This is a genomic window from Niallia sp. Marseille-Q9988, assembly GCF_976954375.1.
The window spans coordinates 403699-461369 of the sequence record NZ_CDRJSZ010000003.1 but is presented as its reverse complement, the minus strand read 5'-3'; the positions used below and the strand labels follow the sequence as shown (position 1 = coordinate 461369).

The 57671-nt window shown below is 35.8% G+C and carries 50 protein-coding genes, 1 tRNA gene and 1 pseudogene (2 of these 52 only partly in view); 13 read left to right on the top strand and 39 right to left on the bottom strand.

Annotated features, from left to right (window positions below; translation table 11 throughout):
* Nucleotides 1-835, bottom strand: the 5' portion of a protein-coding gene (gene queG / locus ACWNMZ_RS06380) for a tRNA epoxyqueuosine(34) reductase QueG (protein ID WP_031535780.1). It extends 305 nt beyond the left edge of the window; only the first 835 of its 1140 coding nucleotides appear in the window; it begins with the start codon at nucleotides 833-835; its stop codon lies beyond the left edge, outside the window.
* Nucleotides 836-929: 94 nt separating this feature from the next.
* On the opposite strand from queG, the gene ACWNMZ_RS06375 reads away from it, so the two are divergent.
* Entirely contained in the window at nucleotides 930-1595 is a 666-nt protein-coding gene (locus ACWNMZ_RS06375; RefSeq protein ID WP_031535783.1) for a B3/B4 domain-containing protein, read from the top strand.
* A gap of 131 nt (nucleotides 1596-1726) precedes the next feature.
* Here ACWNMZ_RS06375 and ACWNMZ_RS06370 read toward each other — a convergent pair.
* Both ACWNMZ_RS06370 and ACWNMZ_RS06365 read right to left on the bottom strand, forming a co-directional pair.
* Nucleotides 1727-1800: transfer RNA gene (locus tag ACWNMZ_RS06370), tRNA-Gly, on the bottom strand.
* Between the two features lie 398 nt (nucleotides 1801-2198).
* Complete coding sequence (locus ACWNMZ_RS06365; RefSeq protein ID WP_031535784.1) at nucleotides 2199-3686, bottom strand: MFS transporter; 1488 nt, start codon at nucleotides 3684-3686, stop codon at nucleotides 2199-2201.
* 401 nt (nucleotides 3687-4087) lie between these two features.
* Between ACWNMZ_RS06365 and ACWNMZ_RS06360 the strand changes: the two genes are divergently transcribed.
* From ACWNMZ_RS06360 to ACWNMZ_RS06350, 3 genes are all read left to right on the top strand, one after another.
* Nucleotides 4088-4870, top strand: coding sequence for a formate/nitrite transporter family protein (locus tag ACWNMZ_RS06360; protein ID WP_031535785.1), 783 nt, complete (start codon nucleotides 4088-4090; stop codon nucleotides 4868-4870).
* 300 nt (nucleotides 4871-5170) lie between these two features.
* Nucleotides 5171-6919 (top strand): SulP family inorganic anion transporter, encoded by a 1749-nt coding sequence (locus tag ACWNMZ_RS06355; RefSeq protein WP_031535786.1) that lies wholly within the window; start codon nucleotides 5171-5173, stop codon nucleotides 6917-6919.
* A gap of 22 nt (nucleotides 6920-6941) precedes the next feature.
* On the top strand, nucleotides 6942-7277 hold the full coding sequence (locus ACWNMZ_RS06350) for an ArsR/SmtB family transcription factor (protein WP_031535787.1): 336 nt from the start codon (nucleotides 6942-6944) through the stop codon (nucleotides 7275-7277).
* 78 nt (nucleotides 7278-7355) lie between these two features.
* Here ACWNMZ_RS06350 and ACWNMZ_RS06345 read toward each other — a convergent pair whose 3' ends face one another.
* Together ACWNMZ_RS06345 and ACWNMZ_RS06340 are read right to left on the bottom strand one after the other, a co-directional pair.
* Nucleotides 7356-7778 (bottom strand): NusG domain II-containing protein, encoded by a 423-nt coding sequence (locus tag ACWNMZ_RS06345; RefSeq protein WP_031535789.1) that lies wholly within the window; start codon nucleotides 7776-7778, stop codon nucleotides 7356-7358.
* A gap of 159 nt (nucleotides 7779-7937) precedes the next feature.
* The gene (locus tag ACWNMZ_RS06340) at nucleotides 7938-9080 is read right to left on the bottom strand and encodes a zinc-dependent alcohol dehydrogenase (RefSeq protein WP_031535791.1); all 1143 of its coding nucleotides are present in this window, start codon (nucleotides 9078-9080) and stop codon (nucleotides 7938-7940) included.
* 203 nt (nucleotides 9081-9283) lie between these two features.
* Between ACWNMZ_RS06340 and ACWNMZ_RS06335 the strand changes: the two genes are divergently transcribed.
* Nucleotides 9284-11506: a choice-of-anchor I family protein gene (locus ACWNMZ_RS06335; protein ID WP_035416053.1), complete on the top strand. Its 2223-nt coding sequence runs from the start codon at nucleotides 9284-9286 to the stop codon at nucleotides 11504-11506.
* Nucleotides 11507-11637: 131 nt separating this feature from the next.
* On the opposite strand, the gene ACWNMZ_RS06330 is transcribed toward ACWNMZ_RS06335, so the two are convergent.
* Together ACWNMZ_RS06330 and ACWNMZ_RS06325 are read right to left on the bottom strand one after the other, a co-directional pair.
* Nucleotides 11638-13296, bottom strand: coding sequence for an ABC1 kinase family protein (locus ACWNMZ_RS06330; RefSeq protein WP_031535796.1), 1659 nt, complete (start codon nucleotides 13294-13296; stop codon nucleotides 11638-11640).
* Nucleotides 13297-13309: 13 nt separating this feature from the next.
* Entirely contained in the window at nucleotides 13310-13609 is a 300-nt protein-coding gene (locus ACWNMZ_RS06325; protein WP_031535798.1) for a phasin family protein, read from the bottom strand.
* 607 nt (nucleotides 13610-14216) lie between these two features.
* Here ACWNMZ_RS06325 and ACWNMZ_RS06320 point away from each other — a divergent pair.
* Nucleotides 14217-14705 carry a DedA family protein gene (locus tag ACWNMZ_RS06320; protein ID WP_031535801.1) on the top strand — a complete coding sequence of 163 codons (489 nt, stop codon included), beginning with the start codon at nucleotides 14217-14219 and terminating at the stop codon, nucleotides 14703-14705.
* A 138-nt stretch (nucleotides 14706-14843) separates the two neighbouring features.
* On the opposite strand, the gene cysK is transcribed toward ACWNMZ_RS06320, so the two are convergent.
* The 25 genes from cysK to ACWNMZ_RS06195 all read right to left on the bottom strand — a co-directional run bounded on the left by cysK (nucleotide 14844) and on the right by ACWNMZ_RS06195 (nucleotide 45572).
* A complete protein-coding gene (gene cysK, locus ACWNMZ_RS06315) occupies nucleotides 14844-15764 on the bottom strand; it encodes a cysteine synthase A (protein ID WP_031535803.1) in 921 nt (306 codons plus the stop codon).
* Nucleotides 15765-15777: 13 nt separating this feature from the next.
* On the bottom strand, nucleotides 15778-16401 hold the full coding sequence (locus ACWNMZ_RS06310) for a lysozyme family protein (RefSeq protein WP_031535805.1): 624 nt from the start codon (nucleotides 16399-16401) through the stop codon (nucleotides 15778-15780).
* A 235-nt stretch (nucleotides 16402-16636) separates the two neighbouring features.
* Complete coding sequence (locus ACWNMZ_RS06305; protein ID WP_031535807.1) at nucleotides 16637-17884, bottom strand: MFS transporter; 1248 nt, start codon at nucleotides 17882-17884, stop codon at nucleotides 16637-16639.
* An 822-nt stretch (nucleotides 17885-18706) separates the two neighbouring features.
* Entirely contained in the window at nucleotides 18707-20125 is a 1419-nt protein-coding gene (gene xylE / locus ACWNMZ_RS06300; RefSeq protein WP_031535810.1) for a D-xylose transporter XylE, read from the bottom strand.
* A gap of 358 nt (nucleotides 20126-20483) precedes the next feature.
* Nucleotides 20484-22052 (bottom strand): response regulator transcription factor, encoded by a 1569-nt coding sequence (locus tag ACWNMZ_RS06295; protein WP_251628431.1) that lies wholly within the window; start codon nucleotides 22050-22052, stop codon nucleotides 20484-20486.
* Entirely contained in the window at nucleotides 22049-23488 is a 1440-nt protein-coding gene (locus ACWNMZ_RS06290; protein ID WP_048717772.1) for a sensor histidine kinase, read from the bottom strand. Before ACWNMZ_RS06290 ends, ACWNMZ_RS06295 begins: the two co-directional genes overlap by 4 nt.
* Entirely contained in the window at nucleotides 23481-24488 is a 1008-nt protein-coding gene (locus ACWNMZ_RS06285) for a sugar-binding protein (RefSeq protein WP_031535814.1), read from the bottom strand. Before ACWNMZ_RS06285 ends, ACWNMZ_RS06290 begins: the two co-directional genes overlap by 8 nt.
* Before the next feature lie 235 nt (nucleotides 24489-24723).
* Nucleotides 24724-25920: an IS256 family transposase gene (locus ACWNMZ_RS06280; RefSeq protein WP_031540362.1), complete on the bottom strand. Its 1197-nt coding sequence runs from the start codon at nucleotides 25918-25920 to the stop codon at nucleotides 24724-24726.
* 231 nt (nucleotides 25921-26151) lie between these two features.
* Nucleotides 26152-26415, bottom strand: a complete 264-nt coding sequence (locus tag ACWNMZ_RS06275) for a hypothetical protein (RefSeq protein ID WP_231512506.1) — start codon at nucleotides 26413-26415, stop codon at nucleotides 26152-26154.
* Nucleotides 26416-26561: 146 nt separating this feature from the next.
* Nucleotides 26562-27128 (bottom strand): NADPH-dependent FMN reductase, encoded by a 567-nt coding sequence (locus ACWNMZ_RS06270; RefSeq protein WP_031535820.1) that lies wholly within the window; start codon nucleotides 27126-27128, stop codon nucleotides 26562-26564.
* Between the two features lie 5 nt (nucleotides 27129-27133).
* Nucleotides 27134-28198, bottom strand: a complete 1065-nt coding sequence (locus tag ACWNMZ_RS06265; protein ID WP_031535822.1) for an LLM class flavin-dependent oxidoreductase — start codon at nucleotides 28196-28198, stop codon at nucleotides 27134-27136.
* Between the two features lie 17 nt (nucleotides 28199-28215).
* Nucleotides 28216-28758, bottom strand: a complete 543-nt coding sequence (locus tag ACWNMZ_RS06260; RefSeq protein WP_031535824.1) for a YwhD family protein — start codon at nucleotides 28756-28758, stop codon at nucleotides 28216-28218.
* Between the two features lie 1139 nt (nucleotides 28759-29897).
* The gene (locus ACWNMZ_RS06255; protein ID WP_031537918.1) at nucleotides 29898-33323 is read right to left on the bottom strand and encodes a glycoside hydrolase family 2 TIM barrel-domain containing protein; all 3426 of its coding nucleotides are present in this window, start codon (nucleotides 33321-33323) and stop codon (nucleotides 29898-29900) included.
* A 146-nt stretch (nucleotides 33324-33469) separates the two neighbouring features.
* Nucleotides 33470-34012 carry a D-lyxose/D-mannose family sugar isomerase gene (locus ACWNMZ_RS06250; RefSeq protein WP_031537919.1) on the bottom strand — a complete coding sequence of 181 codons (543 nt, stop codon included), beginning with the start codon at nucleotides 34010-34012 and terminating at the stop codon, nucleotides 33470-33472.
* Between the two features lie 559 nt (nucleotides 34013-34571).
* Nucleotides 34572-35096: a YceI family protein gene (locus ACWNMZ_RS06245; protein ID WP_031537920.1), complete on the bottom strand. Its 525-nt coding sequence runs from the start codon at nucleotides 35094-35096 to the stop codon at nucleotides 34572-34574.
* Between the two features lie 407 nt (nucleotides 35097-35503).
* Nucleotides 35504-37537, bottom strand: a complete 2034-nt coding sequence (locus tag ACWNMZ_RS06240) for a 5'-nucleotidase C-terminal domain-containing protein (protein ID WP_031537921.1) — start codon at nucleotides 37535-37537, stop codon at nucleotides 35504-35506.
* 513 nt (nucleotides 37538-38050) lie between these two features.
* Nucleotides 38051-39304, bottom strand: a complete 1254-nt coding sequence (locus ACWNMZ_RS06235) for a YeeE/YedE family protein (protein ID WP_031537922.1) — start codon at nucleotides 39302-39304, stop codon at nucleotides 38051-38053.
* Between the two features lie 179 nt (nucleotides 39305-39483).
* On the bottom strand, nucleotides 39484-40095 hold the full coding sequence (gene wrbA / locus ACWNMZ_RS06230) for an NAD(P)H:quinone oxidoreductase (protein ID WP_031537923.1): 612 nt from the start codon (nucleotides 40093-40095) through the stop codon (nucleotides 39484-39486).
* Nucleotides 40096-40279: 184 nt separating this feature from the next.
* Nucleotides 40280-40891, bottom strand: a complete 612-nt coding sequence (locus ACWNMZ_RS06225) for an alpha/beta hydrolase (RefSeq protein ID WP_031537924.1) — start codon at nucleotides 40889-40891, stop codon at nucleotides 40280-40282.
* Nucleotides 40888-41799 carry a ring-cleaving dioxygenase gene (locus tag ACWNMZ_RS06220; protein ID WP_414630342.1) on the bottom strand — a complete coding sequence of 304 codons (912 nt, stop codon included), beginning with the start codon at nucleotides 41797-41799 and terminating at the stop codon, nucleotides 40888-40890. The genes ACWNMZ_RS06225 and ACWNMZ_RS06220 overlap by 4 nt, the downstream gene beginning before the upstream one ends.
* A 60-nt stretch (nucleotides 41800-41859) precedes the next feature.
* Nucleotides 41860-42471: a flavin reductase family protein gene (locus ACWNMZ_RS06215; protein ID WP_031537926.1), complete on the bottom strand. Its 612-nt coding sequence runs from the start codon at nucleotides 42469-42471 to the stop codon at nucleotides 41860-41862.
* A 22-nt stretch (nucleotides 42472-42493) separates the two neighbouring features.
* A complete protein-coding gene (locus ACWNMZ_RS06210) occupies nucleotides 42494-43432 on the bottom strand; it encodes a ring-cleaving dioxygenase (RefSeq protein WP_031537927.1) in 939 nt (312 codons plus the stop codon).
* A gap of 144 nt (nucleotides 43433-43576) precedes the next feature.
* Nucleotides 43577-44032: a MarR family winged helix-turn-helix transcriptional regulator gene (locus tag ACWNMZ_RS06205; protein WP_031537928.1), complete on the bottom strand. Its 456-nt coding sequence runs from the start codon at nucleotides 44030-44032 to the stop codon at nucleotides 43577-43579.
* A gap of 253 nt (nucleotides 44033-44285) precedes the next feature.
* Nucleotides 44286-44714, bottom strand: a complete 429-nt coding sequence (locus tag ACWNMZ_RS06200) for a hypothetical protein (RefSeq protein ID WP_441994218.1) — start codon at nucleotides 44712-44714, stop codon at nucleotides 44286-44288.
* Nucleotides 44715-45437: 723 nt separating this feature from the next.
* The gene (locus ACWNMZ_RS06195; RefSeq protein ID WP_109769024.1) at nucleotides 45438-45572 is read right to left on the bottom strand and encodes a YuzL family protein; all 135 of its coding nucleotides are present in this window, start codon (nucleotides 45570-45572) and stop codon (nucleotides 45438-45440) included.
* A gap of 197 nt (nucleotides 45573-45769) precedes the next feature.
* Here ACWNMZ_RS06195 and ACWNMZ_RS06190 point away from each other — a divergent pair, with 197 nt between their 5' ends.
* From ACWNMZ_RS06190 to ACWNMZ_RS06170, 5 genes are all read left to right on the top strand, one after another.
* Nucleotides 45770-46030, top strand: coding sequence for a DUF4190 domain-containing protein (locus ACWNMZ_RS06190; RefSeq protein ID WP_031537930.1), 261 nt, complete (start codon nucleotides 45770-45772; stop codon nucleotides 46028-46030).
* Nucleotides 46031-46317: 287 nt separating this feature from the next.
* Nucleotides 46318-46953 carry a pentapeptide repeat-containing protein gene (locus ACWNMZ_RS06185; protein WP_251629875.1) on the top strand — a complete coding sequence of 212 codons (636 nt, stop codon included), beginning with the start codon at nucleotides 46318-46320 and terminating at the stop codon, nucleotides 46951-46953.
* Nucleotides 46954-47000: 47 nt separating this feature from the next.
* On the top strand, nucleotides 47001-47180 hold the full coding sequence (locus ACWNMZ_RS06180) for a helix-turn-helix domain-containing protein (protein ID WP_172918881.1): 180 nt from the start codon (nucleotides 47001-47003) through the stop codon (nucleotides 47178-47180).
* Nucleotides 47181-47245: 65 nt separating this feature from the next.
* Nucleotides 47246-47662 carry a hypothetical protein gene (locus tag ACWNMZ_RS06175; protein WP_251629874.1) on the top strand — a complete coding sequence of 139 codons (417 nt, stop codon included), beginning with the start codon at nucleotides 47246-47248 and terminating at the stop codon, nucleotides 47660-47662.
* A gap of 32 nt (nucleotides 47663-47694) precedes the next feature.
* Nucleotides 47695-47940, top strand: a complete 246-nt coding sequence (locus ACWNMZ_RS06170) for an indolepyruvate ferredoxin oxidoreductase subunit alpha (protein ID WP_031537933.1) — start codon at nucleotides 47695-47697, stop codon at nucleotides 47938-47940.
* A gap of 187 nt (nucleotides 47941-48127) precedes the next feature.
* Here ACWNMZ_RS06170 and ACWNMZ_RS06165 read toward each other — a convergent pair whose 3' ends face one another.
* Together ACWNMZ_RS06165 and ACWNMZ_RS06160 are read right to left on the bottom strand one after the other, a co-directional pair.
* Nucleotides 48128-48517 carry a hypothetical protein gene (locus tag ACWNMZ_RS06165; RefSeq protein WP_031537934.1) on the bottom strand — a complete coding sequence of 130 codons (390 nt, stop codon included), beginning with the start codon at nucleotides 48515-48517 and terminating at the stop codon, nucleotides 48128-48130.
* Nucleotides 48518-48856: 339 nt separating this feature from the next.
* Nucleotides 48857-50227 (bottom strand): annotated as a pseudogene (locus ACWNMZ_RS06160) (glycoside hydrolase family 1 protein); the annotation flags it as partial.
* Nucleotides 50228-50482: 255 nt separating this feature from the next.
* On the opposite strand from ACWNMZ_RS06160, the gene ACWNMZ_RS06155 reads away from it, so the two are divergent.
* Together ACWNMZ_RS06155 and ACWNMZ_RS06150 are read left to right on the top strand one after the other, a co-directional pair.
* Nucleotides 50483-50854, top strand: a complete 372-nt coding sequence (locus ACWNMZ_RS06155; RefSeq protein ID WP_251629873.1) for a MerR family transcriptional regulator — start codon at nucleotides 50483-50485, stop codon at nucleotides 50852-50854.
* A 54-nt stretch (nucleotides 50855-50908) separates the two neighbouring features.
* Complete coding sequence (locus ACWNMZ_RS06150; protein WP_251629871.1) at nucleotides 50909-51670, top strand: SDR family oxidoreductase; 762 nt, start codon at nucleotides 50909-50911, stop codon at nucleotides 51668-51670.
* Nucleotides 51671-51965: 295 nt separating this feature from the next.
* Here ACWNMZ_RS06150 and ACWNMZ_RS06145 read toward each other — a convergent pair whose 3' ends face one another.
* From ACWNMZ_RS06145 to ACWNMZ_RS06125, 5 genes are all read right to left on the bottom strand, one after another.
* A complete protein-coding gene (locus ACWNMZ_RS06145) occupies nucleotides 51966-53027 on the bottom strand; it encodes a hydroxyacid dehydrogenase (RefSeq protein WP_251629869.1) in 1062 nt (353 codons plus the stop codon).
* Nucleotides 53028-53255: 228 nt separating this feature from the next.
* Nucleotides 53256-54479: a Bcr/CflA family multidrug efflux MFS transporter gene (locus ACWNMZ_RS06140; protein ID WP_251629867.1), complete on the bottom strand. Its 1224-nt coding sequence runs from the start codon at nucleotides 54477-54479 to the stop codon at nucleotides 53256-53258.
* 188 nt (nucleotides 54480-54667) lie between these two features.
* Nucleotides 54668-56104: a DHA2 family efflux MFS transporter permease subunit gene (locus ACWNMZ_RS06135; protein ID WP_251629865.1), complete on the bottom strand. Its 1437-nt coding sequence runs from the start codon at nucleotides 56102-56104 to the stop codon at nucleotides 54668-54670.
* A gap of 30 nt (nucleotides 56105-56134) precedes the next feature.
* A complete protein-coding gene (locus ACWNMZ_RS06130; RefSeq protein WP_251629863.1) occupies nucleotides 56135-57532 on the bottom strand; it encodes an amidase in 1398 nt (465 codons plus the stop codon).
* 79 nt (nucleotides 57533-57611) lie between these two features.
* Nucleotides 57612-57671 carry the final stretch of a hypothetical protein gene (locus ACWNMZ_RS06125; protein WP_031537944.1) on the bottom strand. It continues 123 nt past the right edge of the window, so 60 of the gene's 183 nt are visible here — the last part of the coding sequence; the start codon falls outside the window, past its right edge — the gene reads right to left on this strand; its stop codon occupies nucleotides 57612-57614.

The following is a 57671-nucleotide window of genomic DNA, read 5'->3' as shown; positions in this document are numbered from 1 at the left end:
TAATAAAAAGGAGGGGCTGAAGCAATGGTTTTGCGATTTCTGGATCTGGCTCCATTTCTGGATGATTGTGAAAATCCATTCCTTTATTTTTCGGACAAACAGTTTGGCATGTATCACAACCATAAATTCGGTTACCGAGCTTTTCTCTAAATTCTTCTGCGAGAAACCCCTTTGTCTGTGTTTGAAAAGCAATGCATCTTTGCGCATTTAACTGCCCGCCTTGAATAAGGGCACCTGTTGGACAAACATCAATGCATTTATTACATGTACCACATTGATCTTCCATTGGTGTATCTGGCTCTAATGGAAGATTTGTAATCATTTCACCTAAATACACATATGAACCGAACTCCGGCGTAATTATGGCACAGTTTTTCCCAGACCAGCCAATCCCTGCTCGTTGTGCAACAGCACGATCTACTAACTCACCAGTATCTACCATTGATTTACATAACGCATCTGGAATTCTTTCTTGTATATAATCCTCAAGCTTCTTCAAGCGATCTTTTAAAACAGTATGATAATCCGTTCCCCAGGAAGCACGACAAAAAATACCTCTGCGCTCTCCTTTTTTACTAACAACTCTTTCCTTCATTTTAGACGGATAAGCAAGAGCGATAGAAATAATCGATTTCGGCTTGTCTAATAGAAGGGAGGGGTTTACCCGCTTCTCAATATCCTTCTCTTCAAACCCAGATTGATAGTTTAATTTTTGCTGTGTTATTAAGCGTACTTTCATTTCTTCAAAGGTGCTAGCACTTGTAAAGCCAATTTTATCAATCCCAATTGTTTTACTATATTCTATAATATCTTCCTTTAATGCATGATAATCCATAAATGTCTCCCTCCCTTCTTTTCATTGGTTTTTTATATAGATTACGCTAAAATATAGGATAACATAGACAACAACTATAGTGGAGGTGTATATATTGGATATTTCTATATCAGAACAGATTAAACAATTAATTCCTAATTTTAAGATTGGCTTTATTTACTATCAAGGGATGGAAGTAATGGACACGCCCCAAATGATTAAGGGACGCATGCGACTTTTTCAAGAGTCTATTTTTTTTGATTTGGAAGATAGTAATATTATCGATATTCCTTCTGTAAAGGAATGGAGACAAATCTTCAAAAAAACAGGCAAAGATCCAAATCGCTATCGTCATTCGGCAGAAAGTCTTCTTAGACGAATCAAAAAACAAAATTACTTGCAGCCAATTAATAGCAGTATTGATATTAACAACTTCTTTTCCCTTCAATATGCTGTTCCTATCGGTATTTATGATTGTGCCAATCTTCAAGGTACTATAAACATCCGGATTGGAAAAGATGGTGAACAATATGCTGGGCTTAACGGAAGAATGAATTCAATCGAAAATTTAATTGTATCAGAGGATGAACTAGGTCCATTTGGCAGCCCTTTTGTCGATTCAGACAGAGCCCCTGTCCAATCATCTACGAAAAATGCCATTCAAATTGTCTATCTTTCCCCATCCATTGAAAGAGAAAAGGCAGAACAAATGGTAGAATCCTTACTTAACATGTTTGTGCAAGTTCATGGAGGAGAAGCTTCGTTTTCCATTGTAGAATAAACCTAATGAGGAGAGTTTCTAAAGTTAGATACTCTCCTCACTAGGTTTATTTTTTTTGTTCTCTCGTAAAATATAAAAAACGCAATACTTCGTTCTTAGTGAAACGAAACACTGCGTTGTGAGCTTATGTATGGAGCGGGTGATGGGAATCGAACCCACGACATCAGCTTGGAAGGCTGAGGTTTTACCATTAAACTACACCCGCATTTATTCATTTTTTTTACTTATTTTTAACACGTTTTTTATTATATAGCCATAGTGTAAAAAAAGCAACCTCTTTTCGACATTTTTTTTGTTTTTTTATCTATCACATTATCTATTCATTTTTTCATTGGTTCAGGGAATCTACTGTCTTTTTATAAATATTCACTTTAGCCTCCTAGATCGTCTCTGTCTATGGGGCCTTCCAATTTGATAACTATGGAAATATCTAAGCAGATTCCCTTCCCAAAGACTTCTTTTTTAAAATACTACATCATCATTGTATTCAACTGTCTAATATTTATTATTACTTTTTTTGATTTTTTACATTTCTTTTACTTTCCTTCACCAAAAAAAGATCAGCCTTCCTTTCAAAAAGGAATACTGATCTTTGGACAATCTTTATTTTGTAAAAATGGTTTTTCTTTCTTTCCAAGCAAATCCGGAAATAAGCAATATGAGAGTTCCCATAATTAGTACATATGTGGTAACTGCCCCAGCAACTCCAAACGCCTGTGATAAATACCCAAGACCGATTACTGGAAGACTCACGCCAAGATAAGTAATAACAAAGAAAGTTGAGACAATATTTCCTTTTGTTTTACTTGGAGCAACTTCATTTACTAGTGCTAAGCTTCCAGCATATGCGGGTCCATTCCCTCCCCCTATAAGTACGGCTGAAATCAGCAATAATGTTAGGGATTGTGTATAGATTGTTATTACTAGAAGCACAAGTCCCACTGCAAGAAAGGCATAACCGATTGTAATCAATTTCATTAATGATAGTTGTTTTAGTAAAATTTGATTTAATGCTGCAGCAATTAATCCGAGTGCTACTACAATTCCTGATATCGTTAAACTAGTAACTGTTGTAAAACTAGACAGATTAGAAGGGATTAAAGACATAAACATACTTATAATCGACCATGCAACAAAAGAAGTAAGGGAAGCTAACAGGAAAGGCTTCATGATTTCTTTTGGTACAAATGGCTTCTTTAATTGAACAGGCTTCAAACCTGGTCTAATATTTTCATTTAGGAAAAACAGTAGGATAAAACACGGAATAATAAATAATAAATGCACATAGTAAGATAATCTTAATGGGATTGGAGCAAAATCCCCTAGTAATCCGGAGAGAATTGGCCCAAATGCATTGCCGAGTGTGACGGCAAGGGCACATATTAAAGCAGTCTTTTTCGTATTTTTCTTCTCATCAAGTTCGGTTAAAGCAGCCACTGCTACTCCATTTAAAATACCAACAGACAAACCTTGGAATAATCGACCGAGAAGAAGCATTCCCAAACCATTTGCAATGGTAAAACAAAAGGTTCCTATCAGCGAGAAGAAAATTCCTGGGATTAACACTTTCTTTTTCCCAATCTGATCAGATAATTGTCCGGCAATGACAATTGCAGGGATAACAGTAAAAGCGTAAATGGCAAACACAAGGGTAATCATCCCAGACGTAAGTCCCCATTCCGCACGATAAAGTGAATAAAGAGAAGCTGGTATGTTCGTTCCAAATAAGGTTAAAAACAAACTGCAGGCTACGAGCCAGTAAGATATTTTTTTGCTTAAAGTTTTTTGCTCTCTTAGTACCTGAATCGTGTCCGTACTTTGAATCAGCTTTTGTTGAAAAGCTGATTTATGGATGGCATCTGCATCTACTTCCACTACATCCATTAATCCTTGTAATCCTATTAAAAGAGTTTGTACTTGCTTCTCTTCTGCAGAGCTAGAAATTTGTATTCTTGTTGTTGCTTCTCTTTTATAATTTTTGGTTTTTATATCTTCAATATTTACATGATGCGTTCCAAATAAGCTGGATATACGAGCCAGAACTCCCGGCTGATCGTTTACAAGCATCGAAATGCGATATGCTGAAGTCATGAGCTCTTCACTCCCTTTTTAGTTTCCATCTTCTATTTTATGATTGAATAAATATAAAGTCTATACATTTGTAAGAAAATATAACATGAATTCTTCGACAAATTATTCCATGTTGATATTATACGATATTTATCTGTTTTTTCTGTCTTTAACAATGCTTATTTACTGTATTTTCAGAAAAGTCTTGTATATTATTTGTATATTTTAAAGTGGTACTTTTGGAAATAATAAAGAAATAATTGCAAAGTTGATTAAATTGTGAACAAATTTCGAATAAACAATATTATTGTGATTTTTTTCACAAAATATTATTGACCTAATAAAGAATCAACATGATAATAATAGGGTAAGAAACATAACTACAGTGGTAAACAAGAAAACCTTATTCAGGAGGATTAACAATGGAAGGCGCATCACTTCATGAAGTAGAAAAATTAGCCTTAAAAAAATTAAAAATCTATAAAAAAAGTAAGTTTCGCTTTTTTATGCGTGCCGTTGTCGCAAGTATGTTTATTGGCTTTGGTGTCATTGTTGCATTTAAAACTGGTAATTTCTTTTATGCAGTGGAATCACCGCTTGCCTATCCAATGGCAGCTTTAGTATTCGGGGCAGCTATTATTCTAATCGCCTATGGTGGCGGAGATTTATTTACAGGGAACACCTTTTATTATACTTATGCAGCATTAAGAAAAAAAATAAGATGGTCAGATGTCTTTAAAATTTGGGGAACAAGCTATGCAGGTAACATTATTGGAGCCATTTTCTTTGCCATCTTCATCTTGTTAACGGGGTTATTCAAGTCTCCTAGTGTAAATGACTATTTGCTTCATGCAGCACAAGCTAAATTGGAAGCACCCATAAGTGAGCTTTTCTTTCGAGGCATTTTATGTAACTGGCTTGTCTGTTTAGCTTTCTTTATCCCTATGGCTTTAAAAGAAGATATTGCAAAAATTACTGTCATGATTTTATTCGTATTCTGTTTCTTTATTTCAGGCTACGAACATAGCATTGCCAATATGGCAACATTCTCTATTTCTTATGTACTAGATCAAAACCCAGCCATTACGATTCCAGCAATTATTCGCAATTTAATTCCTGTAACATTAGGAAATTTAATAGGCGGAGTCGGATTCATGGGCGTTATGTACTATTATGTAAATAAACCATTTATGGATGAAGAATAAGGAAAATACAAAAAACCGATGCATCCCATTGTTGTATCGGTTTTTTAGCTTCATTATGGTATTAGTACATATGTATTTTTATATTTAGGACATTTTTAATGAGTAGTAGTACGTGATATAGTTGAATTTAATGCCTCCATCGCATTTATGATCCAAACCCATCCCTAAAAAAATCCCCCCTCATAAAACACACAAAAAAGTTCACAAAAATCACTTTGACTTTTTCCCATACAAGGCGTAAATTCTAATAGTATATTCAAATAATCAGATATATAAATATTCAAAAGAAGAAGGGCTACTATGAAATGGAATTGGAATGATAATCGATTTGAAAATTACTCGTTTGCATCTTTTAGAAAAGATATTACATCTGGCATCATTGTTGGTATTATTGCCATTCCTCTAGGGATGGCTTTTGCGATTGCATCTGGTGTAAATCCTGAATATGGAATTTATACAACCATAATCGCCGGAATTCTTATTTCTTTATTTGGAGGATCGAAGTTTCAAATTGGCGGTCCTACTGGTGCTTTTATCCCTATCGTGCTTGGCATCGTCCTCAGTTATGGTTTTGAAAATCTATTAATTGCCGGGTTTTTAGCTGGCATTATTTTAGTTTTATTTGGCGTATTTAGGTTTGGTTCCCTTATTAAATATATTCCGAGATCTGTCACCATTGGCTTTACCTCTGGAATCGCAGTAATCATTTTCACTGGCCAGATCCCTAATTTTTTAGGCCTGCAGGATATAGAAAACCATGAAGCCTTTCTTCTTAATATGGGAGAAATATTCCAGCATTTCGATACAGTTACTCCTTATAGTATTCTTACAGCTATTATTTGCCTTGTGATCCTTCTTTTGTCGCCAAAAATATTTCCAAAACTTCCGGGACCATTAATGGGATTAGTTATTTCTACCATTATTGCAACTATTTTTTATCCTAGTGAAATTGCGACTATAGATTCGGTATATGGTGGTATTCCAAATACATTACCATCCTTCCACCTTCCTGCTATAACTTGGGACAGGGTTACATTACTAATCCAACCTGCTTTTGTCATTGCCATTCTTGGTGCCATTGAATCCCTGTTATCTGCTGTTGTGGCAGATGGTATGACAAACAACAAGCATAATAGTAATAAAGAATTAATCGGACAAGGAATCGCTAATATGATTGCACCTTTGTTTGGAGGCATTCCAGCTACTGGCGCAATTGCCCGTACTGCCACAAATATAAAGAGCGGCGCGGTTTCCCCTCTTTCTGGAATCATCCATGGGATTGTAGTCCTTATCATTTTATTAGTTCTTGCACCTTTTGCAGGCAGAATTCCGCTCGCAAGCATGGCTCCCTTATTAATGGTAGTAGCGTGGAATATGAGTGAACAGAAATCATTTCGAATGATTCTCCAAACAAAAACCGGAGATTCCCTTGTTTTAAGCGTTACTTTTCTGCTAACCGTCTTTTTTGACTTAACAACAGCAGTAGAAATCGGCTTGTTTTTGGCTATCATTATCTTTACTAAACGGATGAGTGATATAATGAAAACATCTCAACTACTACCTAGTGATTCAAATAAATTAGAAAAAATCGATCAAAAACGATCACATGGTTGTCCGCAAATCAGTATTTTCGATGTAGAGGGACCATTATTTTTTGGGGCTGCCCAAGCATTTGAACAAACCCTGTTGCGCTCCATTCATCGCACTCCTGAAATATTAATTTTGCGGATGGGGAAGGTTCCATTCATGGATTTAACTGGAGAGGCATATTTCGCCAATATTATTCAAAGCTTTTCCAAGCATGGCAAGGTTTTAATCTGTGGAATGAATCCTCAGCCAGAAAGCATCCTTCGGAAAACCGGCTTATATGAAAAAATTGGAGAAAAGCATTTCTTTATGCATACAGGTGATGCGATTGACTATAGCTTACTCATTGTTAATAAGCAGCAATGTGAAGGCTGTAAACATTTTGCTTTTCATGAATGCGAAACATTTTCCAATCAACAAGAACAGGAAATAAAAAAGAAAACAGCGATAGCATGGAAGTAAGTGAAGAAAGGGAGGAAGGCATTTGAATCTAGATATTCAACAATTTAAAGCAGATTTTTTTAAAGCACTAGCCCATCCTTTACGAATCAAAATATTAGAAATTTTGGCACAAGGCGATAAAAGTGTGAATGAAATTCTCGAGCTTTTAGAGCTGGAAGGTTCAGCTGTGTCACAGCAATTAAGTATCCTCCGTACTAAAAATATTGTTATTGGGAACAAAGAAGGAAACCGAGTCATTTATTCTCTAAGAGACCCAGCAATCATTGAACTTCTATCTGTTGCAAAAAAAATCTTTAACAATCATTTAATTGATACGATTACTATTTTAGATAAGGTAAAGGAAATGGAAAAAGGATAAAGAGCATGGAAATTATTTATTTCAAATAATTTCCATGCTCTTTTAGTGAAAACAATACGATTGAAAATATGTTAAAAATCAATGAGATAAGATTAGTCCATCCTCTTCCATCGCTTCTGGTTTTTCTGCGACAATTTCTATTAACACTTTATGTGGCAAGCAAATAATGGTTTGGCCAGGTATGCCTTTCCACCCCATCTTTACTCCAATCTGGTCTGGACTATTATCTTCTTTAATTCTAATTTGCTCGTTCTCCACTTCAATTAGATTATATTGTTTGCCTTTTCCTTTAATCATGAATTGCTCATTTTCCGTATGTCCAGTTAAGTCTACTTCACGAATGACTTTGCCGTCCTGTGTAATAATGGCGATGACTTTATTTCCTTCTTCTTCCTTACTTTGATTCATCGCAAATACGGCCATTGGGACAAATGAAATGACTAGGAGGATAACGACCATTATAATATCAAAGGGTTTTATCATCTTAGAGTATTTTCTCATCGAAAACTTCCCTCTCTATCAGCTAATATACATGTATATTATAAAGGTTTTTATAGTAGAAACATATGGATAGAGACAAATCGTCGATAAATTGCCATATATTTAGCTGCAGACTAAACATGTGAAAACCACCGAACTCGTTCGATGGCTTTTTCACAATTATGGTTTAAGGATAACCTTAATCACTTTATCCTCATGATCATTAAACATCTGGTAGGCATTACTTGCATCATCTAAAGAAATGCGATGTGTAATGATTTCCGTTGGATCGATTTTCCCATTCGTAATCCAATCAAATAACATTGGCATATAATGAATAACTGGCGCTTGTCCAGTTTTAACTGTAATGTTGCGCTCAAAAATAGTTCCTAATGGAAACATATTATATTTCGAGCCATAAACTCCTGTTAATTGCATCGTTCCGAATTTGCGCACTGCATTCATACCAATTTCAATAGCGCTGAGTGTTCCTCCTTGAAGTTTTAATTTTTGCCCGATTGCTTCCATTGGCGTTTTCTTTCCGTCCATCCCTACACAATCTATTACTACATCTGCACCTCCAGAAGACAATTCCTTGATATAGTTACCTGTATCCTCATGATTATCGAAATTAACAATTTCTACTTGATTCATTTTTTTGGCATGGTTTAGGCGGTAAGGAATATTATCAACGGCAATAACTCGCTTTGCCCCTTTCATCCAAGCAAATTTTTGGGTCATTAACCCCACAGGACCACAGCCCAATACAACAACTGTATCGCCATCCTTTACCCCCGCATTTTCAACACTCCAATAAGCAGTTGGAAGCACATCAGACATAAATAGCAGGGCTTCATCCTCTAATTCACAGGACTCTGGGATAACAAAGGGCACAAAATTTCCATATGGGACACGTAATAATTCAGCTTGTCCTCCTTGATAATCACCATATCGCTCTGTGAAACCAAAATAGGCTCCTGTATCGGCAATATCCTTATTAGGATTTGCATTATCACACTGGCTTTCCATATCATGTTCACAATAATAACAATGTCCACAAGCAATATTAAATGGGAGCACTACCCGATCTCCTTTTTTAACTCTTGTTACTTCTGGACCTACCTCTTCTACAATCCCCATTGGCTCATGTCCGATTACATAGTCTTTTTCAGTTGGTAAAGCTCCTTTATATATATGTAAATCTGAACCACAAATAGCTGTTGAGGTAATTCGCACAACAATATCGTCTTTCTTTTGGAGCTTTGCATCTTCCACTTGTTTAACTTGAACATCCTTTGTTCCTTGAAAAGTGACAGCTTTCATTTGCACACTCCTCCTGTTTTTTTTATTGTTTACCTATACCAATCTGAACGCACACAGCAAACATCCAAATATTTCCGGATAATCCTTATTATCTTTACCTATTCTAAACAATAAAATTACAATTCTGACATCACCATCCAAAAATTACCCTTTACTATACAAAGTATGTACTACAAATATCTACAATTTATGAGGAGGAGAAAATGAAGAATACATTCACAAAAATGATTAGTGCTTTATCAGTTACATGCTTACTTGGTTTATCTAACTATATCGCCGCCCCATCTTCTGTAAGCGCTGCAACCTTTTCAGATTCAATCAATGTTAGTAAAATTGCCTCTTACAGTACTGGATTATCAGATAAAGATGGTGGTGTAGCGGAAATTGTAAAGTACAACCCAGATATTCATAAATTCTATGTTATTAATGGAAAGCAACAAACAATTGATATTGTAGATTTATCATCTTTAGAATCCAATACACTTCAACATTTGTCCAAAGAGAAATCTATTAATATAGCAGAACTACTTAACAGTGATAGCTTTCAATATGGGGATTTAACTAGCATTGACATTAATACGGAGAAACAAATTGTCGCAGCAGCAGTTCAAGATGAAAATTATTCCAAAAATGGACGTATCGTTATCATGGATTATGAGGGGAATATCCTACATACATTTGAAGCTGGTATTCAGCCTGATAATGTCGTTATATCAAAAGACGGCAAGTATATTCTATCTGCAAATGAAGGAGAACCAAGATTAGGCTTAGAAAATGGTGTTGATCCAAAAGGCTCTGTTACAATTATTAATTATGAAAAGAAACAAGCAAATACCATTCTATTTGATGATACTACAGTAATAGATTCGGATGTACATATCCGGAACAATGGTACTCTAGCTGATGCAGTTCGAGATTTAGAGCCTGAATATATCGGACTTTCTACGGATGGCAAAACAGCATTCATATCTCTCCAAGAAAATAATGCCATTGCAAGAATTAATGTAGAAACAGGCAAAGTTCTTTCTGTAAAGTCATTAGGATTCAAAGATCATTCATTACCGGAAAATGGTTTGGATGCAGCAAGAAACGATAAAATTGAAATCGAATCCTTACCAATATTAGGCGTGTATATGCCAGATTCGATTGAGGTAGTTGAAAAGGATGGCACTACTTATTTATTGACAGCAAATGAAGGCGATGCAACAGAATGGGAAGAATTTGTTAACATAGAAGATTTCAAAAAGGTCAAAGATTCAATCCAACTAGATTCTTCTCTATTTAAAGGATTTACTAAAGAAGAGGCAGAAGCAGCATTTGAACAGATGAAAAACTCTGGTGATTATGACAAATTAGAAGTACTGACAGACCGCGGAAACGATGCAATCTATACTCTAGGTGGACGTTCTTTCTCGATTTGGAATGCTGACACAATGGAACTAGTATTTGATAGTGGAAGTGAATTCGAAAAGATTACAGCAGAGCGATATCCAGACTATTTCAACTGGTCAAACGATGATGATGTATTTGAAAAAAGAAGTGCCAAAAAAGGCCCTGAACCAGAAGATGTAAAAGTAGGAACGATTGGCAACGATCTTTATGCATTTATTGGCTTAGAACGTATTAGTGGTGTCATGACGTACAATATTACAAATCCATCAAATGCAACATTCACTAATTATATTAATACAAGAGATTTTTCAAATGCTATCAGTAGTGACGTTGGTCCAGAAGGCCTTGCCTTTATTCCGGTAGAAGACAGTCCCACTAAGAAACCACTGGTATTAGTTGGGAATGAAGTGAGTGGTACGGTTGCTGTTAATGAATACCAAGTTGATCCTTTGTTTCCAATCGAGTCGATTGAACTGAATCAAACAACTATCAGCATAGAAGTTGGACAGACCTTCCAGTTAGAAGCATCCATTCTCCCAGAGAATACTACGGATAGTATAGAACTAATTTGGACTAGCTCTAATACAGATGTCGCTACCGTAAATGAAGAAGGATTAGTAACTGGAATTGCGGAAGGATCAGCTTCTATACTAGTAGAAACAAAAGATACCAAAAATCGAATCGAAGCAAGTATTACTGTAAAAGAGAAACAAGTAGCTGAAGATGAAACACCAGAAGATACACCTGACGAGAATGATATGGAAGAAGTGCCAGCTGAGTCAATAGATGAAGATGAGGGAAATTCGGAAGTCGGACCAGGTAAGAATAATGAAAATGTTGCAGACGATGCCATAAATTCCCTTGAAGATTCCCAAGGGAATGACGCTACAGATGATTCTTTAGAGGTTACAGCAACAGGAAACCAACTACCTGATACAGCAACAACTAATTATTCCTTCTTACTGTTTGGATCCTTATTATTAATACTTGGTGGAGGTAGTTATCTTCTTATTTATCGCCATGAAAAAGGATAACTATTAAGAAAAACGTATGGCATCCGTTTAGGTAGAGAAATACTTCCTTTCATCCATACAAAAAGTGTCAAAAACTCTTTAAAGAGTCTTTGGCACTTTTTAATTTAGTATAAATGGGAAGGTTCTCATAGCTAAAACCTGCCAGAACGAAAAATCGAATAAATAAGCCAGGCAACCATTAGCATCGCAATCGAAAAGCCGATTTCAATAATCGGAAATTTCCAGAGAATTGTTTGTACCCCACTAAGAGCAACACCAATAATTAAACCAACCATAACAATACTTAGAGCAAGTAAAACAATACTAAAAGCTATCTGGTTGCTAAATCGATCCATCTTTTTTATTAATAATTCCAATTGTGGTGATGTAAATTCTACTTCTACTTTTCCTTTTCGTAGAATTCCCATAAACTGTTTAGCAGTTAACGGAATATCTTTAAGAGAAGCAAAATATTCTGGTATCTCTTCCGCAATGCTTTTAATTATTTTCCAAGGCTTAAGTTTATCTAAGAAAAGCTTCTTACCAAAAGGTTCAGCCACATCAAATACGCTAAAAGTAGGATCTAGTGCAACGACTACTCCCTCCATTGTCATCAATGACTTACCTAAAAGCGTTAACTCCGATGGGATTCGGATATTGTGACGGAATGCAATGAAAAATAAATCATTAATTGCTTCCCCAACGCTTACATCTTGCAAGGGAATATCATAATATTTATCGCGCATTTCCTCTACATCCGCCGTTAATTTTTTTATATCCACATTCTCAGGAATCATTCCTAAATCAGAAATAGCGCGGATGATTCCTTTCGTGCTTTTATTGCGAAGAGCGACCACAAAAGAGGCAAAATTCTTTTTCGTATAAGATGAAAGTTGTCCTACCATTCCAAAATCTAATAAAACGATTCTCCCATCCTGGAGTGCAAGAACATTTCCAGGATGAGGATCTGCATGGAAATGACCGACTTCTAAAATCTGGTAGAATATCGTGTATGCTAACCTTTCTGCAAGTAATTCACGATCGATTCCTGCTTCATCTAAGCGATTGTGATCAGATAACTTTATTCCCTCTATATAATCCATCGTCAATACTTTCTTTGTGGAATAATCCCAATAGACAGAGGGAATGACAACATAGCCCAACGATTTATTCTGCTCGAAAAAACGATCCATATTTCGTGCTTCTATACTATAATTAAGTTCAATAAGCAGCCCTTTTGCTAGTTCATCGACTATTTCACGAAGGCCATATTGCTTCGCCCATGCCCATGTATTTTCAGCTATTCTTGCTAAATCAGCTATTATTTCTAAATCAGTTTCGATGATTGCATGAATATTAGGACGTTGTATCTTTACAGCAACATTTGTCCCATCCTTAAGGATAGCTTTATGCACTTGACCAATGGACGCTGCGGCTAGAGGATCCTCAGAAAAATGCTTGAACAGGTGATCTACAGAATCACCTAATTCTTCTTCCAAAATCCGTACTGCCTCTCCATATGTAAACGGAGGTACTTGATCTTGCAAATCTTTTAGCTCATTAATGATTTCTGGAGGAATTAAGTCAGGACGTGTGCTGGCAATTTGTCCAAGCTTAATAAATGTTGTTCCAAGTTCTTCTAGAACTAAGCGGATGCGACGTCCCGTACTTTTAGGAGGATGTTCTTTATGAAAAAAAAACTTCTCCTCCAGTCCCATTTTATTAGAAAAGAAGCCTATTCCGTTTCGAGCGAGAATAGACGTGATTTTCCGATATCTTTTCATCTGTCTAATACGTTTACTTACACCCATTTACAAACCCACTTTATTCGTCGAGATTTTTTCTTTCTAATGCCTCTATTCTTTTTTCTAATTTCTTCACATCATCTAAAGTGGCTAACTTCATTTCTGCATATGCAGCATTAACCTTTTCTTTTGCAACTGTTTCCAGCTGGCCTTTCATTTCCTCTCCCTTTTGAATCAAGTGATTGATTAAATCCTTTGACTCATTTTTGCTTACTTCTCCTTTTTTCACTAACTCTTCTACTGTTTTCTCTACTTGTTCTTTACCAGCAATCGCTAAACCTAAACCTAAGGAAAGTGCTTTTTCAATTGTTGTTCTCATCTTTCAAAAAACCTCCTTATTTTCTTTTCTAGAATCTTTCATTTTCCCTCAGACAATTTTCTATTTGTGATTAAAGTAATCCAAATAACGTGTAAAGTCAAATCATACGGGAGTAATTTCAACGATAGTGCCAACATATTTATGATATGCTCATTAAAGTAAATAATGGTTACTTTTTCAAATATGTGAAGGTGTAATTTTGAAAAGAAAAGGCTGTTTTCTAAAGAATTGTTGTTTTTTCAATAGGAAAAAAGAATTAATAGGAAACAATTAGCAGCCGGAATACAGAAGACTCCTGTGGGATTAGCGAGACAGTCTGAGACCCCGGAGGCGAAGCTGAGGAGGCTTAAGCTTAGCCCCACGGAAAGCGAAGTGTATTCCGGCTGCGGGTAATCGCAACAAACTTTACGAAAACAGCCAAAGAAAAAGAAGATTGTATGTAGAACCGAATGTCTCTATTCTGAAATAACGTCTTAGCTCCAAACCTTTCCAACATTTTTCAAGTAAAAGCCCTCCCAATTTTATTCTTTTCCCTGTATGATAAGAAAGGCGTACTCTTGAGGCTTTGCCTGAGTGAATGTTTACAGAAAAAGAACGGAGTAAATAAATGAGTGCATCTATACCTTTCATTTCCCACTATGGGTACATTGCCATATTCGCTCTTTTTGCATTAAGTGGTCTTGGTATTCCTATACCAGATGAAGCATTATTAACCTTTGTAGGTTATCTTACTTCTATTTCCGTGATGAATTTTCTTCTTGCAGATATTATTTGCTTTATTGGTGCTCTAAGCGCCATGATTATTAATTACACTTTAGGAAGAAAAATAGGCAAACCATTCCTGCTTACACACGGAAAATGGATAAAGCTTACTCCTGCAAAATTAGAAAGAGTGGAAAAATGGTTTGATAAATATGGTCCATGGACAATTATCATTGCTAATTTCATACCCGGCGTTAGAAGATTGACCTCCTACTTTTCAGGTGTATCTGGCATGAATCTATCAAAATATATCCTTTTTGCCTCTATCGGTTCCTTCCTTTGGTGCCTGCTTTTTACTATTATTGGCTACTATATTGGAGTGCTTCCGTTTTAAACGGGAGCTTATTCTTTTAGGACTTAGTAGATGGATAATTCAACGATTCATACATATTCAGCCTAACTCCAATATCACAAATTCCCTTTTTCTAAAAATAAAAGGCAGCCCAACAAGGACTACCCACTTAAATATCGCTTAAACAAACAAATCTGATGATAAATAACGTTCCCCCGTATCTGGTGCTATGCAAAGCACTTTAGCTGTCGGAGGAAGTTCTTTTGCGATTTGCACAGCAAAATGCGCACTTGAAGCACCTGATGCACCTACAAAAATGCCTTCTTCTGCTGCAAGTCGTCTTGCCATTACTTCCGCATCGGGATCTTTAATTAGTAATATTTCATCAAAAATATCACGATTTAGAATCTTAGGAATGAATCCAGGGCCCGTTCCTGGAATTTTATGAGGACCTGGTTTTCCACCTGATAAAACTGGAGAACCGAATGGCTCTACTACATATATTTTTATACCAGGAATCATTTTCTTTAATTCTTCGCCGACTCCTGTAACCGTTCCACCTGTGCCAGCAGTCAATACCAGTGCATCTAACTTTCCATCAAAAGCTTCATTAATTTCCACAGCTGTCGTTCCACGATGGGCATCAGCATTGGCCGGATTTTCAAATTGCATTGGAATGAAGCTATCAGCAATATCACTTGCTAAACGATTCGCTTCATCAATCGCTCCTTGCATGCGTCTGCTTCCCGGTGTTAAATGAACCTCTGCCCCATATGCTTTTAAAATCTGCACTCGCTCTTTTGTTGCATTATCTGGCATCGTAATAATGCAACGGTATCCTTTCACTGCAGCTACCATTGCTATTCCTATCCCTGTGTTTCCTGATGTTGGTTCAATAATGGTACTTTTACCTGGAATAAGCTTGCCTTCTTTTTCTGCATTTTCAATCATATTTAAAGCGGCACGGTCTTTCACACTGCCACCAGGATTAAAAGATTCTAGCTTTATATACACTTCCGCCCCAATTTTTTCAGGGATTTTATTTAATTGAACAATTGGGGTATTGCCTATTAATTCAAGTACCGATTTGTAAAGCTTCATTTCTATATTCCTCCTATAATTCTCGAGCATATTCTTCAATCATACTGCTCATTTCTTCTACCCTAGCTGTGACTTTTTCTGCATAAGTAAAGTCCCCATAGCAATATGGGTATCTAAAATTGAACTTGTCGTTATTACATGTATAAAGTGTTGGTGATCGTTCCACCATATATTCCGAATAGTTTTTTGCCGATTCCTCACTATGTTCGACTAGATTGTTACTGACAATAAAGTCAATATAACCTGGTCCCATATTATAGCTCTGGATAATTGCCTCAAGATCGACCCCTTTTTTCTCGCCATACTTGTACATTTCAGCAAAATGAAAAACTCCTTGTTTTATACTTTCTGAAGGGTCTTCAATTGCATTTCTTTTCAGGCCTGCTGATTCAGAGGATTGCATCGGATCATTTCCTTTTCCATGACTTTCTTGATCCATTATTGCAAGTAATATTGGTGCTAGCTCCTCTGCATTTAACTCATTTGATTCTAGCTCATTTGAAATATCCGGTAAGTACTTCAATAATCTTTGTTCATTATTTTGTTTAATCGTACTACTAGTAAATAAATAGCCAAAATATATAACCATTATTAAAATAATAATGGTGTTCGTTGCTGATTTTCTTTTTTTCTTCATTCCTATCCCTCGTTGACGCTTAAAAATCAATTAAACGTTTCCTGATTTTTTACCGTTCCCTATACATTTATTCATTATACAAGAAACAATAGTGAATTTCATTCCTTGTGAAAAAGAACTTTTTCAAAATTGCTTTATATTGGGTTATACAAAAGCAAAAAAGACTTAGCTAATGCAACAAGCGCTAGCTAAGTCTAAATCATTTTTCGTGGATTCAAATTTTATTTTATTCCCATTAATTCTGAAGCGATTCCGGAAGAGCAGACCTTCCTGCCTCCATAAGTACTTTGTCTCTTCCTAAGAAAATGGACAAGATAATGATAAACACTCCCGTTCCTATTAATAACCATTCGATTTCCATGAAATCAGCAATTGGACCGAATATTAGCATTCCAATGGGCATCATAGAAGTAGAAATCATTCCCATTACACCGAAGACTCTTCCTAAAAATCCTTCTTCTATTTTTTCCTGCAATAAAACAGTGGTTGGCGTATTAAAGATTGGCATAGCCAAACCAAATATGGCCATGAAAACTAAATAGATCCAAAACATAGGAATAATCCCAAGTGCAAACGTACAAACTCCCATCATGCAGCTTGCAAGTGTCATTGTTTTTATTTTATTTTCAAAGCCGCCCCATGATGCAATGACGCCTCCCCCTATCATCATTCCAATGGAAAAGGCAATTTCTATTGCAGTTAATCGCCAGACATCCTCTCCAAAACTACGAGTAACCTGCAAAGGAGTCAAGAATGCTGCCGGCGCCATAAGCACGAAAAAAATCGCAAAAAAGAAAAAGAATTTTTTCAAAAAAGCATGATTATTTACATACTTCAGTCCTTCTTTAAAATCACTAAAATAACTAGTCGATTGGGTTTCCGTTGCCCTTTTATGTGCTGGAATCTTTAAAAAGGCAAGCAAGGTAATGATCGCAAGCACTGCTGTAACAACATCAATGAAAAAGATTGTTTCAATAGATGCAAATGTTAATAATGCAGCACTTACCATCGGTGAAATGAACATAATAATAGCTTGAATGCTCCCATTAACACCATTTACCTTTGTCAGCTTATCTTTTGGAACAATTTGGGGCAATATTGCCCCAACAGATGGTGTTTGAATCCCTGTTCCAAATGCTCGAACTGCTGCCATCACAAAGAGCAGCCAAATTGGATCATATCCTATTAAAAAGAGAATGGCCAACACCAACGTAGCAAAAGCAATAAGCCCATCTGATAACATAATTAGCCGTTTCCGGTTATAGCGATCTGCCCATACACCAGCTATTGGCGATAAAATAAAGGTTGGAAGAAACCCACATAAAATATAGATTGTCATCATTAAACCAGATTCTGTTGTTAGCGTTATATACCACATTATCGCATATTGGACGAGTGACGATCCAAACAAAGATATCGTCTGGCTACTAAGAAATAACACGATATTCCGATACCAATTTTCTTTATGATTAACTGTACTCATTCATAAACCTCACATTCATTTTGATTAGTTAGAATAAGTCTACCTATCTTTACTAAGGCGTAGAGAAAAGAGCGAAGATATGGTATTCTTCCCTCTTATTATTAACCATATATTCAGGTTTCCAATAAATAGACAGACGAATCCCATTTCTTCTTATAAGAAGAACATCCACGTATTTAATTAACGTTGAAAATTGGGAATCTTAATCTCATTGATGCTGTCAAAAGGAAAACCTCCGTTCATTACAAAATTCCATTTAATCTTAGCATACACTCAATATTGGATACAATCGTATAGAAGAGGTATTTTTCATTTATTATTCAAAATTTTTGTAAAACAAGTATGTATATATTAATTTATTCTGTTAAACCTACTTATTTTAAGCTGAAATTTGATTTTTTCAGCCATAACCACTCCCTTTTCAGCCTAAATTTGTTTTTTTCAGCCAAACTCACTCCCTTTTCAGCCTAAATTTGTTTTTTTCAGCCAAACTCACTCCCTTTTCAGCCTAAATTTGTTTTTTTCAGCCAAACTCACTCGCTTTTCAGCCAAATTTGTTTTTTATGCCATAACCACTCCCTTTTCAGTCAAATTTGTTTTTTATCAGCCAAAGCCACTCCCTTTTTAGCCAAATTTGTTTTTTATCAGCCATAACCACTCCCTTTTCAGCCAAATTTGTTTTTTATCAGCCATAACCACTCCCTTTTCAGCCAAATTTGTTTTTTATCAGCCAAAACACTCCCTTTTCAGCCAAAACCATCAACTTCTCCAAAAATTAAAAGAAAAGCAGAGGACTATCCCCCCTGCTTTTCCCATCAATACTTACGCTACATCTTCATCCTTTTTCTGCGAATTAACAAGAATTTTCTCCAGTTCTTCTAATGATCTACCTTTTGTTTCAGGTACAAACTTCCAAATAAATAGTGCTGATAATAGACTCATAATTCCATAGAAGGAATAGGTTAAGCCACCACTTACCTCCATCATCGCTGGGTATGTGGAAGAAATAAAGTAGTTTGCTGCCCATTGTGCTGCTACCGCAATTGCAACAGCTTGTGCTCTAACTCTATTCGGGAAGATTTCTGAGATTAGCACCCACACTACTGGTCCCCATGACATCATAAAGGATGCAGTATAAATAATAATGAATATCAAGGTCGCAATGCCAATTTTGTTTGAGAAAGCCATAGCAGCTACTCCAAACATACCAATTGTCATTCCAACAGAACCAATAATTAATAGTGGCTTACGTCCAAATTTATCAACCGTAAAGATGGCGATAAGAGTAAACACAACATTGACTAAGCCCATAATAATCGTTTGGAACATGGAAGCATCTCTTGCCGCACCCATGCTTTCAAAAATACGTGGGGCATAATAAAGAGCTACATTGATTCCAACGAATTGCTGAAAGACTGATAATAATATTCCAACAACTACAATTTTTTTGCCGAAAGTAAACAGCTTTGCTTTTGATTTATTGTTTTCATTAAAGGATGCCTTAATTTCAAACATAGTCGCTTTGGCCATTGTTTTTTCATATATTCTGGACAAAACAGTCATTGCCTTTTCATCCTGATTCTTCGACACAAGATAACGTGGTGTTTCTGGAACCGTGAATAATAACACCAAGAATAGGATTGCAGGTATTGCTTCAGATAGGAACATATAGCGCCAACCAATGTCATTTAACCATTCCAACGTTTGCCCACTTGCAATACCCCAGTTTACAAAATAAACGACAAGCATTCCAAAGATAATCGCAAATTGGTTTAAAGAAACCAATGTACCTCTAATTTTTGGAGGTGCCATTTCCCCGATATACATAGGTGAGATTGCTGAAGCTAAGCCGACACCAATTCCCCCAATAATTCGATAGATGTTAAAAGTAATGAGTAGAGCATAGCTTGGTTCTCCTTGTGTGAAAAACAAAAATTCTGGAAACGCAGATCCAAGAGCTGAAATTAAAAATAGTACCGCTGCAATAATAAGGGAATATTTGCGTCCGAAATTTGTAGCGAAGTAACCAGATATAAACCCACCAATAATACAACCTATTAAAGCACTTGAAACGGTAATTCCATGTACAAGGGAACTAAGACCTAATCCATCTGAAAAATAGGCTTGAAGGGATCCTTCTGCTCCAGAAATTACTGCTGTATCATAACCAAATAACAAGCCTCCAAGTGTCGCAACCAACGTGATTAGTACAATATAAAAATAACTATTTTTATTTACCATATGTTTGAAAGAGACTTAATCTCCTTCTTTCCTCCCCTCTTATGATTACTGATAGCCTTTTCATTTCAGCTAATAATAATCACTTTTTTAGTATTCATAGTATTTTTTAGTCTACTAACCTCCTAACCTAACAATACTAAGATGATTCCGTTTTCATTTCTATTTAATAAAGCACTTCATTCATTCATTCATTTCATACTATTAAATTATCATGAAAGCGTATTCTTGATAGCGATTTCACCTTCACTTTTTTGTTATCATCTAGACTTTCTTGTAAAATCCTTACTTCTCTTTGTTTTATTAAGGATTGTTTAGCAATGCTCAGCACTAAAAAAACAGCGACCAATGATCGCTGTTTTTACTGCTGATATTTTAGTCTATATTCACTCGGGCTCATTCCCGTCTCTTTTTTAAATACTCTACTAAAATAGTTGGGATCTTTATAACCTATGTTTAACGCAATTTCCTTCAATGGCACATTGGGATCTAATAAATGCTCTTTCGCCTTTTCTAAACGTGTTTTCGTTAAATAGTCAATAAATGTTACCTGGAATCGTTCTTTAAATAATTTACTTAAATAATAGGAGCTTATTCCAATATGATCGGCGACTTCTTCAAGCGAAATAGCTTTATAAAAATTTTTATCCATATAGTCTTTTGCTTGCAACAATAATGCGCGTATCCCATTTGATCGCCACTCTCCAAGATGCTTTATAACGAGCAATAAGTGTGCTTTCGCTGCCTCTTTTATTTGCATGGAGTTATCAAATTTTCCTAAACTCGTTTCAATTTCTTCTTCAAACCCTAGCTCCTTCATTGAACGAATTAAGATGATAAAGAAATTCTCGATTGCTTTATGAATCATGCTTAGTTGAAAATCAGATGCCTGCTGAATAGTTTGAAAATAGGTTTCGAACATTTGCAATCCTTTTTGAACTTCCCCTTTCTTAACCGCATCCAGTAATTCTTTTTCCACCTCAAAAGGAATTAGCTCTTTTCGTTTTTGTTTCACTCGATTATTATAAGTCATATAGGCTGCACTTGGATGGCTATGCACGAGCTCTAATGCATAGATTGCCTCTTTATAGGAATCAGAAAACTGTTGCACATTTGAGACAAGCGTCCCCACACCTGCATATATATGGCACTGTTCAAGTTGATTCTGCACATCATGAATTATCTTTCGTGCAAAGTCATCTCTTATTTCACCATTTGGTTTCTCATTTTGATTAATTAATGTTAATATCGGAACTTGGAACCCCGTTAATGGCCCAACCAAACATTGTAGGTTTTGTTCCTGTAACGCTTGTTTTAGTATTCGATACCACCGGCTTTTCACTTCTCTACTTGGATGCTGGTTCTCTGATGCAAAGGAAAAAACGGCGACAAAGCCTTGCTTCTGTTCAAGATCTAGCCATTCATCCCACTCTTCTTGGTTAAATTCATATACATAGTCCATAATAAAAGATACAATAAATTCCATTTCAATAACCGAGCTTACTCTCTCCAGGCGATGATTCATTTCCTGCTTTTTCATGACCTCTTGCTTTTCCTGTTCAATCTCTTCGGCCATTCCGTCAAAAGCCTCTAAAACTTCCGAAACCTTACTCGGCTTAAGTAAATATTCTTTAATACCAAATTTCATTGCTTCCCGTGCATAATCAAATGTATCAAAAGCAGAAACCATTACATACTTAATAGTTGGATGGGAGGCATGTATCTGTCTTATCGCTTCAATCCCATCAAATTCTGGCATCTTAATATCCATAAATACTAAATCTGGCTTTTGGGAAATAGCAAGCTCAACTGCTTCTTTCCCATTTTCCGCTTCTGCAATGACTTCAAAATTAGAGCGATTTCGGCTAAGCATGAGCTTCAGTCCTTCTCTTTCAATCGGTTCATCGTCTACTAGCATTATTTTTATCACGAATAAGCCCCCTTCCTATCTTTATTCAAGCTAATGATCACTGATGTACCTTCGCCCAGAGTTGAACGAATCTTTACCTGACTATTTTTATCGAATAATTTAATCCTTTTAATCACATTACTCATCCCTATTCCAGTAGAATGGCCAGAGCCTTTATTCGTTGTAGATTTTTCTCTATCCTCCCTCAAGTCCATTAATTGGTCGATTGTCTCCTGAGCCATCCCTACTCCATTGTCCGTTACTTCTATCCATATTTTTTGATTTTTTTCATAGATTGATACAGTAATAATAGCCCCTTTTGCCATACTTTCAATTCCATGTATAAATGCATTTTCTATTATTGGCTGCAAGGTAAGACATGGAATCGGTATCGATAAACAAGCTGGGTCGATCTCTTCCTTAAATTCCACTCTTTGGCCAAAACGTGTTTTTTGGATAAAAAAGTATTCCCTCACAATTACCACTTCATCCTTTAATATCGTTTGGCGATCCAGACTGCCAATATTATAACGAAGTAAAGTTGAAACGGAAGAGATTAATTCACATGTTCGCTCTGCCCCTTCAATATAAGCGGTTTTCGAAATAGTATTCAGTGTATTAAAAAGGAAATGAGGATTAATTTGATTTTGCAGACTCTTTAATTCCATCTCCTTCAGTAATTGAGCTAACTTTGCTTTTTCTTCCATTTGACTAACCGACTCTAAAATGTTTTTTTTCATTTCATTAAAAGTTTTCGTTAGAAACCAAAGCTCATCCTTTTGAGATACAACAATATCTGCACGATCGTATCTCCCTGCTGAAATTTCCTCTGCTTCTCTTGTCAGACGGCCAATGGTTCTCGTTATTCCATTAGAAAACCATAATGCAAATAAAATACTCAATAGAATAATAGAAAATAGAATTGTAGTTCCCATATTTTTCGTGTGAACAATTTTTTTATCTAAGAGATACGAAACTTCTTGATATTCTGTTAGCTTTACATCAATTAAATCAAGTGCTTTCTCATGAATATAGCTCGATGTCTTTTCTACTTCCTTTAAGGAACTAGAATATTGTTGGATATCTTGGTTTTCCATTCCCTTTACTGTTTTCTCCGTTTGCTCTCGGAAATTGTCCATCATATTTACTAGGTTCTTCTTAGGAATTCCTTCTTTTTCAATCGCAATGAACTGTTGCTGTAGCTCATTAAACTTATTTTTTTCAACATCGTATAAATCTAAATTTTCCTCCAATGGTTCATGAACATAAATTTGCAGTGATTGATATGTCTGATTCGTTTCCTTTGTGATTTCATTTAACAAGAAAAAATATTCCATATTCTCATCATATAACTTCTTTACTTGTTGATTGCTATGTTCTCGAATCCAAAATAAAAGCAACAGCAAAAGTAAAATGACACCAAAATAAATCAGTAGCTTCGAACGAATTTTAATCATGAACATTCACCTTTTTCTCTACCACTGCTTCTATATCTTTTTTATAAATGATTGCTGCATCCGTATGATTTACAACCGAGATAGACTTCTGGTTTAGGAGATTTAACATTATTTCAATACTTTTCTCTCCCATTACAAAAGGTTGCTGGGCCACAATGGCATTTATATCCCCTTTATTTAACAACTCTATATTCTCATCTAATGTATCAAATGAGATAACATACAAGTCATCTTGCTTATTTAATGATCTTGCTGCAGCAACTATACCGATTCCATCTAATGAACTTGTTCCATAAAATGCAGTAATGTCCTCATGTTCTTTCAGCATCTTGTAAGCCTTCTCTTCTGCTTGTACTCTTGTTAGATTTGATTCATCTATCGCAATAACCTTCATTCCATCTTCCTTAGCTATTGCATCTTTAAATCCTTGTACTCTTAATTGATGCTGATTATAGGCATTATCCACCCCACCGGTAATGATGCCAATTGTTGCTTTTCCCCCAGTATCGTTTACTAATGCTTGCCCTGCTAGTTGACCAGCTAAATAATTATCTGTCCCAATATAAGCATTGCGTAAGCTTTCTGGTGCATCTGTATCAATCGTAATAACTGGGATTCCTGCCTTAACAGCCTTATTAATCAGTGGTGTAAAATTTTCGTTAAGCGCTTGCACAATAATGCCATCAACTTTAGCTTGGATTGCCATATCTAATAGTTTTAATTGTTCTTCTGGATTCGAACGTTTTGGTCCTTCATATTCAACAAAAACATCATTCTCTAACGCAGCTTTTTTTGCCCCTGCCCCCACTAAACGCCAATAATCATGATCCATTTCCTCTCCAATTAACGCAAAATGGTACTTTGGCAAAGGGGTCTCCTCTGAAATAACTTCTTGCATTTTCTGATCATAAATTTGAGCCTGTCTATAAGAATATAAGGAATATGCAACCGCTATCAGAAAAATGATAATTAAAATGGTATAAAAAAAGATACGTTTCATATGTTCCTCCAAATGACGTAACTAGTGTATTCTTATGTTGATAATAACATATATTTGAAAAAGGTGAACAAAAAATACAGGTACTGTCAATATTTTTGTGTAAATGACTTTTCAACTTCTCAAGGTAGATGATCACCTTCGTATTCAAATAGATTTGTTCGAAGTGTTGATTTGGGTGTCTAGGAAAGGGCTAGCCCTTTCCTAGACACCCAAATTTCGCGCTGGCACGTCCCGGTTAGTTTGTCGGTTCATGTAGCTGCTCAAACATCTCTTCCAACTCTGCACGTGCCTGATTGAAGCCGATGTGACAGCGTGAGGCGAAACGTTGATTGTAGTCCTCGAACTGCGTCACTAAAAAACGTTCCAGTGATTCTTCGTTCGGAAACTGTTCCTTGCGCTTTGTATATTTTTTGATTTGCTTATTGAACGACTCAATTAAATTGGTCGAGTAGATGCTTCGCCAAATTGCTTTTGGAAACTGATAAAACGTCAGTAAATACGGGTTATTTAGTAAGCCTTGTGTAACTTTTTTGTACGATTTGCTCCATTTCTCGCAGAACTGCCCAAGTGCTAGCTCAGCTGCTTCGGCGTCCTTTGCCTGGTGAATCATTTTAAAATCTTCGCAGACTTCCTTGCGATCCTCTACGCGTACTTTATGCATAATATTGCGACCGACATGAACTAAACAGACTTGATATTTTGCTTTTGGAAACACAGTGAAAACAGCGTCTGCCATGCCTTTTAAGCCGTCTGATACGAATAATAAGACGTCTTCTACACCACGGTCTTTCAGCTCTTCTAGTAGCTCTTGCCAGTTGTAAGCAGACTCTGTTGGGGCAATCGTATAAGCGAGTACCTCTTTAGAGCCGTCTTCGCGAATACCAACAGCGATATAGACAGCTTCTTTGGACACCGTATCACGACGCACGGCAATATACGTCGCATCTAAATACACGCATACGTAACGATTATGCAACGAACGGTTGTTAAATGCATCGACTGTTTCTGAAACCGCTTTTGTCATATTCGAAATCGTTTGAGGCGTATAGTGATGGCCGTACATTTTTTCGATTAACTGGGCAATTTCAGCCATCGTAATGCCTTTTTTAAACAGGTGAATCACCGTATCTTCAAGCGTATCATTCGAACGCTTATACGGAGCCACGGTCTGTTGTTTGAACTCACCATTGCGATCACGTGGAATTTGAATGGCTAAATCGCCGTACTCTGTGTGAAGCGTACGCGAATAAGACCCATTGCGTGAGTTGCCTGAATTAAAGCCAATACGGTCATATTTTTCATAATCTAGAAATTCCGTTAACTCTGTCACAAGTAGCGAGTTGATCGCCATTTCCAAGTGCGAACGAAAAACCTCGGTAATATCTTGTTTTTTTACTAGTGCATCGATAATTTCTGTTGTAAACTGATTCATAGGGAAGACCTCTTTTCTAGGATTGGTTGTGGTGACTTAATTCTACCAAGAGAAGGTCTTCCTTTTTACATGGAAATTTTCATTTACACAAAATATTTTATACTCTCAAAATACAAGGAGAGAATTGGAAATAAAAATTTTTATTCTTTGTATGTACATTAAATAATTATTTTTCCTTTTCATCAAAGAAAGCCAGCACGTTAAGATTTGAGTGCTGGCTTTTTAATCCATTTAATTTTCCATCTTGGAAAGAGTTATTTTTATAAACTCTTTTTCATGGTGTTCTAATAGTTCGCGAACATCCATATCATCAATGAAGAAGTCATCAACATATTTCGTGCCTCTATAGTAATGCTGTTTCCCTTCAAAGTAAAAAATATCTGCTGTTCCCTCATACGTATAGGTTCTCTCATCTTCACAAACAATAGAAAGAGAAATCTTTTCCCCATTATAGCCCGTGAAATATTTTGATAAAGGCATATCATTTATTACCAATACATCTGAACCTATATCCCGCTGAATGGTGACAATTCCCTTAAGTTCTTCTATTCTTACTCTTCCTTTTAAAATACTAATTAGACTAAAATGTATAATAATTAACTATTGCATAATAAAGTGAAGTAAATTTCTACCACTTTACTTTAGAAATCGTATTTCGCTTCCTTTTTCTCTCTTATTTCCGAAAAGGTCTCTGTTAATACAATTGTATCTTCCACTAATCGTTCAATGCGGAATAACACATCATCATCTGTAATCTCTTTTCGATAGAAATCCTTTTCCTCAATAAATACATAGGTTTGCACAATTTGTGCTTTCATATAAGCCAAGATTGGTTTTAATTGCTGCTCCACAATTAAATAATGCTTTGCAGAACCTGCTGTAACTACAACACTTACAACTTTATCAAGGAACGCATTTTGAGGCAATAAATCAAAAATGTTTTTTAATGTAGCTGGAATCGATGCTTGGAAAACCGGTGTTCCAATAATAATGGCATCAGCTTCCATTAATGTTTTGGTCACATATCCAGCATCCCCATCATACTCTAAATAATTTCTTCCATCACTAAATGGAATATCATAATCCGCTAAGTCGAGTAACGTTATCTCCACTTCTGGATAATGTTCTGCAATAGTTTTCATTGTGTAATCCATTGCTGTTCTTGTTTTCGATCCGACTTTCGAACCGGATAATCCAACAATCTTCATATTTCTTATGCCTCCGATTTTTTCGTGTATTTTCTAATAGCCGGCAAGATTTCAGTACCAATAATTTCTACATTTTTCATGACTTTTTCAAACGGCATTCCACCAAAGTCAATTTGGGCAATATAACGTTGATGCCCAAACATTTCATGTTGATAAAGAATTTTTTCAATAATTTGTTGTGGGCTTCCGATATTCATAATATTATGCGGATCTACTCCCTGTGCAAAATGTTGTTTTGGAAATCCAGCTCCGTTCGTTTTTTTCATGCCTTCGTTAATATGCGGATACATATCCTTTAATGCTTGTTGAGATGATTCTGCTGCGTAGAAAAATCCTGCTGTTGCTACTGGCAGTTCTGCTGGGTTAAATCCACTATTACGTGCTGCTTCCCGATAGGCATCTACTGTCCGTTTAAATACAGAGGCTGGTCCTCCTAAATGTGCCATAAACATTGGTGCTCCTGCAATTCCTGCTCTAATTGCACTTGCTGGTGTTCCTCCAACAGCTCGCCAAATCGGAATAAAGCTGTTCTTAGGACGTGGTAAAACTTGTGCATTTCTCAACGGCGCACGAAATTCTCCGCTCCAATTCACTACTTCCTCTTCATTAATTTTCATTAATAATTCAAATTTTTCTTCAAATAATTCTTCATAATTACGAAGATCATAGCCTAATAAATCAAATAATCCTACTCTTGATGCACGTCCAGCAATGATTTCAGCTCGGCCTTTTGAAATTAAATCAATTGTAGCAAAATCTTCGTATACTCTAACGGGATCCGATGTACTGATTATCGTAGAGGAGCTAGCGATTTTAATATTTTTCGTTGCTTGTGCAATCGCTGATAACACAACGGAATGTGCTTGTGTAACAAAATATTCTTGATGACTTTCCCCAACACTAAAGAAATCAAGACCCGCTTGATCTGCCAATTTTGCATATTCAATTATTTCATGTACACGTTCTTCTGCAGAAACCCTTTCTCCAGTGATTGGGTTTGGCAAATGATCGCCTAGTGTATATATTCCAAACTCCAAGCCTCTGCTTGGATCTATTCCATATTTTTTCAATTCATTCACCTTTCCTCTTATAGGCTATCTTTCAATTCCTCAGGGGATTTCTCCCAATATTCATTGTTAAAATCAACAAGAAATTTCTTTAAAGCTTGTTTGGATTCATCATCCATGATGTCTAATACAAATTTTCTTTTGATTGCTTTATCAAGACTGTTTACATGCTCTGGCATTGACTTATAGCCAAAAATCCTTCTGCTTCCTTCTTTCGTTTTCGTTGCAACTAAAATTTCGCAAGCACCTGCACCAGAATAGTGAACCCCTTTCTGGTTTCTGTCCAACGCAATCCAAATGACCCAATATTTATGTGGATCTAGCTCTTCCACTTCTTCTTTCGTCACATTCTTAAAAAATACCTTTTGCTCTACTTTGCTTCTACCATGCAAAGCACCCATATCTATAAATACTTCTTGTGTTTCTCTATCGATAATAATTGGTGTCACATTCTCTAAAGAAATAGAGCCTACTCCGTACCCACCATCTCCCTTGGTAGGGTCATTTCGTAAAATATTAAATTGAGCGTTTGGCTTGGATGATCCTTCTTTTTTGTTATCCATATTTTTCACTATTTTCCTCCTTCCAGTATTATTGCTTCCTTACCCTTCACTTATATTCTCGTGTTGAACGAGAAATGCTACGAATTGCCAATACAAAAATATGTACGGACTTCTACTTAACAAGTCTCTTTCCTTCATCTATAAATTCTCGATACTTTTGTGTAATTCAAGACGTTTTTTTTTCAGGATATACGCCTTTATAAATGACTTGTCTTGATTGTAATATTAAGGGTTATAATGATTAATGGCAATTATTCAGCTTACTAGGAAATGTTCTTATGTACTTACAAAGAAGTTTAAGTCCATTGTATATTTTGTCTATCTATTAGGAAGGCTATGTATGATTCTCGTGGATAGTAAATACTGGGTGTTGGGTGTTGGGAAGTTTCATTTGGAATTTGATAATTTGCTGCTTTTTTGGCTTTTACTTGTTTTTATGAAAACCACTTTTCTTCTCTCCTCTGGGATTTTTGGTTTTCATTCGCTTGATGAAAACTTTTCCCCGATATCTCAGAGTTTTGGTTCTCTTTGTCTTGGGCACAGTGAACGCTTCTCTGTTACCTTTTCCTGCTTCTTCTCTTGCTTTCGGGCTCAGAGAACGCTTCTCTGTTACCTTTTCTTGCTTCTTCTCTTGCTTTTGGGCTCAGAGAACGCTTCTCTGTTACCTTTTTCTGCTTCTTCTCTTGCTTTCGGGCTCAGAGAACGCTTCTCTGTTACCTTTTTCTGCTTTTTCTCTTGCTTTTGGGCTCAGAGAACGCTTCTCTGTTACCTTTTTCTGCTTCTTCTCTTGCTTTTGGGCTCAGAGAACGGTTCTCTATTACCTTTTTCTGCTTCTTCTCTTGCTTTCGGGCTCAGAGAACGGTTCTCTATTACCTTTTTCTGCTTCTTCTCTTGCTTTCGGGCTCAGAGAACACTTCTCTGTTACCTTTTTCTGCTCCTTTGGTTTTCATCTGCTTAATGAACACCACTTTTCCCTGCTCTCTCAGATTTTTGGTTTTCATCCACTTATGAATACCTACTTCCTTCTCTAACCCCTCTTATTTTCCAAATGCTAACCAACAAAAATTTCATCATCACCAAAAACGCAATAAAAAGCTTACCGTACTTTTTCATTCGTACGGTAAGCTTCATTTTAAGCTCTATCTTTTAAATTGGAACCACTCAAAATCAAAATTACTACCTGGTAAAAAGACAAAAGTTACTTTTTGTATTCCAGTTATTTTCTCTAAATCAAATACGCGTTCTTCATAGCCAACAGAGTAAAGAAATTCAACCATCTGATTGCTTTCGCCTTCTTGGTTTGCGGAACGTATATGAATGGTGTTTTTTTCAATTGGTGACTTTCCTGAAATAATGAGCTTTGTTGCCCCTGTCTCAGTAAAATCAAATTCTTCAAAAGTTAATGATACATTATTGCCAATTCCTTCTACGCAATTTTCTTTTACTTCAAAGGTATCCCCATAGATGTGGTTACACTCAGACGCATAATTACGTTCAAACGCTTGATTTTTCTTTTCAAAATAAAAACCTTTAATATGGACCTTCTGATGTAAGACAAAGCACAGTGATTTAATTCCACGAAGTCTTTTTGACAATTGGAATGTCTCTTCCTGATAAACATTCCACTTAGATGGCTTTTGATAAATGACATCTGCTAATAGCTCACTGCCCTCTTCATCTGGCATTCCTTCCCAAATTTGGATTGGATACTCCTCATCTGATAAGGAAAAAATCGGCATCGTTATTTTGTCTGATCCATAATTTCCAAAGTCTATTTCTCGAAACCCTACTTGTGTTTCACCATCCCTACTTGTGGCGACACCTCGTTCATTCCCATTAGTTACTTCGCCTTTGGTGTAGTCATATAAACCAGCTGAGATAAATCCGTACGGATCCTTATAGGCTTTTCCGAGACCAGCTGCCTTAAACTCTAGCTCGGAAATGAGTTTTGTTTTATCTGTACCATTCTTATTTGTACAACGAAGACGAAATTCACCATCTCCTAAAGCACTAACCTTTACTTTATCACCTGCTACTTCCACTTTCGAAATATTCGATTCAATACCAGCATCGTTTACAACACTCCACTCTACTTCTCTATAAGAAGTGTCTGCAGGGATTAGTTTAGCATGAACGAATATGTCTGTTTTAGTTGGGTCGAATAATTGCCCAGATTCACTAATGATTTCAATTTTACGAAGAGGAATTTCTCCTTCTTCTCCCATCACAATTGGTGTATCAGTGTTTTTCATCGTTGCAGATATCCCAACTAATTCATTGTCTTCAGCCGGTTGAGCGTCTATTTCTAGGCATGCACTCTCTAGTCCTTTAGAATTTACCTCTATCTGAATTTTCCCAGGTTCAGTCGTTGCAGCAATTATGGCCATTAGCTTCCCACTAAATAATCTTCTGCTTAAACCTTTGTACTGGTCATAATCCGTACTATCTCCATTATCTAGACCAATCAAACGACCAGCACCTGTTACATTTACATTTACACGGTTTGTAGCATTTTCAACTAGGTTTCCATCCTGGTCCTTTGTTGCAATTTCGATAAAAGCAATATCCGTTCCGTTTGCAGTAAGTATTCGCTTATCTGCATTCAAGCAAATTTTCTTCGCATCATCGAAAGAACTTTTCGTATCCGTTGCGATAATATTCCCTTTTTCATCATAGGCAATGGCTGTTAACTGCCCTTTTTCATAAGGAATTTTCCACCAGCCAACCAGCTCTGTTCCCTTTTCATGATCGATAACATGTGTACCAATCTTATTACCATTCAGCTGTAATTCCACTTTAGGTGCGTTTGAGCATACACGAACATCAATCATCTGCCCTTCACTAAAATCCCAATAAGGAAAAAGATGTACCATTGGTTTTTCCCGGTAGTCTGTCCATTCTGCTTGATAAATATAAAAGGAATCCTTCTTAAAAGTAGCTGTATCAATTTGACCAAAATATGCATTTTTCGTATGATAAGGGGTTGGTTCCCCGATATAGTCAAAACCTGTCCAAATAAAGGTTCCTAGGGAAAATACTGCATCTCTGTCTGCTATAATACAAGCTTCCGTTGACTTAGCCCCCCAGCTAGTGGAGCTATTCCCAAGGGCCGAACACTGTTCATCATCATCTGCAAGAATGGATTGTTCATAAGGGAAATGATAAATGCCCCTACTTTGGACAACAGATGCAGTTTCACTACCATATATAATCCAGTCTGGATGCTCTTCATGGTGTTTTTGATAATATTTTTCACCATAATTATAGCCTGCTACTTTTACAATATCTGCACATTTTTGTGCATTTTCCCATGGCATATAATTGGATCCAATCGTCATCCATGCATTTTGCTTCGGATCATATTTATGTACTTCCGCCATTAACTTTCTAGTTAATTCCTGCCCTCGCTCATCTGCATGGGTATCATAAATCTCATTTCCAATGCTCCACATTAATAAACTTGGATGATTTCGATCGCGCTTCACCCAGCTTTTCACATCGATTGGTGCCCATTCCTTAAAGAATCGTGCATAATCATACTTTGTCTTTGGTCTTTCCCACATATCAAAAGCTTCTGAAATAACGAGAAAGCCCATCTCATCAGCCAAGTCCATTAATTCCTTTGCAGGCATATTATGGGCTGTCCTTATGGCATTCACACCCATTTCTTTCAATATTTCAAACCTTCTCTTTAAAGCTTGTTTATTAAATGCAGCTCCTAACGCTCCCAAATCATGATGTTCGCAAACTCCATTCAGCTTCATCCTTTTGCCATTTAAATGAAAACCTTGCTTTGAATCCAGAATTATATTTCGAAAGCCAATGTTTTGTGTAATAGCTTCTACTGTCTTTAATTCCTGATTGATAATTTGTAATTCTGTTTGAAGCTGATAGAGATTGGGCTCGTCCATGCTCCACAGCAATGGATTATCGACAATGAGCTTTTGCTGATTCAAGACAGAATTTTCCTTACCAAAATCTATCGTTTCAGAGACAGATGCTATTCTTTGATTTTTGAAAAAAATTGAATGGCTAAGCTGCACATCTTGATCAAGTGCTAATTCTGTCTCAACTTCAACATGCCAGCGAGTATCCTCTTGATTCATCGTAATGTATATTCCATCTGTTACAAGATGATTAGTATCTCTTGTTTTAAGCCAAACGTTACGATAAATTCCAGCTCCTGAATACCACCTACTATTGGGGCTTTCATATACAACCTTCACGAGTATGTTATTTTTCCCATCAACCATAGCGGCTGTAATATCATGCTCAAACGAGGAGTAACCATTTTTCCATTCCCCTACAAACTGATTATTTACATACACAGTTGAATCCATATATACGCCATCAAAGCTTAGCAGTACTTGTTCACCTTGTTGCTTAGAATAGAAAAAGCTTTTGCGATACCAGCCAATGCTAGATTCATAGAGATCAAGAGTATTATAAATAAGCCAGTCATGTGGCAAATCAATTGGCACAAAATCTAGGTTTCTACTATCTTCGACTTCTAAACTTGTTTTTGCAAATTCCCATTTATCATTAAAAAGCGTTTTCATATTCATGTAAGGTTGCTCCTTTATCGTTAATTTCCTATACATTTCCCTGCGAGGAAAGGGGTTGTATCAATCGCTAATATTTTTATTACCTTTGAAAAAATGATTTAGTTGCACTTATTGCTTCAAGAGAAAGGATTGAAACCTTCCTCTGCCTACTTTATCTCTGGAATACGCTTAATAGTTGGATCGGTAAAAATATCGTATTCATCCCGACTAGTCGTTGAAAACTCAGAAATGACAGCTCCCTCTTCACTTGCCTGGAACCAATGAAGGGTATTAGGAGGGATTGTGTATTGGTCTCCAGGATTCAATTCTATTTCATGAAAGACGGTGTAATATTCTTTGCTTGCTTCTGGAACAGTTGCTTTTCTATTCACTGTCTCTTCTCCTTCCACATACAAATATACTTTCCCGAATCTGCATCGAAAGGTTTCTGTTTTTCCTACAATATTATTGATTGGTGGATGTTTATGCTCTGGACAAGTTTGATTTGGAAATAACACTAGTTCCTTCGCACAATAATGATCATTATTGATATACGTAATCAGCTGTAATCCTTGTGTATCTAATTGATCTAATCCAAAGTCCGCTACCTCTACTGCTTCTTGCTCTGATTCACTTAAGATAATTCCTGCCTGATTTAAGAATTCGAGGGTACGCTTTTGTACTTCTTGATAGATCGTGTTAGTCAACATATTAAGCATCCTTTCCAAAAAGATTGTTATGGACATCATAAATTGCAAAAGCTGTTACTTCTGTTGGTATTCTATTCAGTTAAAAAAAGTCCCTTTATATGGGCAGAAGATATGGTAGCTGAGCCATTGATGGCTACATTAATCATCCATGCGCGGCTCCTTTCTATTTCATTTTATTTGCGACCTTAATGAATAATACAAATTTTATTGAAGGAAACTAGAATTGCCTAATTGGAAATGAGACGAAACTATTTTTAGTAATATCTAGATGGAAATAAAAATACTAAACTAGTATAAGAGAGGAAAATATCAAAGAATTGCTTAATTATTTCATGGTTATTTTTTCTGAAACATCTGTATACACTTTTTGATAACGATTACATATTTCTGTAAAATTTTTACTTATTATACAGAAATATAAATTAGTACTTTCAAATCTTTATTATAAGAAGAAAATTCTTTCTTTTCAAGATAAAATTGTAAACCTTTTCTTTTTAAATCAAAAAAGATGGCTCTTACGCATCCTTTCAGATACATTAGAGCCATCTTTTTTGATTCCTTATGCCGGATTTACTTCTAGTTCTACTTTAATTTTGATATCTTTTCCTACTAGTACGCCACCTGATTCAAGTACTGCATTCCAAGTAAGACCGAATTCTTCACGGTTGATTTTTGTTTCTGCTTCGAAACCGTAAACTTCTACGCCCCATGGATTTGTGCCTTTTCCGCCGAATTCTACATCAAATGTAACCGGCTTAGTAACATCCTTGATCGTTAAATCACCTGTTACTTTATAGTCATCGCCATCTTTTGTAATTGATGTTGATTTAAAATCAATTGTTGGATATTTCTCTGTATCGAAGAAATCACCTGATTTTAAATGATTATCGCGATCTTCGCTATGTGTATTAATGCTTGCTACATCAAACTTGAATGCAACGCTAGCTGTTGTTAAATCTGTTAAATCAGCAGCTTCAACGTCTGCAGTGTAAGAATCAAATTGCCCCTTTACTTTTGAAACCATCATATGTTTTACTTCGAATCCTACGCTTGAATGTGATTGATCAACTGTCCATTTTGCCATTTTAAAATTCCTCCCATTTTCCTTTTGTTTTTTTACTTTGAATTCAAGATATTTATTATAAAATTAGTCTCCCTTGATCTTTCTAGAAAATTTCAAGGCAAACTGATTAGAGATTGCTATTGATAATTTACTTTGAAATAAGTTATCTCTAATTAAAGATAATTTTAACACATCTATTTGTTTTGTCTATACTTTGCTGAAAAAATTTTAAAAAAATTTATGGAGAAATTATTCCCATCGTAAATTCCTTCTCCAAAAGGCTTGCTGTGCTTTTCCATTTCATTATGTACAGGGAAGGTGTTCTCTACTTTTACTGAATTTCTTTTGTCATTCAAACTATAAAAATAGTCCTTTTGTTAAAGTAACTAACACTTAACAAAAGGACTATTTCATTTGAAAATGTATTATTATGCTTTAGAATACTTCATCATTCTAAATACAAGGAACCCAATCCCTGCTACTAATAAAATACCACCAACCAAAAGCATTGTGTACATACTTGTAGCTGTATTTGGAAGAGCATTTCCTTCAGAAGAATTGGACACTGTTTCTTTAGAGCCTTGATTATCATTAACATCCTGCTCTAATTCCGTATCATTTTCAATACCAGCATTATCTCCAATATCTGTATTATCATCATCCGTTTCTGAACCTGTTGCATCTGTTGGATTATCTGTATCGCTACTATCGTCTTCATTCCCACCAGTTTCAGGATTTTCTACTTCTGGTTCCTCTGGTGTAACTTCTTCCTCTTCATCCCCAGGTGTTTCTGGATCTGTCCCAAGCAAATCAGTAATTCGTCCTTCTAGAACAGGGTCGACCACTCCACCTAAATCCTCGACCATATATTTACGAAGCTGTTCCCAATCAATTTCACCAATATCTTGCACTCTACCCTCTTGATATGCTTTAGCGAATACGTCAAATCCATCTCCGCCTTTAGCAGTAAAGTTATTTGTTGTTACAAGATATTTCTGATTTGCTTGGATCTCTTGATATTCTCCATTTACTTTTACATACATGGATATAACACGAGATCCAGACTCTTTTGTACTATCATACGTAAATTTCATGCCAGCTACATGGAGGAAACCACCGCTTTCTGCTGGTGCTTGACTTACACTATGTTCAAGAATTTGCTTTATTTCCTCACCAGATAGTTCTACAACTACTGGGTCATTTCCAAAAGGAAGCACAGAAATGATTTCTCCAATTGTAATGGGACCTTCCTCAATTGCCGCACGGATTCCGCCACCATTTTGGAATGCAATAACGGTTTCTGGATATCTTTCTTTTGCTTTGGCAAGCATTGCATCTGTCACAAGATTTCCTAATTCTGTTTCATTTGCGCGGACACTTACATCACTGTCCGTAAGACGTGGATTTGCTAGAGTTTTCTTAGCAATTGCCCCAGATTCCTGTGTAGAAAGCTCGGTTATTTTTTCTTTATATGGAGCTAAAATAGCTGCAGCTTCTGAATCTTCTTCTTTACTAGCAACATCAATTAGCTGTCCAGCTTGTCCGATAACTACACCATTTCCATCAAATTCCACCTGTAGTTTTCCTAATAATTGCGAATATTGATATGCTTGAACAACAACGGTCGGCTCTTTTTCTGTGCCCTTCTCATCTTTATTTACAACAACTGGCTCGCTTAACTGTGTATGAGAATGTCCTCCAACTACTACATCGATTCCATCGACATATGTAGCTAGCTGTAAATCGTTCCCGAAATCAGGATTGCTATCATAACCAAGATGAGTTACAGCAACAATTTTATTAATTCCCATTTCTTCAAATGCTTGTACAGCTCGTTCAGCCTCTTTAATATAGTTTAAGAATTTTACATTTACAGGACTAGAAATATTTGCTGTATCTTCTGTCGTTAAACCAAAAATCCCAATCTTTTCTCCATTTACTTCTTTCACCATCCCATCAAAAACTTTCCCATCTTCTGGTGAATCAGTAAACTCATTTTTAACAAGCTTATTCATGAATGCATCACCGGAAAGATCTACATTTGTTCCAAGTAGTGGGAATTTTGCTGCAGAAACAAACTCTGATAAGGATTTATGACCATTCTCACTAGATCCTAAATCAAATTCGTGATTTCCAAAAACCATTGCATCCAAATCCATCATATTTAATAGAGCTAAATCTGCTTTTCCATGATATTCATTGAAATACAATGTACCAGAAAAAACATCCCCTGCATTAAAAAGTAGCGCTTCAGGATCTTCTGTACGTACCTCTTTAATCGCTGTCATCATTTTTGGTAATAGATCAGCATGTGCATGTGTATCATTCATATGCATAATCGTAAGCTTAAAGCTATCACTATTTTCCTCAGCATATGTACTAGCTGGTAAAACAATGGATACTAAAAGTGCAAGTGTAGTAATAGCGCTTAAAAGAAATGTAAAATGCTTCTTCCCTTTCATCAACCAGTTACCCCCTAATTAGTTCTGTTGACCGTAAATGGAGCTAATCGAATCACCACTCTTTTTGTCAACTATTCTCCCTTATTGTAGAAACTCTCTATTAATCTACTATTAAGTGTTTGTAAAAAACAAAAAATATTTCCCCTTTAAATGACACCCCCTAATCCTTCTATCAACAACTGTGAAAATTCAATACATATAAATGGTAGTTTTCATTAACTAGTATAAAAAATTATTAAATCATTATCTATGCATTAAATAGACTTTTCTGAAAATGAATAAAAAGGCCCTGCTTTAAATCATTAAATCAAAGCAACAGGACAAAAAAAGAGTGAAACTATTTATACTAATCTTTTCCGTAAAAAAAGATTACTAGTTGATAGGTTCACTCTATTATTTATTTAGTTTTGTTCAAGGATTAAAACTCTCTAGCGAATACATCGACATGATCAGACAATTCTACCTATAACTAAAAAAAATAGGCACCAACAAAGTTGATACCTACTTTTTTTATTAACAGAATGAATCCTTTGATTTTGGTACAGAGAGTCCAAATAATGGGCGGAGGTATAAGGCTACGAACGTTCCAGCTAATGCTAGAATACCCCAAACATAACCATGTACGCTGAATGATGCGATACCGCCAAAATACGCACCAACGTTACAGCCAAATGCTAAACGTGAGCCATATCCCATTAGTAAACCACCAATAATCGATGCAAGCACATTTCCAAGTGTCACTTTTGAAAATTTAAATAGTCCACCTGCAGCTGATGCTAAAAAGGCACCAAGGATTACTCCAAAATTAAGGATTGTAGTTGAATCTGCAAAAATAGATGCTTCTAGAGCTTGTGCATTTCCTTGCCAGAATCCCCAGCTTGCTACATCCATTCCAAAGAATTGCGCTACTTTTGAACCCCATAAAGCAAATGCAGACGTAATTCCCCATGGTGTGCCACGAGTCATTAATGTTAATGCGTTAAGTACAGCTAACACGATTGCTGCTGCAAATAATGGCCAAGAACCGCGGAAAATACGTTTCCAGCCTGTTGTTGTTGGCAGTGGGGCCATTTTTGGTGCTTTTCTTTTTCTTTCCACAACCAATGTAATCCATGCAATGAATCCAAATAAGATAATAGATACAAGCCAAGCTCCACCATAGCCAAGACCTGTTGATGTTGCTAATGAAATCGGTGCAAAAGATGGTAGATCTTCTGTCCAAAAAGACAGATGAGCTGCCCCAATCGTTGAACCAATAATAAAGAATAATAGTGTTACGAACGCAACAGAACGTCCCCCACCTACTGCATACAAGGTACCGGATGCACATCCGCCACCAAGCTGCATACCAATACCAAACATGAAGGCACCGACAACAAGACTCACACCAACTGGTGATACATAACCTGTTGCTCCAGTTCCAAAGAATGAAATGCCGTATGCTAAGATTGGTGCAAATAACGATACTGCCACTGCTAGCATTAACATATGTGCACGCAATGCTTGCCCATTACCAACTGATGCAAGTCTGCGAAATGCTGATGTGAAACCAAAACGAGCATGAAACAATGTATAACCAAGTAAAAGACCTAAAATTAATAATATAGGCTGCATACTCTTTTGTGTCATTATTAAGTAGACTAATAGAATTGCTGCAACAATAAGTCCACCGATAATTAAAGGCATCTGTGGAGCCTTTAATCCTTTTTGATGTTCAGGTAGACTCTTTGCATTTTGAGTCGATTGAACGTTTGCTGAAGTTGCCACCCCAAAACACCCTTTCCCCATTTATATAGTCGGAATTACTTTTTTTATCATAAAGTTATTTTAAGGTAGTGTCAATATAAAAATCCTCCTTTTTTTATTTTTATAAAAATAAAGCCTTTTCATCCATATAAAAAACCAGAAGTCATTACTCCTGGTTTCTTCCTATTATTCTTTTTTCATTATTGATTTCCTTTTTTAACCCATTCTGCAACTGTAACAGTACGTTTTGCTTGGTGTTTTACAGCTCCTTGAACGTCTTCAATCATTTTACCGTCTTGTCCAACTGTTACACTTGTTCCATATGGATTTCCACCTGCTCCGAAAAGAACTGGATCTGTGTAACCTGGAGTAGCAATAATCGCACCCCAATGCATCATAGAAGTATATAGAGACAATAATGTTGCTTCTTGACCACCATGTGGATTTTGCGCAGAAGTCATCGCACTCACTACTTTGTTAACCGTTTTTCCTGTTGCCCATAATCCACCTTGTAAATCAATGAATTGCTTCATTTGAGATGGCATTGTGCCAAATCGTGTAGGAACGCTGAAAATAATGGCATCTGCCCATTCAATATCTTCTGATGATGCAACAGGTACGTCTTTTGTTGCGTCTACTGTTGCTTTCCATACTTCATTGCTGTCGATAACAGATTGTGGAGCTAATTCTTGTACTTTTACTACCTTCACTTCTGCTCCTGCTTCTTTTGCTCCTTCTGCTGCCCATTGTGCTAGTTGATAGTTTGTTCCACCCATACTATAAAAAACGACTGCTACTTTAACATTTGACATACTTTCCATCTCCTTTGATTTTCCGAATAATTTATTTAATATCCCCATAAGTACACCTGCTTTTATTTAGTAAAGGAAACTTATAAGAACCACCTCCATTGAAAGGATATTTCAATGTTAGCTGTTCTTCTTATTCCCTATTATATGAAATTTATGATTATTTTTTTCTTTTAACTAGATTAGATTAGCTATTAATAAATGTAGCATACCATTTAGCAGCTGCTTCTACTTCTTGTGCTGTTAATTGGTGACCTCTATTTTCCCAATGCATTTCTACATTAGCGTTGGCAGCGGCTAGCAATGATTGTAACTCTGTTGATTCTTCTGGTGAACAAATTGGATCATTTGTTCCTGCTGCAATAAATACTCCTTTTCCTGTTAAATCAGGAAGAGTAATTCCTCTTCTCGGAACCATTGGATGATGAAGAATGGCTGCTTTTAATGCATCCTGATAATGGAATAATAAGCTTGCTGCAATATTAGCACCATTAGAATAACCAATTGCAATAACATTGGCTCTGTCAAATTCATATTTTTCGGCAGCTTCATCCAGAAATTCATTTAATTCTTTTGTGCGAAAAATCAAATCCTCTTCATCAAAGATACCTTCTGCTAAACGCTTAAAGAAACGTGGCATGCCGTTTTCTAAAATATTTCCGCGGACACTTAGCACGGAAGCACCATCATCAATCATCCCAGCAAGAGGCAATAAATCTAATTCTGTTCCCCCTGTACCATGCAACATCAATAATGTTGGCTTTTGTGGATCTTTTCCTTTATTGAAAATATGTTTCATTCTTTCTCCTCCTCTAGAATTTTAACTTGTACATTAGGCAAAGAAGCTGTAAGCTCTTCTCTTTTTTCCTCTAGCCAATCAGGTAGCATAAGCTTCTCCCCTAGATTGCTTAATGGCTCGTCTACAGCAAATCCAGGTCCATCTGTAGCTATTTCAAAGAGTATGCCGCCCTCTTCATGAAAATATAATGCTTTAAAATAGTTTCGGTCTTTAAGCTCAGTTGGATAATACCCCTTTTCTACTAGAAGAGCCCTCCATTGCTGAAGCTCTTGTTCATCTTTTGCACGCCAAGCAATATGATGGATCGTGCCTGCTCCCATGAGACCGCGAACGGTTGGTGATAATCTGATATCAATCATATTACCTATATGTGATTCAGATGAAAAACGCAGATACTCAGCGTCTTCTCCAACACATGTAAAACCTAATATATTTTCAAGCACTTCTGCAGTTTTATTTGGTTGAGCAGAATGTAACGTTGCCCCGCCAAATCCCTTAATTGCAACAGAGGAATGAATATCGCCGATTTTCCAATTATTTAGTGGACCTTCCTTTCGTTCAACTAATTCGATAAGAAGACCATCTGGATCAGCAAACTGCAAATACTTTTCGCCGAATCTACTGTAATTCTCCACTTTCACTCCAAAATGTTGAAGTCGACTTTCCCAAAAACCACTAGAACCAACTGGTATAACATAGCTTGTAACACCAACTTGCCCTGTGCCAATTCTGCCCTTCAACTGTTTTTCCCATGGAAAGAAGGTGATGACAGTGCCTGGATTGCCAGTTTCATTCCCAAAATATAGATGGTACACTTCTGGTCGATCAAAATTAATTGTTTTTTTCACTAATCTTAATCCAAGAATACTTGCATAAAAATCAATATTTCTTTGTCCATCATTCACCATAGCTGTAATGTGATGAATCCCTGCTGATATTAGCAACCCTATCCTCTCCATTCAAAGAAATTATTTTGGTCTTTCTTTTGTGAAGATTTCTCCAATTTTTGCATAATCATTTCCTGCTAATCTGCTGACAGCACCTAATCCTCTTGGATTAATTCTACCGTCCTCGTAAATTTCTTCCTCGATATGGTATTGCACCACTCTTCCGATAAGAAAATCACAGCCAGGCTGGGCATTTTTATCCCCCAATTCTAATGCGTGCTCTAGCACGCATTCCAAGCGGATTTTTGCTTCTTTGATGCCAGGCACATTGATTTTTCTGCTTTCCATTGGTGTTAGGCTAGCCAATTCTATCTCACTTTCAGTTGGTGAAAGGGATGCTGCCGTTTGATTAATCTGTCCGACATTTTGGTCATCCACAATATGAATAACAAATTCCTTTTTGTTTACTATATTTCTCGCAGTATCCTTCTGTTTTCCATTAGAGCGTTGAATAGATACAGACACCATAGGAGGTTGAGAAGACACAATATTAAAGTAGCTAAAAGGAGCTCCATTTAAAACGCCCTCTTCAGATAAGCTAGTAACAAAGGCAATTGGCCTTGGAATGATGCTTCCGATTAAAAATTTATAATTATCTCTTTCTGAAATTGTATTCGGATCTATGGCACGCATTAAAGAATCATCCTTTACAAAGTTAATCGAGAATTCTTACTTCAACTGGTATTAATCTTCGTTCTAACTGTTCTCTATATTGCTCATATTGACTTGGCAACATTAAATTTTCTCCCATTGTTTCTTGAGATTCATCAATTGCAAATCCTGGAGGGTCTGTTGCAATTTCAAAAAGAATTTCCCCATGCTCTCTAAAATAGATTGCATTAAAATAATTTCGGTCTTGAACTGGTGTAACTTGATATCCATTTGCTGAAACATGTTTTTGCCAATCTAATTGATCCTCATCATCCACTGCTCTAAAGGCAATATGGTGCACGGTTCCAACACCCATCGAGCCACTTCTACCTGCTGTTATTTTAAGATCAATCACATTTCCAATATCGCTGAAAGAACGAAATCTAATATATTCTCCTTCTTCTCCAACCTTTTCAAATCCCATTACCTTTTCTAAAACTTCCGCTGTCTTATCTGGTTGCTTGGATAAAAGAGTAGCACCGCCAAACCCTTTAATTGCGTACTCAGGCATTATCTCGCCAAACTGCCAGCTATTGTTTTTCCCTTCTTCTCTTCCCACAATTTCTAGCAATAATCCATGAGGATCCGTAAACGCTAAATATTCTTCTCCGAAACGCTCTGTTTTGGTAAAAGGAATAGCAAACTTTTCTAATCGATTTTCCCAAAATGGAAGTGCGCCTTTTGGAACAACATAAGAGGTTACTCCAACTTGGCCATCTCCAATTACACCTTGGTGTGCACCAACCCATGGGAAGAAAGTAATTATCGTTCCAGGGTTTCCTCCTTCATCTCCAAAATATAAATGATAGGTTCCTGGGTCATCAAAGTTTACGGTTTGTTTTACTAAACGTAAGCCCAGTACTCCTGCATAAAAATCGACATTTTCTTGTGGATGGCCTACGATTGCTGTAATATGGTGAATTCCACTTGTTTTTTTCGTCATTTCAATTCACTCCCATTCTTTTATTTATTCTTCTTTATTCTTAATATTAGATAATAGATGAAAAATCATTTGTGCGTTTTTTATAAAATGTAATTATTAATATGAATTAAAGTATTATTAATTCGAGATATTAATTTAAAAAAATTACATGCTTTGTGCATGGAGACCTAATTTTTTTAGCTGTTCAATCAGCAATTCTTTTTCTTTTATTTCCAGTCCGCCACATATCTCTCTCATTGCTGCCTTATGCTTTGGAAAGACTTTGTCCATCAGTTCCGTTCCTTCTTCGGTAATAACTGCATATGTTATTCGGCGATCTTTAGGACATGGCTTTCTTCTTATTAATTTTTTATTCTCTAATTTATCAACAACATAAGTAATACTACTACTTGCAATCAGTACCTTCTCACCAATCTTTTGAATAGGCTGATCTCCTTTGCTGTAAATTAATTCAAGAACAGAAAACTCTGTAGGATTTAATCCAAGACATTTTATATCTTCTTCTACTCGTTTCTTAATCGATTGCAAAGCTCTCGATAAAACGACAAATACCTTTAAAGATAAATCTTCATCATATGTTAATAATTCTTTATTATCCATGATAATCTCCCTTTCAATTATCTTGAATTCGAGATAATTATATAACATCAGAATAGTATGTGTCAACCATGATAACCTATCTATCTAATTTTCTCTTAGAAATTAGAAACCATCCCCTACTTAAGCAATTAGTTTGCATATAAAAAGCCGATTGGTTTTTTATTAAAACCGACCGGCTGTAAGAATTTAAGAAGGATTAACAAGCTCTGCTTTCTGTGCCTGCTTTGCATGTAATTTTTCATCGCAAATCTAGCTATTGGCTGTGCAATAATAACTCAATCCAAAATGCTACCCCAAAGTCCCTAAACCAATTGTGAAAGAAATTCTGAAAAGGTTCAAGGCTTATTTGTTTAGTACCAACCCAATTACCGATAATGGTAAGAAGAATGGATAAAACCGTAACATTCATTACAATGTTTAATAACACTCTTGCATTAAATCCATCTGTTTTTCCAACGAATTTTGGCATCACTTTTCCAACTATTGGCCCCGCAACAAATCTTACTAACAGCATAACGATAATCCACATAAACGGAATGACCTTCAAGGTTTCCAAGTAATTTTCCTTACTAAAACCTAATTGAAGCCCCATAATAACCGGTGCAATAGTGTTAACTGAAATAATTAACATAAATATGATGCCTTCTTTTGGATTTTGAGGCAGTCTATCTTCCTTATACATATTTTTACCCTCCGAAAATAATTAATATTTCAGATGGCAGACGTATCATGCGACATATATTTTTGGCCAGTTAAACTATACCAATATCTCTACACACAGATTTTTTAATTCTATCACGATATCACATGAATTCTTGTCTTGAAAAATATTAGTATTTGTGAGCAAAATAGGACTTTGTTTTTTATAGATGGTGGTTGGTGTGTTTGGGTTATATATTTGGTTTTTGGATCATATCTGCTTGGTTTTGGATCATTTATTTTGTTTTTGGATCATATCCACCTCTCTTTGGATTATTTATTGGTTTTGGATCATATCCACTTTCCTTTGGATCATTTATTTTGTTTTTGGATCATATCCACCTGCCTTTGGATTATTTATTGGTTTTGGATCATATCCACCTGCCTTTGGATTATTTATTGGTTTTGGATCATTTATTGGTTTTGGATCATATCCACCTGCCTTTGGATTATTTATGTAATTTTCGGATCATATCTGCCTCCCTTCGGATCATTTATTTCGTTTTTGGATCATATCCACCTGCCTTTGGATTATTTATTGGTTTTGGATCATATCCACCTGCCTTTCAATCATACAGCTCAATCCTGCATCAATTTTCAATTAGCGATAGACATAAACCGTGCCAATACTAAACTCTAACTAACATCTAAACGAAAATACAAAAAACAGGTGGAATTGCTTCCACCTGTTTGCTCTCGTTACTAATCATGAAGACTTCTTTTGTTTTTTTCGAGAAGAATCTGCCTTTGCTCTTCCCGTTTCCTTTGTAGTTGTCCCTTGTCCTTCCGGTTGAGTGGATCCTAAACCAATTGTTGATGGATCTGCTTTTCTGTTTGACATACTTATTCACCTCCATTGACTAGTTTTCCTTGAATAATCCAAGTTATGTGAACCATTGTAGAAAGAACTCCTGAAACATTATTTGCAGTTATTCGTATTACTTTACATAAGCATGAAACATACGCTTTCCTTTGCATGGAAAATGTCAGTTAAGAATAATTAAACAAGTAATAGATAAAAAGGAGTGTGAGCATGCCATGAATAATCGAACAAATACTAGTTCAGTCATTTCGTTAACGTTCGGTATTTTATCGTTATTCATTCCCTTCATTGGTCTTATCTTAGGAATAATTAGCATCGTCTATTGGAGAAAAGCAGTTAATGAAATCAACAAAACGAATGAAATTGGGAGAGGTTTTGCAACAGCTGGTTTAATATGTAGTGTAATCGGGATTGTTTTCCAACTTTTAACTATATTAGGTATTGTTGCGTTCTTTTCAGTGGCTATTTCGGGATGAAAATTTTTTGTAAAGCTCTCCCATTACGGAGAGCTTTTTTGAAAGTATATTTTGCATTAATTCCTATTTTTGGCTGTTTGGATCATATCTGCGTTTTTTAGATCATTTCCTTTCTCTCTTAAGAATAAATAAAGCTAAGATAGTCCATTTCTACTTCCGATTATATCCTCACCCCCTCTAGCGACGTTATACTTGTACATAAATCCCCAAAAAAATACAGTCTTTAAATTAAATCCATCTTTTCATATAGTTATCACACAGGAATCTAAATGGGGAGGGGTAATTATATGAAAATAGAAACACCAAAAATTCCAACTGAATTACCTTCAAAGAATTTTCACGACATATTATATGAGGAAGATCTAGAGCTAGAAATGTGCCAGATTCAGCATTCGATTTTTAATGATGAAGTATTAAATAAAGTGCGATTATCTAAAATGGTGCTGAAAAATTGCAAATTTATCAACACTGATTTTTCTGGTATTGAAATGACAGATGTTGCATTTGAAAACTGTGATTTTTCTAATGCGAAAATGAACATTTCTTCTATACACAAGTGTACATTCCGCAATTGCAAATTATTAGGTGTCGATTTTACAGATTCTCGGTTTGGAAATGTTCAATTTATGGATTCTTTACTGAATTTAGCAGCATTCGGTAGTTCTAAATTAGAAAAAGTTCAGTTTCAAGATTCATCAATAGAATCATCTGATTATTACGACTGTATCTTTAAAAAGGTTGAGTTTAAAGCATGCATGATGGACGGGGCGAATTTTGAAAGAACCTCTCTTAATGGAGTCGACATAAGCACATCCACTTTCCAATCACTCGTAGTATCTCCATCAGATTTACGTGGCTGTAAGGTTTCTACTTATCAAGCTATTCAATTTTCCGCTCTATTAGGATTGGAAATCATTGACTGAGTACGGAATACAGAAAAAGCTAGCAAGTCTGACTTCCTAGCTTTTTTATCATTACGAATGGCTACATTCAAACATTATCTTCACAGGCTTGTTATCAGTTAGAGAATAGTCAACAGCCAATTGGCGAAATTGCATGGAACTGTGGGTACAATAATTTGCGATCTTTTCATCGTAATTTGAAAAAGATCACTCGCTTTTCGCCTAGAAAATATCGAGAGCACTCCTAAGAACATGTATATTATGCTAATTTTATGTACATTTTATAGATACAATGCTTAAAGGTGGGATCTCTATGGAAAACGCCTCAAAAAGGTTGCAAATATTGATGGGCGACACGTTACAAATCCTTGATCATATGAAAGTAGATGCAGACAAAGATACGATGCTTCAGCAAGTAAAAAATGATTTACAAGAACAGAATAACCGAATGGAAAATCTGACACAATCAGACGAAGAAATCATCAACACTGCGATTTCCATGACACAAAGCTTGGATAGAATAAACAATCTAGTCCAACAATTAGAAGCAAGTTTAATGGAGGATTATCAAGCATCAACGGGGGGCATTGATGAATATCAACATATGTCCATTGATGAGCAAAGGGAACAGCCCGAAAGCTATCATGATAAGATTGATTACTTAAGTGCCGTAAAGATCCGAGAAAATATAAATCGAATGAATGAAGTACTACTCAGCATAAGATCTTAATAATATTTATAAATGGAGAGAGGGGAAATTCCATGCCATTCGTTATAACTTCACCATGTATGCATGAAAAAGCAGGCGATTGTGTAGATGTTTGTCCTGTAGATTGTATTGCAAAGGGAGAAGATCAATTTTATATTGACCCAGATATTTGTATTGATTGTGGTGCATGTGAAGCAGTATGTCCTGTTTCCGCCATTTACCATGAAGAAGAAGTGCCACCAGAAGAACAGCCCTATATCCAAAAGGCAATTGATTTTTACAAAACATATGAAGGATGACAAGAAACAAATCAACTACATTTTAGTTGATTTCTTTCTCGTCATCCTTTTTTCCGTTTGAAAAGAATTGATTGATTTCAGTACCTCGATTTTACCATTTTCAAAAATACGAAAAACCTTGCCAGAATACTTCTAACAAGGCTCTTCATTAAATCTTTGTATTCGGTCAAGCATCAGATTAAAGAGCTTAAGCTCCCTCTTTTTCGATGTTAGCATCTATCTCTTCTTTTAACTTATTTACTTCATCTTCAATTTCAGCTGGGATATATTTTGATTTATTCAAATAGGTTTGACTTAATGAATAATCTGGAACAGCTTTGAAAGCATTTGCTAGGAAATAAAAGTTCACTTGTGCATCACTAGCAAAGCCAATTGTTTCATCAATAATGGTTTGATAGTCGCCTTTTTCTAATAAGCTAATATATTTCTTATCTTCTTCTGTTAATTCTTTAGCTTTTGTTTCTTCGTTTGCATTACTTTCTTCTTTTACTACTTCTTCCTTTTTCTCATCTGCTGCATTTCCACATCCTGCAAGTAAGAATAAGAACGCTACCATAAATAGAGAAAGATATCTCATTTAAAACCTCTCCTTATATACATATAATATAATTATTATTCTAAAAAATGTTATTACTTATGTAACCTATGTAGATACTTAAATAAAAGATAGAATCATATCATTTCTTAGATTGTTTTGTATTAATAGAAAACTTAGAATATTATTCATCTTCCGCTGAAAAATGTTCTAAAGAATCACTCACAAAGATGCTTGACTGGAACATTTTAGCACACTCTTTTTATTATATCAATATATTATGATTTGTTTATTAATTCTAAAAAATCAATTATTTTTTCCAAAAAATAAAAAATAGTACTCCTTCATAAAAGAAAGAAGCACTATTTTTAATTTCAAATTCTATAACGCTTGGCCGTTAGTAGAAATCACCTGTTTGTACCAGTCAAACGATTTTTTCTTTGTTCTTTTTAATGTCCCATTACCATAATCATCTTGGTCTACATAGATAAATCCGTATCGTTTAGACATTTCAGAGGTACCAGCAGAAATTAGGTCGATGCATCCCCAGCTTGTGTAGCCGATTAAATCAACTCCATCTTCGATTGCCTCTTTCATCTGCTCAATATGCGCTCGCATATAGGCAATGCGATAATCATCATTAATAGAGCCATCGTCTTCCACCTCATCATATGCTCCTAATCCATTTTCCACGATAAATAATGGCACTTGATAGCGATCATACATTTTCTTTAACGTGATGCGTAATCCTTTCGGGTCAATCTGCCATCCCCAATCAGATGATTCTAAATACGGGTTTTTAATTCCAGAGAAGAAGTTCCCTTTTTCCTTTAACTTATCTGGTGCTCCACTCGCAACCATAGACATGTAGTAGCTAAATGATAGGAAGTCTACTGTATGTTGTAAAAGCAGTTCCTCATCTCCTGGCAGCATATCAATCTGAATATCATTTTTCTCAAAGTAGCTTAGCATAAAGCTTGGATAGTATCCGCGCACTTGAACATCTGTGAAAAATAAATTCTTCTGATCCTCTTCCAAGGCTGCTAATACATCATCTGGATTACATGTTTCGGGATAGACTTCCATTCGTGCTAGCATACAACCAATCTATGCATTTGGAATAATCTCATGGCAGGCTTTTACCGCTCTTGAACTCGCCACAAATTGATGATGCAGAGCTTGATAAATGGCTTGTTCCTTATTTTCTACCTCATCAATTAAAATACCACTTCCAATGTAAGGAGAAAGAGTTGAGATATTAATTTCATTAAACGTTAACCAATATTTCACCTTATCTTTATAGCGGTTAAAGACAGTCTCTGCATAACGAACAAAGAAGTCTACTAAACGACGATCCAGCCATCCATTGTATTTTTGCACAAGATTCAATGGAATTTCATAATGTGATAGCGTCACTAATGGCTCAATTCCATATTTAGCTAACTCGTCAAATACTTTATCATAAAAGGCTAAGCCCTCTTCATTAGGTTCTAAGTCGTCCCCATTTGGAAAAATACGTGGCCAAGAAATAGACATACGGAAAGTTTTAAAGCCCATCTCTGCAAAAAGAGCGATGTCTTCTTTGTAGCGATGATAAAAATCAATCCCGCGACGTTTTGGAAAGTTATCTCCCTCTTCACCAGCTAATAGTGCTTCTAATTCAGCTTTGCTTTTGACATCCATCTCGATATCATTGCCACGTTCTTCTTTTGGAACGAATGTAACCATATCAAAGATAGATAAGCCTTTCCCCCCTTATAGCCAACTCTTTTTTGATAGACGGGAATATAGTAGAATTCGGCTCTTTCGAACAACTTATGCACAGACCACATTCCTATGTGCATTTCTTAGCATGATTAGGAAGAAAATCAGAACTAATATTTATTTAAGAATGGCAATCATATGCTCTTTTTTTATTGATTTAAGGGTCCCTTCATTAGACTACTTGACTTAAACCGTAGTTTAAGTCGTATACTAATTCTGTCGACAATGAATGGAGGTCTCCGAATGAAATTTTGTCATATCAGTGATGCATCAGCTAAATTTAATATTCCTGAATCAACGATAAGATATTATGAAAAGCAAGGACTGCTTCCATTAATAGAACGTGATGAAGCTGGAAGGCGGTTATTTTCAGAAAATCAAATGGAACTCCTCGGAACAGTTATCTGTTTAAAGAATACGCATATGCCTATAAAAAAGATTAAACAATATATTGATTGGATTATAGAAGGAGACAGCACCATTCAGCTACGACTGGCAATGATGGAAAATCACAGGCAAGATGTAGTCGCTGAAATATCGTTAATGGAGGAATCCCTAAAAGGAATTGATGTAAAAATAGCACGGTATACGAAAAAGATAGAGGAAAGAATATAGGAAGAAATTTGGTATCTATATATAGTATAAAATAATTCGAAAAGAGGAATCCAAATGAAACTCTCAAGCAATACAATTCTAATTACAGGTGGAAGCGCCGGGATCGGTTTAGCTTTTGCAGACCGATTTATGAAAGCAGGAAATCAAGTGATTGTTTGTGGTCGCCGAGAAGAGGTACTTCAACAGGCGAAAGAAAAATTCCCTGACCTTATTACATTTGTGAGCGATTTAGCAGTGGAAGCTGACCGTATTGCATTATTCGATTGGGTGACAGCGAACTATCCAGACGTGAATGTGTTAGTGAACAACGCAGGAATTCAACAACGTTTTAATGTGTTAAAAGCAGATGCGAAGAATGATTGGGTTTATTTTAACAAAGAAATCACCATTAATATGGAAGCTTCTATCCATCTGTCTATGCTGTTTGCACCCTATTTTTCAGAAAAAGAAAATGCGACCATTATTAATGTAACATCAGGCTTAGCCTTTACACCGATGGCAATTGCTCCAATTTATTCAGCAACAAAAGCGGCAATGCATTCCTTCACCATGAGTTTAAGACACCAGCTTTCTGATACTTCAGTAGAAGTAATCGAAGTTGCTCCTCCTGCTGTGAATACAGATTTAGGCGGTGCTGGCTTACATACAAGTGGCGAACCATTGGATGCCTTCGCAGATGGAATTTTCCAAGGATTAGAAGAAGGAAAGATGGAAATTGGATATGGAAGTTCTGTCAATCGCTTGAGAATGTCACGTGATGATTCGGATAAGCATGTGGAAAATATGTATAATGCGATGAAGAAGACGATAGAGTAAAATTTTATATAACCTTATGATGATAATTAAAGAAAACTCTCCATGAAGGTGAGTTTTCTTTATTATAAATTCGCTACTTACGCATTATATAAGTTTTTAAACGTTCCATCCTCTCTTTTGATCTTTAATTTCAAAAAGGATATAAATTCTCATGTTTTTAGTAGAAAATTCCACAGGTTACAGTTTTTTTAACTTTGTTTTAATCTCTATTTGAAACAATTCTTCCTGTAATTCTACAGAATTATTTAGCGAAGTAACTTCTATTTATGTAATTCACCAAATATATTAATTCATTCTACTCACTCCAACTATGTACAGTGTTAATACTTGTTGCACTTCCTTCGTTTTTCTTTCGATCTAGCTCCTGCAGTGCAACCTTCCCAAAAACACCCGGATTAGCAACAAACTCTGGCTCCTCTCCATTTAAGAAATTAATAACATTTTGTGCAACAGTAGTCGCCATAATATAATTACTTTCCCTTGTTGTTCCACCTACATGTGGGGTGAGTAGCACATTGGATAAGCTTAATAATTTGTTGTCTTTTGATATTGGCTCCGCTTCATAGACATCAAGGGCAGCTCCTGCGATTTTATTGGCTGATAAAATCGTGTATAAATCCTCTTGATTAATGACAGCCCCTCTTGCTGTGTTAATGATATATGCTGTTGGTTTCATCAAGGAAAATAACGCATTATCAATGGAATATTTCGTTTCTTCATTTAATGGAATATGTATAGATATAAAGTCAGACTCAGCAAATACTTTTTTGATATCGTCGGTAATTTCCACTTCTAGATCATTCGCTTTTTTCTGTTTAGTAGGACTAACCTCTCTTACCCAAGCTGATACCTTCATATCTAACCCATATACTAATCGTTTTGCTACCTCTTGTGCAATGCTCCCGAAACCTATTAGCCCTACTTTCTTCCCCTTTAATTCTTGGGTACTTATTCGATTCCTCGAATCAAAGTTTCCTTTTTCCATTTCTTTATGAAAGTTTAGAAGGGACTTACTTAATGCCATGATAAACATTACGGTATGCTCTGCAGTGGAAACTTTATTTACGGAAGGTGCATGCAATACTGGAATCCCTACCTTTGTAGCATATGCAACATCAATATTATCAAGCCCAACTCCTGCTCCAGAAATCACTTTTAAATGAGGATTAGCTTCAATTACTTCTTTTTCTATTCGTGCAGGCGCTCTTAAAACTACTGCATCCACCGCTTTAACTAATTCACATAAATTTTCCATACTATAATCATCTGTTCTTATAACCTCTGCCTTATTGTTTAAGATTTTCTCAGCTGCTTCATGATACATGGGTAATATTTGCAGCACTTTAGGTTTTGACATCCGTCATACCTCCTCATTATTAGCTGATTTATATTTCCTGTGAAATAATAAAGAAATTAGCTTTCCATGCATTTGGAGCTAGTGTTAACTCTATTTTCTTTTCTCGTTCATTTTATCAAACTATTTTGTCATTTATCGAAAAGAATCAGACAAATTTCTTCTTTCTCCAAAAAAAAACAGGCACTTTCTCATTCGAAAGTACCTGTTTTAAAGAAAAGATATATTTCATTAATTATGCGTAACATGCTTTGGTGTATTCACTTTTAAAGAAGCTTTTCGCACTAATACAAAGTAGGATAAGAAAGCTAATAAGCTTGATGCGAAGATGATAACTCCCATCGGTAGCGCTGTATATTCTCCGCCAATTCCTACTAATGGTGCAGTTAATGAACCTAGTAAAAATGGTAATAAGCCTAATAATGCAGATGCACTTCCTGCCATATGTCCCTTTGTTTCCATTGCTAAAGAGAAGGATGATGTACCAATTATACTGATAGAAGTGACGAATAGGAAAATCGGGATTGCAACAGCTAGTAATGGTGCATGTAATAAAATCGCAATTACTAACAAAATAGAAGCTGACATAGAAAGAACTAAACCACTTTTCAAGAAGGTTTTCTCCGAAAATCTAGATAATCGACCAACAATTTGTGTTCCAATAATTAAGCCAACCCCGTTTATTCCAAACAATAAACTAAAGACTTGAGGGGAAACACCATAAATATTTTGGTAAACAAAAGAAATACCAGATACATAGGCAAAGATTCCTGCTGTGGTAAAGCCTTGTGTAAATGCATAACCGGCAAATTCACGGTCTTTTAATAAGGAACCGAAATTCATGACTACTTGTTTCATATTGCTTGGTACACGTTTTTCAATTGGTAACGTTTCTTCTAGTTTAAAGGAAACGACTACAGTCAAAATGGCGCCAACACATGTTAAAACAAGAAAAACCACTTTCCAATTTGCAAAGGAAAGAATAGCCCCGCCGATAATTGGCGCCACAATTGGTCCAAGGTTTCCAATCAACATCAATGTAGCAAAAAACTTTGTTAGTTCTCTTCCACTATAAAGATCTCGAACAACAGCTCTTGAAATAACAAGACCACCTGCCGCTGCAAATCCTTGTATGAATCGTGAAACAATCAACATATAGATATTTGGCGCTACCGCACAGACTAATGAAGATAATAAATATAAACCGAGAAAAATAAGCAATGGTTTTCGACGGCCCTGTACATCACTCATTGGCCCAATAATTAACTGGCCTAAACCTAATCCTAATAAGCAAGTCGTTAAACTAACTTGCACAAGAGAGGCACTCGTGTGAAATTCCTCAACAATCGTTGGAAACGCAGGTAAATATGTATCGATTGTAAATGGACCTAATAGGGATAATGATCCCAACAGAAAAGCAATTTGTAGCCTTTTAGTATTGGATATTGTGTTCAATTTTCTATCGCCTTCCTACAATAAATTTTCTATATTCTTTCGAATATGAACCCAAAAAAATGCTTCTTTCAAAGAAGGAAGCATTTGTTGCTTTACATATTGTATTACGAATCCTGAAATATTTCACTACTTATGCACTTATTTTTTTAATATTTTGTGGGACAGGGGGTCAGACCCCCTGTCCCATCTTATCCTAATTTACGTAGCGACATATTATTTATTTTTTTGTTCTTATAGCTCATTTTTAAAGAGAATGGTATGAGCAGTAATATTATTATACTCATAATTAAAAAGGATTGTTGTATTGATAATATACCAGCTTCTTGTTCCGACATATGCTCCATATATATAATCCGCCTAGTTTCAAAAAACATAGAAAACAACACAATTGTTATCGCTCCAATAAGTTGTCTTATTACGTTATTCATTGACATTGCCCGAGATACTTGGAATTCAGGTAATGCATTTAATCCTGCTGTAGTAGCTGGTGTGTTTATAAACCCTATACCAAATCCCCTAATTATTAATAAGGTAATTAATAACATCTCACTAATATTACCAGCAGTTAGACCTAAAATGAAGGTTACACTTGATAACAGTAATATACCTAGTGGCAAAATAAATCTTACACCACTTCGATCTAATATTTTCCCACCTATCGTCATTGCTATGCCCATCACAATTCCTTGTGGAAATAAGATAAAACCTGTTGCCAGAGCGCTAAAATGGAGAACTTCTTGTAAAAGTAAAGGTAATAATAATACACCACTAAAAAGACTAGCCGTACAAACTGCTACAATGATGGTACTATTAGTAAAAATGGAATTTCTAAATATTCTCAAGTCGATTAAGGGAAACTTTGTATGTAATTCAGTATAGATAAATAATACAAATCCAATACATCCTACTAAAATTAGACATATAGTCAACCAATTATTTTCTGTAAAGCCATAAGGAATTCTATTAATCCCTAACGTTAAGCATACAATACCTAAGGTAATACATAAAAATCCCATCATATCAAACTTAAGCTTCTTTTTCTGCCACTTTTCTTTAATAAAGTAACTAGTTGAAAAGATGCAAATAATGCTTGTAGGAATATTCATTGCAAATAGCATTTTCCAAGAGCTATACTCTAAAATTAATCCCCCGATTGTTGGTCCTATAGCAGGTGCCATCATCGCTGCAACACCCCATATTCCTGTAGCAAATCCTCTTTCCTCTTTCGGAAAATAACTAAATAATATGGAAATGCTCAAGGGCATTACAAGACCGCCACCAATTCCCTGAACCACTCGAAACATAACTAATGATGGAAAGTCCCAAGCGATAGTTCCTAATAAGGATCCACATAAAAACAATAACATACCAAGTATATATACTAGCTTTCGAGTAAATAAATCAGCAATATACCCGGATAATGTCATTGTTACCATCATGGGTATCATAAAACCAACAATTACATTTTGTGCCTCCGTTGCATTAATATCAAACATATGCATAAAAGACGGAATAGAAATATTTAATATACTGTTATTTAATATTACACTGAATGAACCTAATAGCATGGCAATCAAAACGCCATGCTTAGTCTTTCTAGTTTCTACATTCGTTTCCTCATCCAAACTGCTCTTCCTTTCATTTGCTTGCTAGAATCACCCTTCCCAAAGTACTTCATTAGGCAGGACTTTATAATATTCTTCTTGTTGCTCAAATACTGAACCTATTGATAAAACTTCACCTTCAGAATAAGGAGAACCTATAATTTGAAGGCCAATTGGCAGATTTTCTTTTGAAAAACCACATGGCAATGACAAAGCAGGTAAACCTAAAATATTCGCAATAAAAGTAAATTTTCCACGCCAGAATGAAACCTCTTTTTCATATAATTCTATTTCAGGAGCTACATCAGGAAACGTTGGTGTCAAAATAACATCTACTTTATTAAATATCTCCTTAAATTCTTGCGATATCTTTTTTCTATACCTTTGTGCTTGAATATACGATTCAGCTGTATAGAATTGCCCTATTTCAAAAGCTGGTCTTAAATCAGGACCATAACCATCTGCTTTTCCCTCAAGATTATGCATATGAAAGGAGTACGCTTCAGAGGTTAAAATTGTATTATGTGCCTCTCTTAATCTATTCAAGTTAGGTATTTCTAAAGGTATAATTTCAGCACCATAATATTCAAAAGTTTTTAAGGCCTTTTTGAAAAAAATTGCTGTATCCTCATGGAGAGAATCAAAGATATACGAAACTGGAACTCCTAGCTTTTTCCCCTTTAAGCTTTCATTTTTATTAAATCCATTGATATTCCATTTTGAATGTTTATAGGATGATTCATCTTTTACATCATATCCTGAAATAGCTTCTAGAAGAATTGCGGCATCTTCACATGTTCTAGTTAAGGGACCAATATGATCTAATGTCCAAGATAGGGGAGTTACACCATGTCGGCTAACTCTACCATAAGTTGGTTTTAGACCAACAACACCACATAAACTGGCAGGCATGCGAATAGACCCACCTGTATCTGTCCCTATAGAGGCAAGCCCGAATCCAGCTTGAACCCCTGATCCAGAGCCAGAACTTGATCCGCCAGGTACTCTATTTAAATCCCAAGGGTTTTTCGTCCATCCATAGTGCGGATGTGGGCCCTTATAGGCAAATTCATGTAAATGAGCTTTCCCTATGATAACAACACCTGATTCTAGTAATTTTTTTGTTACTGTTGCATGAGTAGCTGGAATATATTCAGGATTAACTCTTGAGCCATTTGTCATTGGTATATTTGCATAAGCAATGATATCTTTTAGGGAAATAGGAATTCCATGTAATGGACCTTTGTAGTCCCCATTTATAATATCTTTTTCCGCATTTTCTGCTTGTTTCTCTGCAATGTCTGTCATTAAGGTAATAAAAGTATTTAGTTTACTTTCATATTTATTAATTCTTTTAAGCATATTTTTTAATAATTCTACAGGTGATAATTCTTTACTTTTTAACTGCTCACCAATACTTGCAATAGTCATTAATTGAACGGTTTCCATTTTCTAATTCCCTCTTTCTAAATGGATTCTATTAAAAAACTATGCTTTCCATTACATACTAATGGAAAGCATTTTCTTCTTACTCTGGAGAATACACAGGTGCTGGCTCTAAGGCTAATGGAAATTCTTTTGAAACTTC

Bases quoted from the DNA above. Each gene is read 5' to 3' on its own strand.
- ACWNMZ_RS06365 (WP_031535784.1), bottom strand. From the start codon at position 3,686: ATGACTTCAGCATATCGCATTTCGATGCTTGTAAACGATCAGCCGGGA.
- ACWNMZ_RS06360 (WP_031535785.1), top strand. From the start codon at position 4,088: ATGGAAGGCGCATCACTTCATGAAGTAGAAAAATTAGCCTTAAAAAAA.
- ACWNMZ_RS06355 (WP_031535786.1), top strand. From the start codon at position 5,171: ATGAAATGGAATTGGAATGATAATCGATTTGAAAATTACTCGTTTGCA.
- ACWNMZ_RS06345 (WP_031535789.1), bottom strand. From the start codon at position 7,778: ATGAGAAAATACTCTAAGATGATAAAACCCTTTGATATTATAATGGTC.
- ACWNMZ_RS06340 (WP_031535791.1), bottom strand. From the start codon at position 9,080: ATGAAAGCTGTCACTTTTCAAGGAACAAAGGATGTTCAAGTTAAACAA.
- ACWNMZ_RS06335 (WP_035416053.1), top strand. From the start codon at position 9,284: ATGAAGAATACATTCACAAAAATGATTAGTGCTTTATCAGTTACATGC.
- ACWNMZ_RS06330 (WP_031535796.1), bottom strand. From the start codon at position 13,296: ATGGGTGTAAGTAAACGTATTAGACAGATGAAAAGATATCGGAAAATC.
- ACWNMZ_RS06325 (WP_031535798.1), bottom strand. From the start codon at position 13,609: ATGAGAACAACAATTGAAAAAGCACTTTCCTTAGGTTTAGGTTTAGCG.
- ACWNMZ_RS06320 (WP_031535801.1), top strand. From the start codon at position 14,217: ATGAGTGCATCTATACCTTTCATTTCCCACTATGGGTACATTGCCATA.
- cysK (WP_031535803.1), bottom strand. From the start codon at position 15,764: ATGAAGCTTTACAAATCGGTACTTGAATTAATAGGCAATACCCCAATT.
- ACWNMZ_RS06310 (WP_031535805.1), bottom strand. From the start codon at position 16,401: ATGAAGAAAAAAAGAAAATCAGCAACGAACACCATTATTATTTTAATA.
- ACWNMZ_RS06305 (WP_031535807.1), bottom strand. From the start codon at position 17,884: ATGAGTACAGTTAATCATAAAGAAAATTGGTATCGGAATATCGTGTTA.
- xylE (WP_031535810.1), bottom strand. From the start codon at position 20,125: ATGGTAAATAAAAATAGTTATTTTTATATTGTACTAATCACGTTGGTT.
- ACWNMZ_RS06290 (WP_048717772.1), bottom strand. From the start codon at position 23,488: ATGATTAAAATTCGTTCGAAGCTACTGATTTATTTTGGTGTCATTTTA.
- ACWNMZ_RS06285 (WP_031535814.1), bottom strand. From the start codon at position 24,488: ATGAAACGTATCTTTTTTTATACCATTTTAATTATCATTTTTCTGATA.
- ACWNMZ_RS06280 (WP_031540362.1), bottom strand. From the start codon at position 25,920: ATGAATCAGTTTACAACAGAAATTATCGATGCACTAGTAAAAAAACAA.
- ACWNMZ_RS06270 (WP_031535820.1), bottom strand. From the start codon at position 27,128: ATGAAGATTGTTGGATTATCCGGTTCGAAAGTCGGATCGAAAACAAGA.
- ACWNMZ_RS06260 (WP_031535824.1), bottom strand. From the start codon at position 28,758: ATGGATAACAAAAAAGAAGGATCATCCAAGCCAAACGCTCAATTTAAT.
- ACWNMZ_RS06255 (WP_031537918.1), bottom strand. From the start codon at position 33,323: ATGAATATGAAAACGCTTTTTAATGATAAATGGGAATTTGCAAAAACA.
- ACWNMZ_RS06250 (WP_031537919.1), bottom strand. From the start codon at position 34,012: ATGTTGACTAACACGATCTATCAAGAAGTACAAAAGCGTACCCTCGAA.
- ACWNMZ_RS06245 (WP_031537920.1), bottom strand. From the start codon at position 35,096: ATGGCAAAATGGACAGTTGATCAATCACATTCAAGCGTAGGATTCGAA.
- ACWNMZ_RS06240 (WP_031537921.1), bottom strand. From the start codon at position 37,537: ATGAAAGGGAAGAAGCATTTTACATTTCTTTTAAGCGCTATTACTACA.
- wrbA (WP_031537923.1), bottom strand. From the start codon at position 40,095: ATGTCAAATGTTAAAGTAGCAGTCGTTTTTTATAGTATGGGTGGAACA.
- ACWNMZ_RS06225 (WP_031537924.1), bottom strand. From the start codon at position 40,891: ATGAAACATATTTTCAATAAAGGAAAAGATCCACAAAAGCCAACATTA.
- ACWNMZ_RS06220 (WP_414630342.1), bottom strand. From the start codon at position 41,799: ATGGTGAATGATGGACAAAGAAATATTGATTTTTATGCAAGTATTCTT.
- ACWNMZ_RS06215 (WP_031537926.1), bottom strand. From the start codon at position 42,471: ATGCGTGCCATAGATCCGAATACAATTTCAGAAAGAGATAATTATAAA.
- ACWNMZ_RS06210 (WP_031537927.1), bottom strand. From the start codon at position 43,432: ATGACGAAAAAAACAAGTGGAATTCACCATATTACAGCAATCGTAGGC.
- ACWNMZ_RS06205 (WP_031537928.1), bottom strand. From the start codon at position 44,032: ATGGATAATAAAGAATTATTAACATATGATGAAGATTTATCTTTAAAG.
- ACWNMZ_RS06200 (WP_441994218.1), bottom strand. From the start codon at position 44,714: ATGTATAAGGAAGATAGACTGCCTCAAAATCCAAAAGAAGGCATCATA.
- ACWNMZ_RS06195 (WP_109769024.1), bottom strand. From the start codon at position 45,572: ATGTCAAACAGAAAAGCAGATCCATCAACAATTGGTTTAGGATCCACT.
- ACWNMZ_RS06190 (WP_031537930.1), top strand. From the start codon at position 45,770: ATGAATAATCGAACAAATACTAGTTCAGTCATTTCGTTAACGTTCGGT.
- ACWNMZ_RS06185 (WP_251629875.1), top strand. From the start codon at position 46,318: ATGAAAATAGAAACACCAAAAATTCCAACTGAATTACCTTCAAAGAAT.
- ACWNMZ_RS06175 (WP_251629874.1), top strand. From the start codon at position 47,246: ATGGAAAACGCCTCAAAAAGGTTGCAAATATTGATGGGCGACACGTTA.
- ACWNMZ_RS06170 (WP_031537933.1), top strand. From the start codon at position 47,695: ATGCCATTCGTTATAACTTCACCATGTATGCATGAAAAAGCAGGCGAT.
- ACWNMZ_RS06165 (WP_031537934.1), bottom strand. From the start codon at position 48,517: ATGAGATATCTTTCTCTATTTATGGTAGCGTTCTTATTCTTACTTGCA.
- ACWNMZ_RS06155 (WP_251629873.1), top strand. From the start codon at position 50,483: ATGAAATTTTGTCATATCAGTGATGCATCAGCTAAATTTAATATTCCT.
- ACWNMZ_RS06150 (WP_251629871.1), top strand. From the start codon at position 50,909: ATGAAACTCTCAAGCAATACAATTCTAATTACAGGTGGAAGCGCCGGG.
- ACWNMZ_RS06145 (WP_251629869.1), bottom strand. From the start codon at position 53,027: ATGTCAAAACCTAAAGTGCTGCAAATATTACCCATGTATCATGAAGCA.
- ACWNMZ_RS06130 (WP_251629863.1), bottom strand. From the start codon at position 57,532: ATGGAAACCGTTCAATTAATGACTATTGCAAGTATTGGTGAGCAGTTA.